The sequence below is a fragment of the Halostagnicola bangensis genome (assembly GCF_054653435.1).
Map to the genome: position 1 here is coordinate 403,701 of NZ_BAAIGG010000004.1, position 57,671 is coordinate 461,371.

Genomic DNA, 57,671 nt, shown 5'->3' on the forward strand with positions numbered 1-57,671 from the left:
TCATCCGGTCAGGTCGGATGTCATTTTCTCTGTTAATCGTCGCTCGTCACCGACCCGTTTTCGTTAAAGAGAGGGTAGCGTTGGGCTAGCGGCCGGTATCTCCAAAATTGTGGTCATTGCCCTGCGGGATTACATAGGTACTTGTGTAATACGAGTGTCGGCCACTCCGCTCATAGCGGATATTTAATCATCACGAACGAGAGACGGTAACGCTTCAAGAACAGATTCGACCGGCTTCGAGCGTCTCGTGCGACGTTCTCACAACTACTGTGATAGCACGCGAAGTGGTCCGTCCGCCGTCTCCGGACGGACTCTCCGACGTGGTTCCGTCGTCGATTAGCGTTCGAGTGGCCTCCTATACCGCGGGCCGAGTCAACAGTGCGCTATTTATAATACTGGTTTCACATCAGTGTAGAACACCGGATTCGACGTCTCCTTCCTCGCCGTCGGCCTCGAGGGTCGCGCGGGTCGGCTCGGTGGATTGGGTGTCGGGCGTTCACGGGACGATTTCGATCGCGATTTACCCGCTCAGGGACGTGTCGGCGTATAACGGTAGTTGTCTCGGCAGACACTCATTCGCGCCGGCACCCTCGTTGAGTATCCCGGTACGTATTACTGAGTCGCCGGAAAAGAACTACGTAGATGACGCTGACCCGGCCGACCGATCTCCGAACCGAATTCGTCTCGGATCCGCCCGGCATCGACGAGCGCGAGCCCGACCTCCGCTGGCGGGTCGACACGGACCAATGCGGTGCACACCAGACCGCTTACCGCGTACTCGTCGCCTCGAGTCGGGAACGACTGGCCGACGACGAGGGAGAAGTTTGGGACACTGGCAAGCAGAAGAGCCCGCAACCTTCGATACCCTACGACGGACCGACGCTCGAGTCCGGCACGGACTACCACTGGAAGGTGCGCATCTGGGACGACGACGACGAAAGTCCCTGGAGCGATCCGGCGATGTGGGGAATGGGGTTGCTCGAGTCGGATGATTGGGACGCAAACTGGATCCGCCGTCCCTCCGAGATCGATATCGACGGTGCAACCGACTTCGAACGCGGACAGTTCACCTACGCCCGCCGCGAGTTCGCCCTCCCCGACGACGCTTCCGTCGAACGAGCCCGCGCCTCCGTGGCCGCTTCCCACCAGTACGAACTCTCGGTCAACGGCGAGCGGGTCGATCGCGGTCAGTCGTTTTCCTATCCCGATCACCACTACTACAAGACGATCGATCTGGCCGATGCGCTCGAGACCGGCGAGAACGCGGTCGGCGCGCTCTTTACGTGGCACGGAGAGGGACAGGGACGTCCAACGGGCGAGCCCGGCTTTCTCTGCCAACTCGAGATCGAATTCGCCGATGGGAGCGAACGCACGATAGTCACCGACGAAGCGTGGCGACTTCGCGAAGCCGAATGGGACGAGGACGCCCCGGTACGGAACGAAGAAGTCGGTGAGGCGGTCGAACGTATCGACGGCCGCGATGTGCCGCCGGACTGGGCCGAACCGGGGTTCGACGACGAGACGTGGAAGCCTGCCGGTGTCATCGGCCGGCACCCGACCGAGCCCTGGGAGCGACTCATTGCCCAGGATCGCGAGGTCGTCGGCTCGCAGGTCGAACCGGTGACCGTAACCAGGGTCGACGACGAGACCTACGTCGCCGACTTCGGTCGGATCTACGCCGGGATCCCAGAGATCACGTTCGAGGGCGGAACTGCAGGCCACCGCGTCGACGTGCGGGCGGGATATCGCCTCCGAGCTGACAGAATGGTGGACGAACAGGAGGGGACCCAGTGGACCGACATGCACTATGTGTACGTCCAGCGCGACGGTGAGTGCACGTTCCGGCCGTTTAATTACCTCGGCGTTCGGTACCTGCAGATCGACGCGCCGGGCGAGGAACTCGATCCCGAACAGGTGGCGCTTCGGGCGCTTCACAATGAGGTACCCGACGAGCACGCGGCGACCTTCGAATCGTCCAACGAAACCGTCGACGATGTTTTCAATCTCGCGCGCCACTCGACGCTCTATGGGTGTCAAGAGCAGTTCATCGATACGCCGACGCGGGAGAAAGGACAATTCCTCGTGGACGCGCTGAATATCTCTACGGTGTCGACGCGCGCGTTCGGAGAGCGTGCGCTAACCCGCCAGGCGATTCGGGAATTCGTTCGCTCGCACTACCGCTACTGGGAGGCCGAGGGGCGGATAAACGCCGTTTATCCCAACGGCGACGGCAAGCGCGACATTCCCGACTTCACCGAAGCCTTTCCCGAGTGGGTCTGGCAGTACTATTGGATATCTGGCGACCGGGCGATCCTCGAGGCCGCTTACCCCGTCGTGCGAGCGATCACCGAGTACATCGCCGACCACGTCGACGCGGAAACCGGTCTCGTGATGAACCTCTCGGGCGGCGAGGGGGGTCCCTACGAGGAGGGGATCGTCGACTGGCCCCCCGAGATGCGCTACGGTTACGATCGGGACTGGCCCGCCCGGACGACGATCAACATTCTCGGTGCCAACGCTTTCGCCAAAGCCGCGGCCATCGCCGAGGAACTCGAGTGTCCCGGCGGAGAACTCGAGCGCTATCGTGAACGGCGGGCGGCCCTCGAGTCCGCCGTTCAGGAACACCTCTTCGACGGGGAATTGTACGTCGACGGCTGTGGAGCCTCCGGAAGGAGCGAGAGTCGGTCCCAGCACGCCAACGCCTTCGCACTCGCGTTTGGACTCGTCCCCGACGAGGCAATCGACGGAGTTGCCGACCACGTCGCGGAAATGGGTATGCAAATGGGACCGATGATGGTTCCGTGGCTCTGTGAAGCGCTCGAGGCCGCGGATCGAACCGACGCGCTGGTCGATCTGCTGACGAACCCCGACGACGACGGCTGGGCGAACATCCTCGAGCAGGGTGGGACGTTCACCTGGGAAACCTGGCATTGTCGCGATCCCGACCTCCCGACGAGCGAGCGGCGAAACCGGAGCGAATCCCACGCGATGGGCGGACCGGTTCTGGTGAGCATCCAGCGCGCCTTACTCGGAGTTCGACTCGCAGAGCGCGAAGGAAGCCACCTCGAGATTCGCCCACCAGCGTCGGGGCTCGAGGCCGCGTCCGGCCGTGTTCCAACCGAACGGGGAACGGTGGACGTCTCCTGGAGTCGGGAGGGCGAGACGTTCGACCTCAAGGTGACGGTGCCCTGGAACGCGACCGCCTCCGTGACCGTCCCCGTCGCCGCCGACGCCGTGCGAGTCAACGGCACGGTGTTGACGGCGGATGACGCTTCGTCATCGAAACCGGCTCCGTCGTCGAAATCGGCTCCGTTATCGAAACCGGCTCCCGAGGGCGTCACCGGAACTCGTTTCGGCGAGACGGTTTCCGTCGATGTCGAATCCGGTCGGTACCGGTTCGAACCCGAGTAATCCGTGATCGAGTCGAATCGCCCGACGAGCGGTCGATCAGCGATACGCGACAAAACGGTTGGCGCGGAAGGGTTAACTGATTCGCTTGAGAGTCTCCTGTATGAACTCCCTCGCCGACAATCCGTTAGCGTCACGAACCGACGTTCAACGAGCCGTTCGACAGTTGGTCGATCCACTCGAGACACACCGTAGCCCAGGCTCCGCTCGCGTGAAGCCCGGGTCGTCGAGCGCCTGGTTTCCCGATACGGCGGCGGATCTGGAGGGATTCGCTCGTCCGCTGTGGGGACTCGCGCCGCTCGCCGCCGGCGGCGGCGACTTCGAGGGCTGGCCGCGGATCCGCGAGGGGCTCAAACACGGTACCGACCCGGACCATCCGGAGTACTGGGGGCCTGCGGGTGACAACTCCCAGAAACACGTCGAAACCGCCGCCATCGGATTCGGACTTGCGCTCGTTCCCGAAATCCTCTGGGACCCCTTCGAGGCGGAGACGAAGGATCGCCTCGCAACGTACCTCCGACAGGTGGACGACGCCTCGCTCTATGACTGTAACTGGCTGTTCTTCCGAGAGCTGGTTCACCTCGGGCTCGAGCGCGTCGGGGTGGAGTACGACCGCGAACTGTCCCGGGAAACGCTCGACAAACTCGAGTCGTTCGCGATCGGAGACGGCTGGTACGCGGACGGACCGCCCGACGAGAGCGCGCGAGATTACTACATTCCCTGGGCGATGCACACGTATGGACTCATCTACGCGACGGTCGCCCAGGAGAACGACCCCGACCGAGCCGACCGCTTTCGCGAGCGAGCCGTCGAGTTCGCGCCGCAGTTTAGACACTGGTTCCGCCAGGACGGTGCCGCGCTTCCCTACGGTCGGAGTCTGACCTACCGATTCGCACAGGCGGCGTTCTGGGGTGCGCTCGCGTTCGCAGACGTTAAAGCGCTCCCGTGGGGTGAGATCAAGGGGTTGTGGCTCCGAAACCTTCGGTGGTGGGCTACCCAGCCAATCTTCACCGACGGCGGCGTGCTCTCGGTCGGCTATCGGTACCCGACGCTGAAGGTGAGCGAGCCGTACAACTCGCCCAGTTCGCCCTACTGGGCGCTCAAGGTATTTCTCCCGCTTGCGCTCGAGTCGGATCACCCCTTCTGGCAGGCGGATCCCAAGCCGCTTTCGGAGTTACCCGAGCAGGTGGTCCAATCCGAACCGAAACTGGTCGTCTGTCGGGATCGGACGGCCGATCATCACTACGCGCTCGCGGCGGGGCAGTCGACCCCCTACCTCGAGAAGTACACCAAATTCGCTTACTCGAACGCGTTCGGATTCAGCGTCCAAAGCCGTCGGTCGGGCCTCGAGGGAGCAGGTCACGACAGCGCGCTCGCGCTGAGTGAAGACGGCAAAAACTACCGAATCCGACTCGCAGTCGACGAAACTGCCGTCCGGGACGGAACGCTTTACTCCCGGTGGACTCCCTGGGACGACGTCCGCGTCGAAACGTGGCTCGCTCCCGCCACCCCGTGGCACGTCCGCGTCCACCGGCTCGAGACGGATCGACCGGTCCACAGCGCCGAGGGCGGCTTTGCGTTGCCCCGGAACGATGCCGATAGATCGGAGCACAACGGGAACCAAACAGGCGGCGGGAGCGCGCGGTGTCGGTCGCCGGGGGGAACGAGCGGCATTCGTGATCTCTTCGAACGACGCGAGGGCAAAACCACGGGGCAGGATCCGAACACGAACGTCTGTCACCCGCGAACGGTCGTGCCGATGCTCGTCGGAGAGCATGAGCCGGGAACTCACTGGCTAGTTGGGGCAGTCACGGCGGCTCGCGCCGACGGCGACGACCGATGGAATCGGGCACCGCAACTCGCGTCTGCCGCCCCGCTCGTCGTGACCGACGCCGACGGCGAGGAACTGATTCGACGTGAACGCGAATAGTGAACGCTTCCGTCCAGACGGCACAGACCGTCATTGCCGTCGAGTCTGTAACCGGTCTAGATCTGCGGTCGAACGAGTCGACACTGCGGGAGACGATGGTTTTCGCCCCTACCAGTATCGCTCCCACTGTTCGGTCGCCCGAACCAACCCCTCGACGTAGAAGTAATCGCCCCAGAGACAACACTCGTCGAAGTCGTCGTCGGTCCGATGGTACGCACCCTCCATTAGAAGCCCGTTCGAGTCGTCGGGATCCGTGGTGTAGTTCCCGGCGAGCGACTCGAGCGTCTCGAGGGCGGCGTTGCGATACTGGCGTGTTCGATCGTCAGCGCTCGGGAGGATCCTCGAGAGTTCGTCGAGGCCGCACGCGGCGATTGCGGCGGCCGAAGAGTCACGTACTCCGTCGTCGGCCGGGGCGTCGAAATCCCACTGCGGAACGTGATCCGCTTCGACGCGCTCGAGGTAGTAGTTGGCCAGCTTCGACGCGAGCTCGGCGTAGGCGGACTCGCCCGTGTACGTCGCCGCGATCGCGTATCCGTAGAGCTGCCACGCCTGGCCGCGCGCCCAGCAGGAGTCATCGGCGTATCCCTGGTGGGTTTCCACGCCGAGTGGCGCTCCCGACTCGATATCGGATTTGAACGTGTGAGCGGTCGAGGCGTCATCCCTGACGATGTGTCGCACGTTCGTTCGGGCGTGGGCGTCGGCTATCGTCGCGTACCGTTGCTCGTCGGTGACCCCGCTGGCCCAGAACAGCAACGGGAGATTCATCATGGTGTCGGCGATTATCCGGCCCTGCACCCACTCGTCGGGTGCCGACGCGTCGAGCGGTCCCCACGCCTGGATCAATCCCAGGTCATCCCAGTATCGATCTGCCAGCAACTCCGCGGCGGCGACCGCGAGTTCCCGGTACTCGAACTTGCCGGTCAGTCGATAGCCGGGGACCGCCGAGAGCGTGTAGAGAAATCCCAAATCGTGTGTCTCCACGTCGCCGTCCTCGAGCCGTCGATCGAACGTCTCGAGTTGCGTTTGTGCCGCATTTCGATACCGCTCGTCTCCAGTTACCTCATAGGCGAGCCAACACTGCCCGGTCCAGAATCCGCTGGTCCACCCCTTCGAGTTGTCCGTCGACGGATAGACGAGGTCGTCGCTCGAGGCCGTCGGGAACCGATCGTGAAACGTCGTCAGATTGGAATCGATCCCGTCGAGCGCGTCAATCAATGCCCCACGGAATGTTGATTCGGGGGCCGATCGACACCCGTCGTACCGACTCGGGACGCCCGGATCGGAAACGTCAGCTATGGGTGCCGAGGAATTTCGCGTCATACGATAGACCACACGACTATTTTTAATAAACGTATCGACGGTTACAACCGCTCTCGAGTGTGATCGTCGACGGCGGACACGAGAATTGTCAGTCTCGAGGGTCGGATTCGCGAACGGTCACCATCGTTTCCGGGGGATGTTCGTCGCTCGTCCGTAGGTCGACAGTTCAACGAGTCGGCTCGGTCCGGCGGCGAATCGCCGCCGGTGCCAAACGAGTGCTGATGGTCCGAGAGCGGCACCGATCGTTTCTCAGTCTCGAGAACTGCGCCGTGAGTACCGGATTGCCAGGTGAGAAATCACACCGATCAGGATGAGGCCGATTCCCCAGACGCCGATAATTGCCGGCCACACGCCTGTGTTGACGATGGCCGCGACGACGGTCACTACCAACCCGATCAGGGCGACCTGTATCGAACGCGACCCGCGAAGCGGTTCGGCGAGTCCCAGGCCGAACGAAGATGCGGCGCTGGTCGAGTTGGACTGGTTCGAACGCTGCTCGTCAGTGGCATCGACGGACATGTTTCGATATCATTCCGAACGATGTTATCTGTTTCGGGAGATTGATCGATTTCTACGGAGTAAACCCGTTGTGATACTGTCGACCCACTGTCTGATGGCTCACTTGCGGTCCCCTTCTAAATGGCTCGCAATTGACTTCTTCATCCGTCGGTAACTATCTCTTTAGATGGACACTCCCGTGGGCGTTTCATAATAAGTTACTGCCATCGCTGGCTCTAAGTAATATTGAATGTTCAGAACAATATAATATGGTGAATTCTCTTCGAATATCGATGATCCACATTGGTTCAGTTTAACTGATTACCGGTTATAGAATCCTCTAGCGGATACTCGTGGCATTTACCTCCACGTGTTCTCCGGTGGCTTCCGTAGCCAAAATTTGAAAATTGGTGAAGAGAGACCCTTTTGGTATATTTCACTCGAAAATCGAGAATGTATGGCTTTTTCTCCCCCAACTACTGGGTATTGTATGGTTGATCCGAGGAATTTTATAATAAATCAGAATTGTACTACTATTCCACTACTAAAGTGGCTTGTGAGTAATATACAATGATATATACATAACACCGAAAAACCCAACTACTTCAGTACTGCTCAAAACTCACTCGAGAACGGCTTCGAGTGCATCCATTACATGATCTACTTTCTCAACGTCGGCATTGTATCCCATGTGCCCGATCCGAAGGATGTCGTCGGCCAGTTCTCCGAGTCCGGTCGCCAAGACGACGCTCTCTTCTTCTGCGATTCGTCGCTGTACTCGTTTCGCTTCTCCCGGCAGACGAAACGCCGTCACGGTCGGCGACTGCAGTTCGGGGTCGGTGTAGCACTCGAGGCCCAGTTCGGAACCGCGTTCGCGACACCGCGTCGCTGCGTTCTCGTGACGAGCGAAGACGTTCTCGAGTCCTTCCTCGAGGAGCAAGTCGAGCGCTGTCTCGAGTGCGGCGATGTTCGCGCTGAGGTGGGTGTAGGGAAACCCATCGGAGACGTCCCGCCACGGAAGAAAATTGGTATACAGCGAGGCCGGCTCTCGCTCTTCCATCCGGTCCCAGGCTCGATCGCTGATCGCCGCAGTCGTCAGCCCCGGCGGCGCGCTGAAACACTTCTGGGAGGCCCCGAGACAGACATCGATTCGATCGGTTGGAACAGACGTCCCGCCGAGCGACGAGACGGCGTCGACGACGCTGAGGACGTCGTACTCCTCGAGGAGGTCCAGAACGGGCCCCAAATCGTTGAGCGCACCCGTCGGCGTTTCGCAGTGAACCAGTGTCGCGAGCGAAAACGGATCGTCAGCGGCCGCTGCCGACTCGAGTGTCGCTTTGATGGCATCGATATCATACCCCTCGTTGTACGACCCGGAAACGAGCGTCGCGTCACCGTCGGAAGCGTCGACGAAATCCGCAAACCCGTCGCCGTAGACCCCGTTAGAGAGACAGAGGACGCGGTCGCCGGGCGAAACCAGCGAGGAGATCGCCGTCTCGAGCCCGAGGATTCCCTCGCCACCGAGGACGACGATATCGTGGGCCGTTCCGTATATTTCCGCCAGTTTCGTACATGTCTCGTCGTAGCGGGTTGCGAACGCGGCTTCGATATCCGGGTTCGGTTGCTCGGATGCCATCGCCTCCCGTACTGCCGGCGGCACCGTCGTCGGTCCGGGTGTGAATTGCATGTCTATCCGTGCGACCTCCAGTCATTAGCCGCTTGCGGTCGGGTAACTCCCTCGGTCTTCCGCTCGACTTGGTCTTCCTCTCGGCTCGGTCTCCTCGAGTGTTGTATTTCCGTACGCTATGACTATCTGGGGGCACCTCTGGTAAGACTTATCAAGATCGATTTAGTTATACGAATCGTGATTTCCAATGAGCGGAATCGATGATACTTCGTCGACAGGCGATCCAACCGATTCATTCGTCCAGGGTGACGACGATACCAAACCACGAATATCATTTTACGGTGGCAGAGGGACGAGCGCCCTGCCGATCGTGTTTTTCATCGTTTGGGCAATTTTTCAGACTGCGCTGTTGCGCATCCAGTCTGAGAGCGGGTTGATCGTCGGCATTCTGATTGGGCTTATCGCGGGAATGTTCTTCGTCCGCGGCGATTGGGCGTCCTACGCGAACACGATTTTCGAAGGGATGACTCAACCCGTGGCGGTGACGGCTATCGTCGCCTGGATCTGGGCCGGGATGTTCGCCGAACTGCTTCAGGACGGAGGGTTCGTCGGTGGATTGATCTGGCTCGCTGATATCGCCGGGATCGGGGCAACGCTGTTCCCCGCGGTGACGTTCGTACTGGCGGCGCTGTTCACGACAGGTATCGGGACCGGATACGGGGCGGCAGTTGCGTTCGTCATCCTGTTTTTCCCCGCTGGCATCTTACTCGGAGCAAATCCCGTCCTCATGTTCGGTGCGATCCTGTCGGGGGCGATTTTCGGCGACAACCTCGCACCAGTAAGCGACACGACGATCGTTAGTGCCGTCACGCAGGACTCCGATATCGGCGGCGTCGTCGCCTCTCGATTCAAGTACGTGATCATCGCTGCAGTCGTCGCGTTCGGCGGGTACCTCGTGGCCGGCTCGGCGATGACCGGTCTCGATATCGGCGTCGATGCGCAGGCGATCCTCGACCAAGAAAGCCAGGTGATCGGTCTCGTTCACCTCGTCTCGATGGGTGTCGTCATCGGGACCGCCGTTGCAGGACGTCACATCGTCGAAGCCATTTCCTGGGGAATCGTGACCGCGATCGTCGCCAATCTCGTTCTCGAGTTGACGACGGTCGGCGAGATCATTTCGTTCAACGCCCCACCGGATGCCCCCTTTGCCGAGCCGCTAGACGCGCTTCCGTTTTTGACGGTCGTCGAGGACGCCGACGCGGTCGGCGTAAGTGGGAGCCTCATTGCTGGCGCATCGGGCTTCTTCGAACTCGCGATCCTCGTGTTGTTTATCATCGCGGCGGCACAGATCATGATACGAGGCGGCGCGTTCGATGCGATCCTCGAGTGGTCGATCGAGAACCTCGCGACGAACGTTCGCAACGCCGAACTGACGATGGTCGGCTCCGCGGCGCTGATCAACGGCGTCATCACTATCAATACGGCCGCGGAGGTCGCGATCGGCCCCTACATCTCGAAGATCGGTGAGCGGTTCAACTTGAACGGCTACCGCCGGGCGAATATTCTGGACGGACAGACCGCCGCACTCGGCTACATTTTCCCGTGGTCCGGGGGTGTGCTGGCTGGCTATACGGCGATGCGGGATCTCCCCGAGGCCTACGACTGGCTTGAGGCGGACATGCTCGTTACGCCCATCGACGTGGTTCCGTTCGTCTTTCAGGGTTGGCTGTTGGTCGCAGTCTTCGTTATCGCAGCGATCACCGGGTTCGGGAGAGAGTACGTTACCGACCGCGAAAGCGAGGAGGTGGCACGAATATGAGCTTGTTCACGAAGTACCTCAAAGGATGGACGTTCCGTAGCACCACGCCGTCGTTCGATGTCGGCGACGAGATAGCCGTCTTCATCGCCGAAGCGAACGGTGATGGAAACGGCCACGCGTACGTCGGCGACACCGAACTTATCGTCGAAGGCGCCGGCTTTGACACCGTCGAGAAACGCGTTCGGGTTCGGATCACCGAGTTCGACGAGGCGACCGCGACCGGTCGCGGTGAGTTTCTGGAAGTAGTTGGTGAGAGTTCCTACACCAGGTAACGAACCGCTCTCTCGCCCGGTCGGGTTCGAACGAACACACCGCTCGTTTTTTCGGCCGATGCGTCGATCCGATACCTCTGTATTAAACTATATTTATGTCATTCAGCGTATTCTTATAAATTCCTTTAAGCTACAAATCACTTGTTGAAATAGGCGACTTTCGGTTATATTGCAGGTTCGATACTGCACAGTAACTCGAAGACCTTCGATGTGGGGCGTTTATTCTCCAAAAACAGTACCCGACGACAAATTGTTGTCGTACCGATGACTACGTCTAAAAGCCCGGTGAAATACCACGGTGCCGGGATACCCCTCGGTTATTCGCTCATGAACGAAGCACCGGTCGTATTCGATACGACTATAGAACCGAACAACTGCGCCGGTGATGATCGAAAAACCCAACAAAATTGAATATTAAGATATATTATATATTTGTAAAGAGCGCGACTCTAAACCAGTTACCCACGGTCGCCCGTTGTCCAAACATGACGAACCAGCTTCGATCTATTCGAATCCAATCGACGAACTCACGCGATTACTCGCTTACCTCGAGGTTTCGAACGCCTCGACACCGGCTCCGGCGATCGCGATGTCCTCGGAAACGTCGCCGCCGCTTGCACCGACCGCACCGACGACCTCGCCGTCGACCTCGAGCGGGATTCCACCGCCGAACGTAACGACTCGGTTGTCGTCCGTCGATTGGAGTCCGTAGACGTCGCCACCCGGTTCGGATCCCTCTTTGAGATCTTCGGTCGGCTTTTTGACGGCTGCCGCGGTGTAGGCTTTGTCGCGGGCGATACTCGCGGCGACGAGTTTCGCACCGTCCATTCGGCGAAATCCGATCAAGTTGCCTTCGTTGTTCGTCACGGCGAGGTTCATCGGAACTCCGAGCTCTTGTGCTTTCGATTCTGCGGCGTCTAAGATCTCTTTCGATTCGTCTAGTGAAACCGTCTGCTGGCTTTGCATTACACACACAGCTATAACGTCTCCCTATAAACTGTCTTTGGAATAGCAAGGCGCTGCGTCAGCCGATTTCTAGGTCCAACCGATGCCAGAGAGATGATGCTGAACAGCTATTGCGATCCGGCTACATCGGATTACCGAAGAGAGCTGTTGATCTGAGTGTTCGGTCAGTCCGTGTCTTGACCCCTGTTTCGGGTCTTTCCGTGGTTACTTTTCGTCTTGTCTTCGGTTCTGATCCCATTTATTCTGTCCTGCGTGCGCCGCGTTTGCAACGAAGTCCCGCCCAAAAACGGGTACCGATGAAACACCTCGTTGTCCGACGATACCGTATGATCTGCTCACAGTCCATTACAAATATATGGATGTAATAAAACTCTCTCATTGCCGCGTTTGCACTGACTGTAATCAGTGCTATACGTCCTTCCTGTGGTCCCGTCTAACCGCTCTCGTCACAAATATTGGCTGACGGCAGATTCTATCCGGTATTGGCGGACACTTGTTTGTAGGTCTCTCTTCGAAGCTGCCCCCTATTGGCGTTCGACCTGGATACTGGATACGGGCGCGTCGAGGACCGCGAGATCGTATTCGGGAACCCTTCGATCGCCCTGGATTATCGACGCGTGTTCGGGAAGGTCGAGTGTAATCTTCTCGCCTGAGAAGTTCGTAACCCACGTGTACCCGTCTCGTTCGATCGCCCGAACGTTCGTCGGGAGCGCCTCGTCGGTACTCGGAACCTCCGCCCGGTCGAGGACGGTCGAAATCAGCGCGTCGGCGAGTTCGCTCTCGGGCCAGACGCCGCAGTAGGTAACACAGCCGTCGCCGATTTCGTTTTGAGTGATTGCTGGCGTTCCCGGCGCTCCCCCGCCCTGATAGGTCGCTTTGACGGTCGCCGACTCGAGTTCGAGACGTTCGTTCCAGACCGTGTACTCGAACGTTTCGCCATCGTACTCGAGTACTCGTTCCATGTTCGGATGCGGCGCTCCGTGCTCGGTAACCGTCGCACCAACGAGATCCGCGAGCGGACCCGGGGCTGGTTCGTTTAGTAGCTTATTCGCACGGTCTTTGACGCCCGAACGCATCGTCAGGAGGAGTTCGCCGCCGTCCTCTGTGTAGGCTCGAAGCGTGTCCGCGATATTCTCGTCGACGAGATGGAGCGTCGGTGCGACGACAGCGTCGTACGACGAAAGATCGCGGGTTGGCGGAACGATATCCACCGAGACGCCGCGTGCCCGCAGCGCCCGATAGTAGGTCTCGAGGTAACTCCAGTAGTCGAACTCGGGAGCGTGTGGCTGATTGTCCAGCGCCCAGAGGTTGTCGTACTCGTGGACGATCGCGACAGGGGCGTCGACGTTCGAAAGCGCTGGAAGCTCCTCGAGTTCGGAGGCTGCCGCCGAGGCGTCGTCGTAGCCCCGCGCTGGAGTGCCGTCGGCGTTGCGAAGCCCCGCGTGGTACTGTTCTTGACCCTGACGGCAGCGCCGCCATCGGAAGTAGACCACTTCATCCGCACCGTGGGCGACCGCGTGGTGGGCCCACAGTCGCATCGCCCCCTCGGCCGGCTGTGGCGAGTACGGCGGCCAGTTGATGTCCCCTGGCTGTTGTTCCATCACCCAGAACGGCGCGTCGGCCGCCGACCGATAGAGGTCGTGATCCAGTCCGACGACGTCCGGGTCGCCGGCGAGGAGTTCGTCGACGGAGGGTTCTCCCTGTTGCTGGACGTGACCCGTGGGGTACGAGTCCCACGAGGCGAATTCGAGGCGCTCGCTGACGTCGTAGCTGTCGAGTGCGCCGAAGTGGCTCATGAAGTTGTGGGTGACGAACCAGTCGTCGTTTTCGGCCTTCAGGGCGTCGAGCTGTCGTTCATTGTAGTTGACGACGCTGTCGCTCGAGAAGCGATAGAAATCGAGCAACAGAGACGGGTGGTGATCAGTTACCGTGTGACGTGGTGGCTCGATCTGTTCGAACGCGTCGTAGCGCTGGCTCCAGAAGGTGGTTCCCCACTCCTCGTTGAGCGTCTCGATGTCGTCGTAGCGCTCGCGGAGCCACTCGCTGAACGCCCTCGAGCAGTCGTCGCAGTAACACCGAACCGTGCCGTGACAGCCGAACTCGTTGTCGGTTTGCCAGCCGGCGACGACCGGGTGGTCCGAGAAGTGGTCGGCCATCCGCTCGACGATACGGTCCGTTTCCCGAGCGTATTCGGGAGAGTTGAAGCAATAATGGCGTCGACTGCCGAAGTGTCGAGTCGTTCCGTCTGGCTCCTCCTGTAGTATTTCTGGATGCTCGTCGACGAGCCACCGGGGCGGCGTCGCCGTCGGCGTACACAGTACCGCCTGCATATTGTGTTCGCCGATCAACTCGAGCGCCCGCTCGAGCCATTCGAAATCGAACTCGCCGCGTTCGGGCTCGAGTCTCGACCAGGCAAACTCCGCCATGCGGACGTACTCGATTCCCGCGTCGGCCATCTGCTCGATATCGGTTCGCCATCGTTCGTCCGGCCAGTGTTCCGGGAAGTAACAGACGCCTATGGTCATCTACAACCACCGACAAACAGCACGGTTTTAGACTCTCCGGTTTCGATCACTGCGGAATCCGTTGGACCCACACTTCCCGCGGCAAGCCGCAAGCGCTGTTTGGTGTTCGGCTCACGCGCAATTTCACCGCGATAATACGATCGTTATCCCTACCTTTTTTACTACGAACTCCGTTGGCACCGATAATGCTTCACGCAAAAGGTACACTGTGTACGATTGATGTCGGCGACCGAGCCGCTCGGACGGAAACGGTTGACGACGAACTGTCCGAATTCGTCGGCGGTCGAGGCGTTGCAACCAAACTCGCGCACGACCGGATCCCCTTCGATGCGGAGCCGTACGGCGAGGAAAACCGACTCTACTTCTCGACCGGTCCGCTCCAGCAGACCCAGATGAGCTTTACCGGTCGAATGAACTGCACCGCGCTCTCCCCGCTAACTGACGGCGTCGCCTCGGCGAACGCAGGCGGGTATCTCTCCCGAAACTTCGTCGGAACCGGTCACAGCGTGGTCGAACTCACCGGCTCGAGCGACGAACTGCTTGCGGTCCACGTCACTGACGAGGGCGTCGAGTTCGAGGAGGTCCCCGAACTCGAGGAGGCAACCGTCCCCGAAGTTTCCGCAGTGATGAACGAACGCCACGGCCTCGAAAGCGAGAACCTCGCGACGATCGGCCCGGCGGGCGAAAACGGCGTGCGATTTGCATGCGTGATGACCTACGACAGTCGAGCATTCGGCCGCGGTGGACTCGGCGCGGTCATGGGGTCGAAAAACGTCAAGTGCATCACCTTCCAGGGTGACTCGCCCCCCGAAGTCGAGATACCGGCCGAAGACGTCCAGTCGTCGGTTCACCGAGAAGCCGCGACCAGCGATCACATCATGCGCCGACAGGGAACGACGAACTCGATCGAGTTCGTCAACGACAATTTCTCGCTCCCGACGCGATACTTCTCCGAACAGTCGTTCGAACACGCAGAGGATATCGGCGGCGACGCCGTCGAGGAGAAAAAGTACGAGAAGGCCTCCTGTTCGGTCTGTGCCTTCGCCTGTAAACTGCCGACTCGAGACGAGGAAACCGGGATCGAAACCGAGGGACCCGAACTCGAGACGGTCTTTTCCTTTGGCTCGAACTGCGGCGTCGGCGAACTGGTCGATGTGATGCAGTCGAACGAACTGTGTGACCAGTACGGCATGGACACGATCTCCTGTGGAAACGTCGTCGCGGCGTATCTGGCGAGCGAAGAGGAGTTCGGAAACGCGGAACTCGTCCACGACATCGTCGAGAAGATCGCGTTCCGCGAGGACGAAGGCGACCTGCTGGCGGAGGGCGTCGCGCGAAGCCACGAGGAACTCGGCGTCGAGAACTTCTCCGTGAAAGGTATGGAGTTCGCCGCTCACGACGGGCGCGCGATCAATGGACAGGGCCTGTCCTACGCCGTCGCGAACCGCGGCGGCGATCACATGTACTCGACAACACTCGCCGACGAGTACGGTGGTGACGTCGACCCCCGTGGGACCGCTGGGAAGGCGGAACTCGTGGTCGAGAACGAGAACCGAAACGCGTTCCGCGACAGCGGCGTTATCTGCCAGTTCGGCGTGGGTCGCGCCGTCGAAAGCGACCGATTCGAGGCGCTGTTCGACGCGGAGTACGACGACATCCTCGAGGTCGGTGCCCGGATCGTCGAACTCGAGCGCCACTTCCGGAACCAGCGCGGACACGGCGGCGAGGAGGACCGACTGCCCTACGACCTCCCGGACCTCGAGTCATCGATCGAGGAGTACTACGAACTCCGCGGCTGGAACGACGACGGCACGGTCCCGTCCGGGACCGTCGCGGAGTACGCACAGGCTGATTAGGAACTTTCTCCCCGATCTTACCCGCCCTCCGCCGGCGGCGACGCACGAAGCACGTCCCCCTCGTCGACGGGCGTTTCGATCCCATCTTCGAACGCGACGTTTCGCCCGTTTCGAATCACGGAAACTGAGTCGCTGAAACCTTCCTCGTCATCGAACAGGAAGCCCTCGAGTTCGGGGTTCTCGGCGGCGAGTGCTTCGAAAACGTCACCGACGGTCGCGTCGGTCTCGACCTCGCGTTCGTGTGACTTTCCGCCGACCGCTTCCCGAAGGGGCCCGTAGAGTTCGCAGGTTACTTGCATGACCGGCCACTTTCTCGCGAGTTCACTTGAAACCGCCGCTATCCCATCGATCCGACCCGCTTTACTCGGGCGGCGCGTCCCACTCTTCCCCGTTGTCCCGTGGATCGTAGCCGATGGTTTCTCGAGCGTTTTCGATGCTGTACCAGCGCCGGTCGTTGTCGCTGACGCCGCTGAAGATTTCGAACCCGTTCTCGTCGGTCTGCAGACAGCGGTCGATCATGTGAGCGAAATCGCGACGCGATTGCCACATCCCCTTCATACGGGAAACTTGTTGCTCGTACTCGTCGCTCCCGCGTTCGTATTCGCCGCTATCGACGTCGTTTTCGGCGTCACCGTAGGGATGGTCGTACTCGGGCATGCGCACGCTACAGATCCGGATCGCGTGGGCCCGCTTCGGGTACTCGTGGTTCTCGACGTAGTACCGACAGAGGTCCTCGCCGAAACTCTTCGAGACACCGTAGTACGAATCCGGTCGAACGGGATCCTCCTGAGAGAGTCGGAACGGAGCGTCGCTTCCGAAGTACAGTTCGGGTGCGTTTTCGGATTCGTACATCCCCATGACGTGATTCGACGAGGCGAAGACGACCGTCTCGAGTTCGGCCTCGCGGGCCGCCTCGAGGGCGTTGAGCGTCCCGATGATGTTTGGCTGGTGAACGTCCTGCCACGTTCCGTCGGTAAACGGATAGCCCGCGAGGTGGATAATCGCGTCCTGTCCTGTCGCCGCATCTCGAAGCGCCTGTCCATCGGCGACGTCTGCGGCCACGGTCTCGTGACTGCCGTAATCCTCGCCGCCGTCGGGGTCCTCCCGGTCGAGATAGGTAAACTCGTAGGCGGGTTCGTCGTGGAGGTGGTCGATGATAGCGGTTCCACACCGGCCGTACGCGCCAGTCAATAAAACGTTCACAGAGGTACGCAGGGACGGGCGTCACTATAATCGTTCGATTTCTAGCGCAGCCGCTGCCGTAAATCACTTCGAACGGGCCCAAAGACGCGGATTCGCGTCGTCACGGAGATCGCGTCCGATCCGGATCGCCTCGGAGACTCGATATCGGCACCGAAACCGCGGCCGATCCGGTCTCGAGACGTGCTATGGAACGACTCGTTGCCAAGCCATTGAAGCGCGTCGCGCGAGAGCGTTACGCGGAGTGTCACTTCATTTAGCCCGACGATCGAACGATACTCGAGTGACCACTAAAAGCGTTATGTTACCATTGGTCATATTCTTCTCGCAGTAATCTCGTCGAGGCTGGCATGATAGGGTCGGTTGTCAGTCATTTCCGGCCATTCGTCACCCCGATCTGGCGAATAACCGGTAAACAGTTACAATCGACCCTATGAAACACTACGTGAGAACGCGTCGCCGGCTGAGTCATGGGTGTGGACCCGAAGACGAGCGAGTTGAAAGTCCGACGGAACGCCTAGAACTGATTCGCCGCGAGCAGGAAGAAGCCCTGCCCGTAGGAGGTGCTCGTCAGCGGCGCGCCCGGCCCGCCCGGCGGGCCGGCGACTCGACGCACCGCGCCATCGTCGTCGACGAGTCCCACCGCAACGTCCATCGCGTTCGCGGCCGCCTCCTCGTAGGCGTCGTCGTCGACGATTCCTAATTCGAGGGCGCGCTTGAACGCGTAGGTGTACATGAGCGTCCCCGAGCTCTCGAGGGGCGTGTGCGGGTCGTCGACTACGTTGTACCACATTCCGCAATCGTCCTGGCGTTCGATGATCGACGAGGAAACGTCCCGGAAAATCTCGATCAGTTCGTCCCGGTCCTCGTGGTCCTCCGGCAGGTACTCCAGGACGTCGACGATCGCGGCCTGCACCCAGCCGTTTCCGCGGGCCCAAAAGGTGCTCTGGGGGTAGCTGTTGGGCTGTTCGTGCCAGATATGTCGAAATAGACCGGTGTGGGGGTCTTGCAGGTGCTTCGCGTGGACGATAATCTGTTTGGCAGCTTCGTCGAACGCCTCGGGTTCGTCGGCGGCGGCCCCGTAGCGAGCGAAGAACGGGCACATCATGTAGACGGAGTCAATCCAGAGTCCTTTCACGCCCGAAAGCTCGGGGACGTGGTGGGGGATTCCGCCGTCTTCCGTGCGATCGATCGATTGCAGGTTGTCGTACTCGCCTCGCGCGGCCTCGAGGTATCGCTCCTCACCGGTTCGTCGGTAGAAGTCCAGAACCCCGTGACCGATGGAGGTCGTATTGTTGGTGTTCATCGCCTTTCGCTCGTCGATATGCCAGTGGGCGTCGTACTCTTTCCCGTGCTGGAAGACTTCGATGGGGTAGCTCGGGCCGTACGATAGCTGTCCGTTGCTGTCTTGCGTTTCGACGGCGCGGTCGACGAGATCTCTGGCACGTTTGACGCAGTCCTCGCGCTCCGTTGCGAGGAGTCCGTTGATCGCGACGCCTTTTTGCCAGACTTCGTTTTCCATGTCGTGATCGATGGTGTACGATGCGACGTTCGAGACTGCCTCTTCGAGGGACTCAGTCATAGTAACGATAGCTAATACTCCCACGGATACATGATAAATCTTGCTTGACGGCGCGACCGTGATCGATTCGGCCAATCGTGAAGTCCGGCGAACCGAGTAGTGGCGAATCGCTCGAGAGCCGGTGACGATATCTTTATTTGAAAGCCATCCAATTGCCTGGTATGGCCTCTACAAAGCTGCGGGACGGGTTACGAGACGTTGCAGTCGGTCTCTTGACACCGTTCGACGAAGCTGGCCGAATCGATCACGAAAAGCTGGCCGCAAACGCCGAAGCCCTCTCGAGCGAGGGACTCGGTACCTTTCTGGCGTGTGCGAATATCAGCGAGTATCATTCGTTGACCCACCAGGAACGCATCGACATCACCGAAACCAGCGTAAAAGCGTTGTCGGACGACGACTGCGTGCTCGCGGGAGTCGGGGGAAGCACGAAGACTGCACAGGACCTCGTCTCGACCTACGACCGTCTCGGCGTCGATGCGATGATGATCATGCCCCCGGATCATACGTACCTCCACGAGCGCGGACTCCTCGAGTACTACGAAGCGCTCGCTGAAACGGCCGAGAGCGCCATCGTGCCGTACGTTCGAGGATTCGAACCCTCGGTCGAGTTTCTCGCGGATCTCACCCGGATCGATAACGTCGCCGGGATCAAGTACGCGATTCCGGACGAGGTAAAACTTGGCCAGGCGATAGCGGCGGGTGACGACGACGTGATCTGGGTCGACGGGATGGCAGAACCGTACGCGCTATCGTTCTGGTCCCAGGGGGCCGAAGGCTTTACCGCCGGCGTAACGAACTTCGAACCTCGACTCGGAACCGCATTGCTGACGGCGTTGCGTGAAGAAAACTGGGAACGCGCTCGAGAACTCCAGAACGCGGCCGTTCCCTACCAGCAGTTCCGGACTCGAACGGGCGAGGACAACACCCTCGCGGACGCGATCAGCGTCCCGGCGGTCAAGTACGGCCTCGAACTGGCCGGCTACAACGGCGGTGACGTTCGAGAGCCGATCGTTCCCCTCACCGAGTCGGAGAAAACCGACGCAGAGGAGTTATACGAACGATTGCAGTCCGATCTCGACCGAATCCTCTGAGCAGTAGATTTCAGTTGGACGCTCTCCGAGACGCCTGTTTTGTCCTCGATCGTTCTCGAACCCGGTAGTCGATCGTTTGGGCTCGAGTCGTACTCTCTTCGGAAATACGGAGGATTGGGCAGGTACTCACCCAATGGACCTGTCCTGAGTGTTACAGTATTTATTGATTTTGTGAGCTGGGTTACGTTCCTCCACAGGCCGGCAAGCGTCCGGTTGTGCCGGACACTACCGATTATACTCGCGAGATTTGAGGGAGATATCTTACGTTAGTATGGGTGTAAATATTCGGCGTGTCACGACAATCTCTCTTCGAGGAACGATGGATTCCTGACGGAGAGGGGCACACACCCCTTTCAAGTTACGAATCCGGTAGTACCGAACGACCTGGAATGAAACGAACCGAGAGGCCGTCGAACGCGAGTATAGCCGTCCAACTAGCGGACTACTACGGACAGAGTGGTGTTTCTATCCGGAGAAGGCGAACGATTTGAGAACGCATTCGGTGCTCGCGGTCCGTTGATACTGCCGGCTGTACGTCGTTCACAATTTTCGTCGCCCCGGGAGTGCGAAAATCTTTACATAGTTACAGCCGGCAGTATGAGTTGACGTTTCGATTACTCTCTCAAATCATCCGATAGACTTCGTCCATCCACTGATCGGAGTCGTCGTCGACCGTAATGCCGTCCATCGATTCCGCCCAGCGAGCCTGAGCGTCACTCGTTTCCATTACGTCGTGAATCGCCTCCGGATTGTCGAGTTCCATGAATCCGAAGACGTGCCCGTCCGACTCGAAGACGCTGTAGGTCTCGAGTCCGGCATCTGAGTCGAGGTAGGCATCTTCCAACCACTCGGGAACGGTTTCGTGGGCTTCTCGGTAGGCGTCTCGCTGTCCGTCGGCGATCTTCAGGTGAAATGCAATTCGTGCCATGCGTTCCGATTATCGGAGGGGGCTCCCATATGTATTCTGTTCGTTATTTTTGGCGCGCTGAAACCCTCGATTGCGTTGTTGTGGCGTCGTATCTCGGTCGAATTGAAGGAACTTCGGGAAAATAGGGCCCCTAAAACGACCACACGCGAGCGGGAGCTACTGGAACTGCGGGATGACTTCGTCGGCGAACAGTTCCATCCCGTCGGTGTCCGGAACGTCGACGAACCAGCACTGGAACTTGGTCACGCCGGCGTCGATGCGTCGTTCGATCGCGTCGGCGCATTCCTCTGGCGTGCCGAGGAGGAAGTACTCGCGGGCGTCCGCCTCGGTTTCGATATCCGCCTGATCGACATATGCTTCTTCGAACTGGATCGGGAGCATCAACTCGAGTAAGCGCTCTTTTTTCTCCTCGTCTCGCGTACAGATGACGTGGCCGTCCCAGGAGTACTCGATCTCATCAGGGTCGCGTCCAACGGTGGCACAGTGATCTTCGATGACGCCGATCTTGTGTGTCAGGGTTTCCGGCGTCCCGTTGAACACGTCCGTGTTCCAGATATCGGCGTGTTTCGCGACGAGTTTGAGCGTGACCTCTTCGCCCTGTCCGCCAACGAGAATCGGCGGGTGGGGATCCTGAACCGGACCGGGCTCGCAGTACGCCCCATCGATTTCGTAGTGGTCGCCCGAAAACGAACCGCCCTCGGCGGGATCGCTATTCCACATCTCTTTCATCAGGCGGATGCTTTCGTCCAGACGCATCAGTCGTTCGAACCCGTCCCGGTACTCCCAGCCGTAGGCCTCGTACTCGGGTTCGTGCCAGCCGGCACCGAGTCCAAGCTCGAGGCGACCGCCGGAGATGACATCGAGTGTCGCCGCCATTTTCGCGACGAGTGCCGGATTCCGGTAGTCGTTACAGAGGACGAGCGAGCCCAGGTTTATCTCGTCGGTGCAGCCGGCGAGGGCCGAGAGTAGCGTCCAGCACTCGTACTCGGCGTGGTCGCGCCCGAGCATGAGGTGATCGGGAGCCCAGGCGGCGTCGAAGCCGAGTTCTTCGGCTTTCAGGACGCAGTCTCGGGTGGTCTCCCACTCGAGTCGTTCGTACGACGGTGTGTCGCGATGGACGGGATCGGTTCCCGATTCCGGCGCGCCAGCGAACACCGGTACGTTGTATTCGAACGTGATGTCCTTCGTGCTCATGTTACTCGACGCTGTAGTGTTCCAGTGCGTCGCGGTTGACTTCCGAACTTAGGCCGACGCTCTGAGGAATCGGGATCGACCCGTTCTCAGCGTTCGGCGGGTTCGCGTAGATCGCATCGGCGTAGGTCGATTCCTGCTCGCCCTGGCGCTCTTGATACCACTCGGGGATGGGGAAGTATTCCGCCATCGGCGCGTTCGTCGAGGCCGCGATAAAGTGCAGGTGCGGGTTCGTTCCCGAGTGAGGGATCACCGGCACGTCCCGAGCGCTCGCCATCGAGTCGATCTTCAGCAGTTCAGTCAGGCCGCCACAGCGGTGGACGTCCGGCTGGAGGATATCGACGGCTTCGCGCTCGAGCAGTTCCTTGTGTCCCCATCGGGTAAACTCGTGTTCGCCGCCCGAAATCGGGACGTTCGAAGCCTCTCGAAGCTCCGCATAGCCGTCGATATCGTCGGGAATGACGGGTTCTTCGACCCACTCCATGTCGTAGCGCTCTAAGCGTTTGAGCATCTTCTTGGCGTAGCGAACGTTCCACCCCATGTATGCGTCGCCTGCGATCCCGATGTCGTCGCCGACGGCGTCTCGAACCGTCTTGACGATCTCTTCGTTTTCTTTCATCCCCTCGCGACCCGCTTCGGGGCCGTGCAGGAAGCGAAGCTTCATCGTCTCGAATCCCTTCTCGGCGTACTCGAGTGCTTCTTCCTCGAGCTTTTCGTGGTCGACGGGGTGGAGATTACTCGCGTAACACGGAATATCATCGGTTACGGGACCGCCGAGCAGTTCGTAGACGGGTTTTTCCGCCTCCTTGCCGGCGATGTCCCACAGTGCGAGGTCGACCGCGCTGATCGCCTCGATGGCGGCACCCTTTCGACCGAAGGGGATCGTCGCGCGGTACATCATGTCCCACAGGCGTTCGCGTTCGTGTGGGTCCTCGCCGACGATCAGCTTCGAGAGCGTCTCGTTGACGATAGTTTCGATCGAACCGGTCGCCCAGTTGCCGACGCCGACGCCGGTGATGCCCGCGTCGGTTTCGACTTCGACGACGACGTCGCCGACCGGCCCCATCCACTTGCGGCGGGCCTGCGGGTTGTCGCCGTCCGCGTTGTTGTACTCGTCGAACTTGCTCATGACGGTGACGAGCGGGAACTCGACGAACTCGCCCCAGGAATCGGTACTAACCTTCGTGACGGTGATATCTGTTATTTCCATAAGTTCAAATCACGTTTCGAAGACTCATGCTGAGATGCGTTCAACAGCCCCATAAGTGTTTATAGTGAGCGAACCGCTCAGCAGTTCCTGCTGAATCCATCGCCGGTCCGTATGTGAGCCGGTCCAACCGATAGTTTCGAAGCCAGACTGAAAGAACCTTGTTCGTCGATTCTTGTCCATTTGGCACGGAGTTTTAAGCAACCATTGACTATAATCAAAAATTATATTAGTTGGTTCGTGGTGCCAATTGACTATGTCAGAACATGGCATCCACCGCACGACGGATTCGAATCGAACGAGTACTCCAGGCGCTGGCGTTTCACGGCGGCACGTGCTCGCGACGATCGGCGTCGGCACTGGAACGACACTCGGACTCATCGGCAGTGTGCGAGCTGACGATCACGAAGCGACCGTCTGGGAAGACGGCGGTACGTGGTACGCCGACAACGCGGGCGATCCAGTTTACGACGGACCCAGTATGCGCGCTGCGATCCAGGCTGGTGTCGACAGCCTCTCGGACGGTCGCACCAGTATGGAGACTGTCGTCGTCATGGATTCGGGGACGTTCGGCCCAACGGACTCGCTCGAGGCTGTCGACCTCCCGAGTTTCACCGAGTTGGACCTCCGCGGGACGATTTTCGTCGAGGACACGGGCGAGGATCTCGTCGTTCCGATCCGTGCACGGAGCGCCGAATCGATCGCCGTTCCGGGATTGCAGATAGAAGGGAACCCGAGGTACGGCGTGTGGATTCAGAGCTGTTCCGACGTGTTTCTCGGACAGATCGGAATGGATCTCTCCGAGACGACCGATTTGGGGCTGGGCATCCGCATCGACGACGCCGACGGCGGTCGCTCGACGAACGTCACCCTCGAGTCGGCCACTATCGCGGGCGCCGCACACCACGCCGTCGAAACGTACGGAGTCGACGGGATCGAGATCGGGTCCGTCGAGACGTTCGATACCGGCGGCTGTGGGCTCCTGTTGAACGATACGTCTGATGCTATCGTCGACAGCGTCGACGCCTTCAGAGCCGATGCGGGTGGCGGATACGCCGCCTTCCGATTCGCAAACGGTGCCGGGCCGAACATCCACGTCGGCGAGGTAACCAGCGTCGAAAGCGGCCGCGGCGTTTTCGGGGTTTCGGGGAGCTACGGCGTTACAATAGAGAATTTGGACGTTTACGAATCGGGCCAACACGGCGTATTGATTCAGGACTGTCAGGACGTCCTCGTCGACGGCGGACTGGTTCGCAACAACGGCGCGGAAGGCGTCCGAATCGATTCGCGCGACGACGGGCAACACCACCCCGCGGAGGACGTCACGGTCCAAAATTTGCGTGTCGTCGACGATCGGGATGACCCACAACAACCATACGGGATCCGCGAAACCGGCCCGGACACGTCCGATAATGAGATTCTCGATAACGACGTCCGCGACGGCGGCACGACCGCTGAGCTCGAGGTGTACTCGAGCAGTACCGTCGTCGAAGGCAATATCACCAGCTAACATGCTGGGCGGCGTTCTCGAGCCCGCGGGGACGAATCGACGGCTTCGAGCGCCGCCAACGGAACGTCGGCGACGGTTCTGACACCTAAAGATATTTGTAGGAGAGCCCCCCAACTACTGATAGCTTGACCAGAGCGAGAGGTAACCCTACATGAAGGCTATAGTCCATACCGGTCCTAGATCTATCGAAATCCGAGAGCGCGAGAAAGCTGTTCCCGACGACGGCGAAGTACTCGTCCGCGTCCATTCAGCCGGGTTATGTGGCAGTGATGCACATGCGTACAAGTACGAAGATGGCTACCAATGGATCCCAATGCCGCGGATTATGGGCCATGAGTACTCCGGCGAGGTCGTCGAAGTCGGCGACGACGTGACGGACTTTGCCGTCGGCGACTCCGTCGTCGAGGAACCGATCCACGACTGTGGGTCGTGTTTTCAGTGCAAGAACGGCCAGCCCAACGTCTGCCAAAACTTCGAAATCACGGGGATGCACAAAGACGGTGCCTATACCGAGTTTACGACGGTGAAACCTCGAGATCTCCACAAGATCCCCGAGAACGTTCCGCTCGGCCAGGCGAGCATCACCGAACCGCTCAGCATCGCCACGCGAGCGGTATTCGATCAATCGAACGTGACTCCCGGCGACACCGTCCTCGTTGAAGGTCCCGGCCCGATCGGCGTTCTCGTGGCGGCCGTTGCGGACGCGATGGGCGCTGACGTCCTCGTTTCCGGGCTGGGCAAAGACACCGAATATCGCCTTCCATTGGTCGAACGACTCGGCATCGAGACGGTGGATATTCAGATGAGTGCTCTGTCAGAAATCGTCGATGGACGGACCGACGGGATCGGATTCGACGTGGTATTCGATACGACGGGTCATCAAAGCGGCGTCGAGATGGCTATCGACCACGTGCGCAAAGGCGGACAGGTCGTCGTCGTCGGTCTCCCCGGAGCGCCCAGTGAAGTGTTCATGACGCCGGTGGTCCGCGGCGAAGTCGATCTGAATACGTCCTACGGCTCGACCTGGCAGAACTTCGAACAGGCCATTCGGCTCTTATCCGCCGGCTCGATCGACGCGGATGCGATCATCGATCGCTCGTTCAGTATCGATGAACCGACGTCGGCGTTCGAAGCGTTCCTCGAGTCCGAAACCTGCAAACCCGTCTTTTCGTTCGCCGATCTCTGAGTTTCGCTTCCGGCAGGTTCCGTGCGCTCGATTTCTGCGTTATCGCTTCGTTCTCATCGCGAGCACGCGGTCTCGTCGTTGCGCTTTCTGTCTCGATGTATGTGGTACAGTTTCGACCAACACCCGTATAACAAAACGTTTAGTATCACTCGAGACGACAGTTTCGTAACTGATGGTGCTGGACACTCACACACACGCGTGGACGCGACCGACGCGAGACCACCCCTGGGTCAACGGCCCGCTCGTCGAAACCGTCGACGAGTTCGGCGTGGGCACCGTCTACACGGCCGAGAAGCTACTCGAGGATATGGATGCGGCCGGCGTCGACGAGGCGGTCGTCGTCGGCTACCCGATCTGCGAGTGGACGGATAATCACTACACGCTCGAGTGCGTCGAAGCGAACGATCGGCTCTCGGGAATCGTCATGCTCGATCAGTTCGCGGACGGCGCTGCCGATCGATTGCGCGATCGGATGGCCGTCGAGGGCGTCCTCGGTTTTAGGTTGGGTGCAATTTGCCCGTACGATCGGATGTGGGAGACGTTCGATCCGACCGTCTCCTGGCTTCGGGAGTCAATCGAGGAGACGGCGTTCTGGGAGGCCGCCCGGGATACCGACGCGCTCGTACAGATCCTCGCCGATACCGACCAACTCGAAGACGTTATCGAACTGGTCGAGACGTACCCCGACCTGCGGTACGCGCTCGATCACTTCTGTCACGCCGATCCGACCGTCCCGCCGGAAGAAAGCAAGTTCGGCGCTCTCGAGGCACTTGCTGCGGACGAGTACGAGGTCGTTGTGAAGATATCCGAGGTCGTCCACCGCTCCGAAGCGGAGTTTCCGTACCGAGACGTACACGATCACGTCCGCTGGTTGCTCGAGACGTTCGGCCGCGAGCGGATCGCGTGGGGTTCGGACTTTCCGAACGTCAGCGACGAGGCGACGTACGAGGAGAGTCTACGCTGGCTCGAGCATGTCGATTGTCTCTCGAAAAAAGATCGAACGTGGCTCACCGGCCGTTCGTTCAGAACCGTCGCCGATATCTGAGCGGCTATCTGCCGTCCCGTCGGGTTACTGCTCGACGACGTGATTCTCGAGCGTTCCGATCCCTTCGATTTCGGCTTCGACGGTGTCGCCCGGTGCGAGCAGTTCCGGCGGATCGCGGAAGATACCGACGCCCCCCGGCGTTCCGGTCGAGATGACGGTCCCCGGCTGGAGGGTCGTGACGTGGCTTAAGTACTCGATCGTGTCGCCGACGTCGAAGATGAACTCCGCCGTTGTCGACTCCTGTTTGACCTCGCCGTTGAGGCGAAGTTCGACGTCCACATCGTTGGGATCGATCGCTTCGGGGGTGGTGAGCGCGGGCCCCATCGGCGCGAACGTGTCGTAGCTCTTTCCGCGGAAGAACTGTTCGTCCTCGAATTGTGCGTCCCGAGCGCTCACGTCGTTGATAACCGTGTAGCCGGCGACGTACTCCTCGGCTTCGTCGGCGCTGACCTCGCAGGCGGTCCGTCCGATGACGATGCCAAGTTCGACCTCGTAGTCGACCTGCTCGACGTCGTCGGGGTGGACGATGGGTGCGGTAGGGTCCGTGACGCTCGAGGGCGACTTCGCGAACAGCATCGGCTTTTCGGGGATCTCCTCGTCCTGCTCTTCGGCGTGATCGTAGTAGTTGAGTCCGACGCAAATGATCTGTTCCACCGACGGAATCGGCGCGAGATAATCCGTCGGGTCGTCGATAGCCGGAAGCGCTCCGATCTCGACGGCGCGCTCGACGCGCCGGCGGTACCCCGGAGTCGCGAGGTCTTCGATGGTCGGTTCTCCGAATCGGTCCAGCGCGTACGGCTGGTCGTCAACGATGACGCCCCAGCGGACGCCGCCGCTAGTCGCGAATCGAATGAATTGCATCGTGTTCAAATCCAAGGGCTGGACCTTGAATCTTTCTGTCGGTTGTCGAATTTTCGGCCCGGGTAATTCGAGAGCAATCAGGCGAATAACGGATGGATCGAACGGGGCCCTCGAGTGGCAACTCACGAAATGCTGGTGTCTGCTCGGTAGTGGTGTCTGCTCGGATTTCCCCGTCCTCGAGTCTCGCGTCGTTGCCGGCAGTTCCGTAAAGAAAGCTATGGATGGTCTGCTCGGGAGCCGAGTGTAGTCGTTCGTCGAGTCGAATCGCTAGAGTCGGTCGACGACGTACTCGAGTTCGAGATTCGATCCCGGGTCGGCCTCCCACTCGAAGACGAGGTCCCACTCCTCGCCGGTCCACTCGAACCGGTGATCGAGAGCGTACGGCCCTGGTGGTTCGTCCTGAAGGTGCGTTCGAGCCGAGAGCGATCCGGCCCAGTCGTCGCTGACGCCTTTGACGCGGGCTGCCGGCTCCGCGTCGGATTCGAGGGTCGCCGTCCCGGCTTCGAGTCCGCCGCCGATGTTGCCCCGAACCACGGTCTCGTCATTGACGTCGATGTGGAGGTCGGCCACCGTGCCGCCGTCCCTGACGTCGTTGTTGACGATCCGGCCGTTGGATCCGGTGAACTCGATCCCGTGAGTTTGATTGCGCTCGTCTTCGTCTCGTTCGTCGACGACTCGAAGGTTGGTGATTGTGACGGTGTCGCCCCAGGCACGGACGCCCTCGCCGTCGGTGTTCTTGATGAGGCCGCCGCCGATGGTGATGTTCTCGACGCCGTCGATAGCGATCCCGGCGTTGTTTCTTGCGCCGATGATGTTTACGTTCCCGACAGTGATATCATTCGAACCGGACGTGATGTGGATCCCTCGCGGCGCGTCGCGGCTGAGAACGTTTCCGATCGTCGCGTTTTCACAATCGTTCGCACATCGGAACGTCGCGTAAGCCGTACTCGAACTCGGATTTCGCCCGATGACGCTGTCGACCGTGGCGTCGGTAATACCGTTGAGGATCAGTCCGCATCCTTGCATTTCGTTGCCTAAAACCCGGCCGATCTGGACCCGGTCGATGTCGTAGAACTCGACCGCGTGGTGGTTCGCGTTCTCGATGTAAGCCGACTCGAGGAGAATATCGGTCGCATCGCCTTCGCGCGAACGCCCGGAGACGCGAATGCCTTCGTTGATCTCTCCCACGTGGACGGGATCGGCGAGCTGTTCGTCGCGAGGTCGGTCGGGTTCGTGTGAGGGTGGGAAGTCGTCGTTATCGGGATCGAAGTTCGGGTGATCCTGATACGGATCGAGGACGTCGAGGTTCTCGAACTGGACGTTGATGTGTCCAAGCCGAACGTTATCGCAGTTCTGGAGGACGAGCCCGAAACGTGGGTTGCCCGTGACGTTCAGGCGCGGAATCTCTATCTCCTCCTCGGCGAGGCCGCGGAAGGGGATGACCAGCGATTGCCCCTCGTCTTCGACGTGAATCGTCGCCGGAACGTCGACGACGGTGTAGCTCGGCAGAACGACTTGCTCGAGTTCGTCGGTCGCCTCGACGGTTCCGTCCGCGGTTACGAGGACGCGTTCTTTCGTGGTTCGATCCTCGGTGAGGCTGTCGACGGCGGCCTGAATAATCCCGAGATAGTCGTCGCCGCTGGCGACGTGGCCGTCCGTTCCGTCGGCGTGATAGGTTCCATCGTCGTCCCGCCAGACAATGACGTCCGGTTCTCGAGCGCCCGTATACGTGTGATCGACCTCGAGAGTGTTCAGATCGTAGAGTCCGTTATCACAGGCATCGACATCGGCGTCCCACTTGTACCACGGCTGGTTTCCTGTTTCCGGTTCCCCGCTCGTCGATCCGCTTGCACTCGCGGCCCCAGAAAACGCGGCTCCGAGCCCTGCGGCCCCGATCAGTCCAAGGGCGCCTCGTCTCGGAATCGCCGACCCCGTTCGATTCGTCCGCTCCGCTTGCTCCGTCTGCGGTGGCGTGTTGTTACTCATAATTTGTCGTGCCACTACTCGTGACACGTGATGACAATAACCATTAGATGTAATATAACTTTCCGTTAGTATTGTAACAGTATCAGAACGCAACGTTTCTGGATGTGTCGTCTAATCCGAGAAACTGCTCGAAGGTATCAATCAGCGCTTCGGATCCACGAGGGTAATCGGATGTCGGGGTTGACGGGTCAACATCGAGTCGAGTTGCTCGAGGCAGGACGTGCCGCTCGCGACGACCGTCCGATTCGTCGCATCGGGCATCTCGAACTGCGCCTGTAGCCGTTCGCCGACGTCCACACTCAGGTCGTAGTACTCGCTCTTGTAGCCGAAACTGCCGGCCATGCCACAACACTCGACGTCGGACGTGAGAACGTCGAATCCCTGTCGTTCGAGGACGGTCGTCGTGTACGTCTCGAGTTCGAGCGTTCGCTGTTGGCAGTGTGAGTGGTAGGCGACATCCGCTGAAGCGCCGATACTTTCAGCGTCGCGAAGTGCCTCCGCGGACGCGCCGTTCTCGAGCAGTCCGAAGATGTACTCGAAGAGTTCGTAACTCCGTTCTGCGAGCGATTCGTAGCGGTCGTCCTCGAGTAGCCGTTCGTACTCGCCGCGGAACATCGCCAAATCGCTCGGTTCGATGACGACCACGTCGTAGCCGGCGTCGATGTGGGCGTCGAGGTCGTCGCGCACCTCGCGTGCGTGTTCTTCGGCCGTGGCGATCATGCCCTGAGAGAGCGGTGCGCGACCGGAGGAGGCCACGTCGGGGATTTCGACGGCGACGCCGAGGGCCTCGAGCGTTCGAACCGCCGCCTTCCCTCGCTCCGTTCGGACGTGGTTCGTGTAGAGGTCGGGATAGACGACCGCGTGGTACTCCGCGTCGACGGGTCGAGGTTCGTCCCGGTTCCGGAACCACTCGACGAGCGTTTCGCGCTCGAAGGTCGGCAGTTCGCGGCGGCTGTCGATTCCGAGCACTCGCTCCATAAGGTACCTCGAGGGCGGCGTTCCGGCGAACCAGTTCGAAACGGGTACGGTCGCGGAGCCGAGTTTCGCGAGCGTCTCGAAGTTGCCGAAAAAGCGTTTTTGCAGGTCGAGTCCCACCGGCTCCTCATCCGGCGTAAGCCCCTCGACGAGGAAGTCCAGGTCCCCGTCGTCGGCTCCTCGATTCCGCCGATCCCGGACGACGGTGTTGATCCAGGGGATGTCGATTTTCACCGGACACTGGTTGACACAGCGCGAACAGCCCGTACAGAGGTCGTTGAACTCGTCGGCGGACTCCTGTCCGTGCACGCCCGCTTCCCAACCGGTCGCGATTCCGCCTGAGTAGGTCTCGCCGCCGAAGACGTGACCGCCGACGGACTGGAAGTTCGCACACGAGTTCGCACAGGCCGAACATCGAATGCAGTACAGCGTCTCTCGAAGTTGCTCGTCCTCGCGCATCTCCATGCGCCCGTTGTCGAGAAGCACGAGGTGGAAGTCCCGTTGGGTGGATTCGTCTTCGGACGGGTCCGCTGAAGTACCGGCGATCGGCTCGTCGCTGTCGAAATCAACTGTCGGCGTCGAGACCGGCGGCGAGAACAACGAGACGTAGGAGGTGATGTCCTGGCCGGTTCCCGAGCGCGCGATCAACTCGACAAACGGCTGGAGCTCCTCGAACGTCGGTACGATCTTCTCGACGCCTGCGACGGCGACGTGCGTGTCGGGAACGGCGATCGACTTTCTGGCGTTGCCCTCGCTGGTCACGAGCGCGATCGTTCCCGTATCCGCGGTGACGAAGTTCGCGCCGGTGACGCCCATATCCGCGTCCTGAATTCGCTCTCCGAGGTACTCTCGAGCGAACGCGGTCAGCTCTTCGGCCGTCTCGAGTTCCTCAGCTGGATCGAACTGTTCGTTGAACAAGTGGGCAATCTCTTCGCGAGACTGGTGGATCGCCGGTGCGACCAGGTGGCTGGGTGCCTCGTCTGCGACCTGCAGGACGAACTCGCCGAGGTCGGTCTCCCAGACCTCACAGCCTTCCGTCTCGAGATGTTCGTTGAGGTCTATCTCCTCCGTCGTCATGGATTTGGACTTGACGATGGTTTCGGTCTCGCGCCCGCGGGCGAGTTCGCGGACGTACCGGTTCGCGTCGGCCGCGTCGTCGGCGAGGTAGACGGTGCCGCCGTTGGCTTCGACGGTCTCGCGAACCTGCTCGATCAGCGAGGGGAGATTTTCGATCGCGTCTTCTTTGATCGCCCGCGCTCGATCCTTGTACGCGTCGTAGTCCTCGAGTCGGTCCACCGACTCGTATCGTCCTTCGTTGAACCCGCGCGCGTTTCGTTCGACGCTGTCGCCCTCGGTCTCCATGATGTGGCGGATTCGTTCGGCCTTCTGGGATCGTTCGCTCGACATTATGCCTCCACGATGATCGCGTGCGTTTCTTTCGGTCCGTGCACGCCGTAGACGAGTTCGCCCATGTCGGCGGTCGCGCTCGGTCCGGTGGCCAGTACGGCGTCGTCGTGTCCGTCGCGAAACCGCTCTCCCAGTCGCTCGAACGCGGTCGCCATGTCGTCGACGAGGTCTTGCTCGCGGACCACGACCACGTGCTGGTCGGGAAAGAGCCCCGAGAGTTCCGCGCCGTCGGGAGTCGACTCGAGGACAACGGTTCCGTAGTCAGCGACACCCAACGCGGCGCTTGTCACGCCACAAGCGGCCTCGCGAAGCTGATCGGGTGTCGGCTCGAGGACGACATCCGTTCCCTCGAGCGAAACGTCTTCGAACGGCAGTTCGGAACCGATCGCCGGCTTCGTGATAATTTCGGCGAGCGTTTCCCGGAACCGGTCCGATGTCGTCCGAGTGACCCCTGTCCGGACCTCCTCGAGGCTCGTTTCGAACGTTTCGAGTTGGGTTGTCATTAGTTGTGTGTGACTAACGGATGCCACGGTTTTGGGTCTTGTCATTGCTCGGCACGCGGCGCGGCGGATCTCTAACGTACCGATAATAATCGGTCGATCGAAACGGGTTTTCCGCGTCGACGAGCGCGTCCGAATCGATATCGTCGACCGAATTTGTTGCGCAGATTCCGATTCCGTTCAGTAGTTGTCGTAGACGGTTTTCTCGATCGTGTAGAACTCGAGGCCTTCGTCACCCTGCTCGCGCCAGGTTTCGCTCGAGGATCCTTTCATGCCGCCGAAGGGAACGTGGAGTTCGAGCCCGGTCGTTTTCGCGTTGACCTTCGCGACGCCGGCTTCGATCTCGTCGATGAAGCGATTGGCTTCCGTGTGGTCGTCCGTGACGATGCTCGCAGAGAGGCCGTAGTCGACGCCGTTTGCGACCTCGAGAGCATTTTCGAAGTCCTCAACCTCGAGCACGGCGAGAACCGGACCGAACACTTCTTCTTGAGCGAGACGCATCGACGGATCGACGTCGGCAAAGACCGTCGGCTCGACGTAGTGGCCGTCTCTGTCGAGTTCGCTCCCGCCGGCTTCGAGATTCGCCCCTTCTTCCCGGGCGATATCGACGTACTCGAGCGTCCCCTCGAGTTCGGATTCGGAGACGTGCGGACCCATATCGGAGTCTTCGATTCCCGGACCTGGTTCGATCGCGCTGGCGCGCTCGGCGACGGCGTTTACGAACTCGTCGTAGACGTCGGTGTGGACGATCGCACGAGAGCAGGCAGTACAGGCTTGCCCGGTAACGCCGAACGCACCGTTGGCGACGATATTGGCGGCTTCCTCGACGTCCGCGCTGCCGGTGACTATCGTCGGGTTCTTCCCGCCCATCTCGAGCTGGACGCGTTTGCCGTCCTCGGTCGCCTGATCGTAGACGGTGGTCCCGACCGCGGTGCTCCCGGTAAACGAAATCGCGTCGACCGCCTCGCTCGTGACGAGTTCGTTCCCGACTTCGCTTCCCGAGCCGGTCACGAAGTTAGCGACGCCGTCGGGAAGGCCCGCTTCGTCGAGCGCCTCGAAAATCGCGTGTGCGACGCCGGGCGCGAGCGACGCCGGTTTGAGTACGGCGGCGTTGCCGGTTACGAGCGCTGGTGCCAGCTTCCATGCCGGGATGGCGATCGGGTAGTTCCACGGTGTGATCAGTCCCACGACGCCGAGGGGTTCGTTGATCGTGTAGAGGTTCGTCCGCGGTCCGCTGGCGGATTTGACCGTTCCGCCGAGATCGCTCGCCTTCGCGCCGTAATAGCTGAAGATGTCGATCGCGCGCTGGACCTCACCCCCGGCTTCGGCGTTCGTTTTGCCTTCTTCACGGACCAGCAGTTCGGTGAGTTTTTCCTTGCGATCGGCGAGAATTCGACTGGTTTCCGTGAGTATCTGCCCGCGTTCGGGGGCGGGCGTTCCCGCCCACTCGTCGGCCGCGTCCGCCGCTGCTTCGATAGCTCGGTTGGCGTCCGCGGCGCTCGAGTACTGGTAGGTCGCAACGGTCTCGCTCGGCGATGCCGGATTCGCTACCGCTACAGTCTCGTCGGTCTCGGATTCGATCCATTCTCCGTCGATGTAGTTGCGTTGCTCGTCAGCCATCGTCGGATAGTGTCCCAACTGCGGCATAACGATTTCGGTCGTCGAAGCGCTCTCCTGCGGATTAGGTGTTCGCAATGAGCCGCTCGCGAGAGCCGCTTTCGCATCAATCGTGTTGAATATCGGCAAAGAATTAAGGTCGCCACACTCGATATGTGAGTCTGTCGCTATCGGGCGACAGAGCATATCATGACTGACGAGACCGAACAACAGCAGACAGAGGAATTGACTCGATCAGCCGCGCCGGTCCCGCTTTCGATGGGACGCCGTGGTGCGTTGGCAGCACTCGGGGCTGCGGGCCTCGGTGCGGCGATCAGCGGCTCGGCGAGCGCGGGAGGGAAAGAGGGGGCGAACACGGCAAACACCGGAACCCAGCCGTGGTACGAGTGGGACGGCGACGTCGATGCGGGAGAAAACGGATTATATGACCTCGAGTCGCTCGAGGTCGATCACACCTATACGCGTGCCGGGGACGCCGACGTAACGGTCTGGTGTGACGGCGACGGCACGTATCATGCCGACACGGAGGACGGAACGATCTCGAGCGACGACGAGCCGATGGCAGTTTTGCAGGATGCACTCGATTCGCTCGAGGACGCTCGAACGACGAAAGCGACCGTCCGCGTGACGAGCGACCTCGTGGTCAGCGAGGACCACGACGTACACGGTGTCGACGTGCCGAGCTACACTCGCCTCGATATCGCGGGAACGGTATCGGTCGAGGGCGAGACAGGTGACGTCCTGTCGATGAGCGGCGTCGAGAACGTCCACGTGCCACAACTTACCGTCGAGGGCGAGGCCGGCAGAGCGGTATTCGCCGATGATTCGTCGAATCTCACCTTCGGCAGGCTGTGGATCGACGGCGTCACCGGCCAGGGGGTTCGCCTCGAGGGAGGGTGTACCGATGTCCAGATAGATACCGCCTACGTCACGAACACGGGACACCACGGAATCGAAACCTACGACGTCGAACGGATCCAGATCGGGCAGGTGATCGGCGTCGATCCGGGGAGTTGCGTCGTCCTTCTGAACGAGACGTTCGATGCGTCAGTTGGGCAAGTAATCGGCGAGAATCCGCAGTTCGACTACGCCACGTTCCGGTTGGCAAACGGCTGTCGAGGCATCTCCGTCGGTCGCGTCGTCAGCCGCGGCGGCGTTCGCGGCCTCTCGATTATCACCGGAACGCGGGACGTGACCGTCGGAGAGGTCAACGTTCAGGGGGCCTCGAAGGCCGGAATCCTCCTCGTTGACGTGAGGAACATCAAAATCCTCGGCGGAATCATCAAGAATACGGACGCATCGGGGGTGAACTTCTGGTCGCTCGGACTCATGGGCGAATCCTCGGAGATCAATGAGGGGATCACGCTCGCGAACCTCCGGATAACGGACGATCGCGACGAGCCGAAACAGCCGTGGGCGATCAACGAACGCGGTGCCTGCTTGCACAACCAGTTCGTTAACAACGACGTTCGGTTGCCCGGCTCCGACGACGTGAGCGCCGACGGAGAAACGGACCGAATCCACGTCGCATCCGAAATGACAGTCGTCCATGGCAACGTCGGCGGCGGGGTTGATCGGGGAACGGCAACGCTCGAGCCGGATGCGTCACCCGCCGCGCGCGTCGAAGGGGTCTCAGAGCACTATCACTCGACGCTCGAGGCCCGAACTGCGCCGCACGGCGGTGCCAGCGCGTCGGCGGCCTGGGAAAGCTATCCGGAGTGGAACGCCGAGTCCGAAGCGTGGGACCTCGTCTTCGAGTGGCGAACCGATCCCGGGACGAGTCTCGAGGTCGATTACGTCGTCGATCAACCGGGGGCGGCCATCGGGCGCGACATCGATCGAAACGCAGTCTGGGAGGCGGGCGTACAGTCCATCGAACCCGGAACGTATCGAGTCGTCGCCGAACATAGCGGTCAGGTGCTCGAAGTCGCCGACGGCTCCCCGTCGTCCGGAGCACGGATTCAGCAGGGCGAGTGGAACGACGAGCCACACCAGCGCTGGGAAGTCGAGGGCGAGATGGACGGTCGGCAGGGCCAATTCACCCTCACCGCCGAACACAGCGGGATGGGTGTCACGTTCTCGGGTTCCGATGCGGTCCAGGGCAGTGCGGAGGAATACCGGATGGAACGCTACGAAAACGGCTTCCAGATCGACGTTCCCGACGGGCGTCTCGAGGTCGCCGAGGCCTCGGATGAATCCGGGGCGACGGTACGTGCTGGCGAGTGGGAAGGTGGGGCCCACCAGATCTGGACGTTCGAACGACTGTAACCCGCAAGCGAGACAGTCGATGCCTCCACGAATTCGACCGACGAACAGCCCTTTCGACCGTTTTGGCCATCGTCTCGTGTTCCGCTCGTCGATACGGTGTCGAACGCGTTGATAGATTTAAGTCTCGACTGTCGAGGACACTCACACGCGCGATAGCTCGTCCCCTCTCACTTGTCACTTCTCACCTCGAAGAGTGGGTATCGACGGCGACGAGAATTACGACGGCAGAAAACGAAGCTTTGGGACGAGGAGTTCTTAGAGGTACTCTTCAGGATCCGGACGGTTGTTCGTCTCGTCGTTATCCCCGTCGCGGAAGTACCGGCGTACTGCAGGAACGAACTGGTACCGCAGATCGAAGTAAAACGAGACGATGCCGTAGAACCAGAAGAAAAACAGCACTAACGCCGCGCCGACGAACATCGTTTCTGGGGTTAGGACCATCGATCAGTCCCCCCTGGCCTCGTTTTCGGCGGAGACTGCTGTCGGCTCGGCGACCGTTTCATCAATGACTCCGTGGGCGATTGCATCGCCAGTCTCCCCGTCGAATACGTGGGTTTTCTCCCGGTCGAAAACGATTTCGATCGTCGCTTCTTCTTCGATTGTGGTATCCGGATCGATACTCACGAGTAACTCTGGCCCACCTTCGCCCATGACCGAATCGGAGTCGCTCTGTGCGCCCTGTGGCGTCAAGTAGGCGTACGTCTGATCGCCCACTGGCTCGAGGACGTCCACGACCGCTTCGAACGCGGTACTCGGCGTCGCGGGTTCGTCCTCGCTCGAGACGAGGTAGACGTCTTCGGGACGGACGCCGACCGTCACGTCGTTGTGATCGGCGTCGAGATCGAGTGCGTGATCGACCTGGAAGTGAGTCAGATCGAGGACGTCGCCGGTTGCACTGCCGTCGTAGAGGTTCATCGACGGGCTTCCAATAAAGCTCGCGACGAACCTGTTGGCGGGCCGATCGTAACACTCGAGCGGCGGTGCACACTGCTGGAGGTTCCCCTGATTAATGATGGCGATACGGTCGGCCATTGTCATCGCCTCCTCCTGATCGTGCGTGACGTAGATCGTCGTGATGTCTAACTCCTTCTGGAGGCGCTGGATCTCGGTTCGCATGTGGACACGCAGTTTCGCGTCGAGATTGGCCAGCGGCTCGTCCATCAGGAACACTGCTGGTTCGCGAACGATGGCTCGGGCGATTCCGACGCGCTGTTGTTGACCGCCGGAGAGTTCGCTCGGTGTCCGATCGAGCATCCCCTCGAGTTGGACGGTTTTAGCCGCTTGTTGGACCCGTCGTTCGATCTCTTCGTCCTCGAAATCTCGAAGGCGGAGTCCGAAGCTGATGTTGTCCCGAACGTCCATGTGGGGAAACAACGCGATGTTCTGGAAGACCATCGAAATGTTTCGATCCTTCGGCGGCTCGTTCGTAACGTCCTTGCCGGCGATTTCGACCGTTCCGCTCGTTGGGAGCGTCAAGCCCGAAATCATCTCGAGGGTGGTCGACTTGCCACACCCCGAGGGACCGACGAGACAGAGGAACTCGCCGTCCTCGATCTGGAGATTCATTTCGTCGACTGCGACGACCTCTTCGTAGCGCTTCGTCGTGTCCGTAAGTGTAACGTGTCCCATGATATCACTCCTTTAGACCGCCCTGCGTTAAGCCTCTAACGATGTGTTTCTGTGCGAATATTACTAGTACCGCGACCGGAATGACCCCGACGATACTTGCGGCTGCCATGAAGTGGTGTTGGCTGCCGGATTGCTGTTCGAACGCGAGGATGCCGTAGACGAGCACGGCCCAGTCGTCGGGGTTACCGCGACTCATCATGAACGAGAAGAAGAACTCTCGATAGACGCTGATAAACACGATGATCGCGGCCGTCACGACTCCCGGTGCGGAAAGGGGGAGGATAACCCGGAACAACGCACCCAGTCGCGTCGTCCCCTCAACCCTGGCGGCGTCCTCGAGTCCGTCGGGGATCTGACTGAAGAACGTCGTCAGGATAAAGATCGTAATCGGAAGGGTCAGCATCGTGAACGGGAAGGCCATCGCCCACGGTGTGTTATAGAGGTCCGGCGTCATGAACGGACCAACCGTGAGCGACCCCGTTAACATCTCGTACAGCGGAATCAGGTAGGCGATTCCGGGGAAGTACGAGACGATCAGTAGCAAGAGCATTAGCGGTCCTTTGCCGCGGAAGTCGACGCGACCGAACGCGTATCCTGCGAGACTCCCGATGACGAGACAGATGACCACGGTGATCATCGCGATGACGATACTGTTGAAGATGTAGAGATGAATCGGTTGTTGGCTAAATATCTCGACGAAGACTCCGATGTTGACACTGTCCGGGAGAAAGCCCATTCCGTACGTACCCCCGCCAGAGACCGCCAGAACGAGCAGCCAGTAGAACGGAAACAGGGTGATCATGAGGAACGACGTGAGCCCGACGTAGAACAGAATCCGGTAGGTGTCGTACGGATTGTTGACCATCAGATTCACGAACTGTCCGACGCGGCCTTTCGATTCGTCTTCCACTGCATTACTCATAGGTATCGACCTCGTCACGGAATTTGACCAGATACACCATCACGATCCCCGCGATGATGAGTGCGGTCAGGAAGGCAATCGCTGAGGCGGTTGCCCATCGCTGCATGCGGAACGTATCTACTACGAGACACGTAAGGGTTGGAACCGTATTACAGCCCGCAGACGCTTCGACGACGCCGTAAACCTTCATCGAACTGATTGTGTAGAAGATCATCCCGATCAGCACGACGGGTTTGATCAACGGAAGCGTGATGAGCCTGAATTGTTGCCATTTCGATGCTCCCGCGACCTTCGCTACGTTGTACAGACTCTGATCGACGCTCGCTAAGCCAGCGAGGATGATGAGCGCAATGAACGGGATCTTTCGCCAGACATCGATAAGAATCACGATAATAATGGAATCTCGAGTGCTGCCAAGCGGTCTCGAAGAGAGTATCCCGAGCTGGTTGAGCGGCTCGACGAAGGGACTGATGCTAGGTTGAAACATCAAGTAAAACATCATTCCCTGAATGACGATTGGGATCGACCACGGAAGAATTACGATCATCCGGGCGACCGAACGGCCGCGAAACTCCTTGTTGAGGATGAGTGCCATCCCGAGACCGAGAACAGTCCCGATCGCGACACTGAAACCCGTAATCAGTAGCGTAACAACTAACGCGCTCGAGAGCGGATCGCTCAAGCTGAAAAAGGGATAGTTGAGGATGATGTTCAGTTCTCCGGTGAGTATCTCTACGTAGCCGTCGATCCCCCTGAACTCGCCGATCGGATGTTCTCCGTACAGGTCGTCACTCTGGAGCGACAACCAGAACGTCCGAACGAGCGGATAAAACGCCAGGACCGAAAGCACGAGAATCATCGGGCCAATGAGAAGATAGCCGTACTTATCCTCGTCTAATCGTTCGATCCTGTATAGGATGGGCGATACGGTTCGATATAGCTTCTCTATCATTGCACAGTAATCATGGCGATTGTGAACAATCTTGTACCTTTCGTTGTGTCGTGAGTGGATCGGGTGGGGTTACTGCGCCTCTTCGGATTCGATCGTTTCGACATCCACTTGAGCGGCTTCGACTGCCGCTTGCGGTGACTTCTGCTGATTGAGACAGGCGTGGAACTCCTCGGCAATCGAACTGGATTGTGAGTCCCAAACCGCGTTGATCGGGTGAACCCACTGGTTTTCCGACTGCAACTGAAGCGTCTCGAGATACCGGCTCATCACCGGAACCTCCTCCGCTTGCTCGGATCCAAACAGTTCCGGCTTTGGAGGTGTCGAGCCGGTAATTTCGAAAATATCGAGGTAGAACTCGTCGGAGGTCATAACTTTCAGCAGTTCGACGGCGGCCGGGAGCTTTTCGGAGTTCGGGTTGAGCGACAGGTGCCAGCCGCCGAGCGTCGCGTTCGTCCCGCCGGTACCCTCGTACTCGGCTTCGTCCTCGGAGACGCCGTACGGGAACGGCATGAGGCCGATATCCTCGCCGAAGGCGTCCTCGCTCGCGAAGTCTGCGATCGCGTACGACCAGTTTCGGTGGAAGACGGCCTCGCCCGCGGCGAACGATTCTTGGGAGGGTTGGGTGTCCCAGCCGAGCGCTTCGGAAGGCAAAATATCGCCCGTCATGCCGTCGATCGCATGCTCGTCGTCGGAGCCGTACATGAACGTCCGAAGCAAACGAAGCGCGTCGATCACCGGCTCCTCGTCGATCGTTACCGGCCGGTCGCCAACGGGCCCGTGTTGATTTTCCATGTCACCGAAGTAGTTCCCACCCATTGTGACGACTTTTTCGTATCCAGTCTGGTGACCGACGGTCCGCTGGTCCAGCGTCGTCGTGTAGCCGTGGTCGACGTCGTTCGCTTCGACCGAGTCGCTGACGATATCAGCGAACTCCTCCCACGACATCGGCTCCGTCGCCCAATTCTCTCCTTCGGGATCGTATCCCGCATTTTCGACGTAATCCTTGCGGTAGAGGATCGCCGGAATGTCCACGAACTGCGGGACTCCGTACAATCCACCGTCGTAGCGCATCGAATCCACCATTTCCTGGTGGTAGTCGTCCTCGAGTTCCTCGAGTTTCTCCTCGGAGAGTGCCTCGTTCAGGTCGACCAACCACCCTCGAGGTGCGAACGAGGAGGTGTACGCGAAATTGGTCAACATGATGTCCGGGGTGGACTGACCGGCTTGAAGGATCTGGTTGTACTGATCCTCCTGATCGTCTGCCCCCCAGACGCCCGTCGAGACGTCGACTTCGATATTTTCGTGTAAGCCCGCATCGCGTAGTGCTTCCTGAATCTGATCCTCGACATCGCCGAAGAGCGGAGCGGTACTGTATTCGACCGTCACCTCTTCGCCGTCGTATTCCGAGATGTCCAGTTCCTCGTCTCCATTGTCACTGAGACAACCCGCCGCCCCGATAATCCCGGCGGCACCGGTCGCCGCAAGAACGTTTCGGCGAGAAATACTGTTCTCATCGTGCATACTACCCCTAAACCCACGATTGGCTCTGTCTGCCATACGCACAAATTAGCGTTCTACTATATAAATTTACTCTCTCGGTCGTGGTTGGGGGGAGTGACTCGAGATCCAGTCTTGGTCTCTTGGACGAACTGTACTCTCTGCTTCTCTGGTGCACACAACGGTGATTGTGCGCGTTACATCTCTATACACTGAAATCGATGGAAACACCGCGGCAAAATCCCGTATCCGGCATTACCGGACATATGCGATTTTTCACTGTGAACTAATTGCCGGTTCTCACCTACCGCCACGGTTCCATAGTGGTGGGATCTCGACCAAATTTTTCCGGCCACGCCGGACAACTATTATATAGGATGTGCTTTAACATACCGTACATGGCGAGCAAATCACGCTACCCAGTCCAGGCGGCCGCGACAACGTTCCGGGTTATCGAGACGCTCCATCAACTCAATGGCGCGGGCGTTTCCGAACTCTCAGAAGCCCTCGAGATGCCAAAGAGCACGGTTCACGATCACCTACAGACGTTGACCGAAACGGAATACCTGGTCAACGAAAATGGAACCTATCACGTCGGTGCGCGATTCCTCGAACTGGGTGGGTTCGCCCGTAGCCAAATGAAACTGTATCAGGTTGCATCTCCCGAAATCAAGAAATTAGCCGAGGAGACGGGCGAGCATGCGAATTTGATGATCGAGGAACACGGAAAGGGAATTTTCCTCAACAAGTCGAAGGGGCCCGACGCCGTCAATCTGGATACGCACATCGGCAAGCGCGTGCATCTTCACACGACGGCACTGGGGAAAGCAATCCTCTCGAGAGAATCCGAGGAAGTCATCGACGAAATCGTCGAGAGACACGGCCTCCCCAGCGTAACCGGAAAGACGATCACCGACATCGAGGAACTGAAACAACAACTCGCGAAAATCCGCGACCGAGGGTACGCGATTGACGACGAAGAACGAGTGATCGGAATGCGCTGTGTCGCGGCACCGATCTGCGACGAGAACGAACGGCCAATCGGTGCGATTAGCGTTTCAGGACCGACGAACCGATTCGACGAGTCGACGTTCAACGCAGAGATACCGAAGAGCGTCTTGAGTACCGCAAACGTCATCGAAGTGAACATGACTTACTCGTAATATTTCCGGTCACACCGGATTCGGGGTGGGTAGAACAACTCTCTCACCACTATCTACCGGATCAGCCTGTCTGTTATTTGACCGTTCGCTCCGAGGCCGCATACGAATTAGACGAACGTAATATCTTTCAGATAAATGAATATGTGTGAAACAGTGATTATCTGGTTGTTAAGCGATTCTCCGTCTTTTGGACGGTAAGTTAGATTATATCCACAAATCTGATACCTCCGTCTCGAGGCCCTTTTGGGGCTGTCCTCTGGGCGTTTCGTTGACGACTGTCACCTATACTGAGTGACTCGAAGGAAGGGGCGATTCGATCCGACAAAAATCAACGACTTCCGCGTCTACTAGTGTTAGATTTCGGTGACCAGTTCGTGCTCGGTCTCGATTGCCTGGGCGTCCTCGTCCAGCAGTGCGACGACGAGGTACGGCACGTACGATTCGAAGTACTCGATAACCGAGGCGATCCGATCCGAGTCGATCGCCTCGAGAGAGTCCAGAAGCATGAACGGAACCGTCTCGTAGACGTCGTGGACGAGATAGCCCGCGAGTGCGAAGACGAGCCCCGTCACCTCCCGTTCGCTCTCGCTCAGGTGTTCGATCGAGTCTTCGTACGCCGCGCCGTCGTCGGTGCTCCGGACGATTTTCAGGTCGAACGACGATTTCGTTACCTTTCTGCGTCCTTCGCGAGCCTCCCGAGTCGTTCGCGCGATCCAGACGCGGTCGAGGTTCCCGTATTCGAGGGTCTCGAGCAAGTTTTCCATGTGTTCGTTAAACGCCTCGACCGCGGTTTCCTCAATCTGGTCGATCCGCGTTCTGAGGTCGGTCAGTTCGTCGGTTACGTCCTCGCGGCGTGCTTCGTGATCCTCGCGGTTGCCGAGTTGCTTTTCGATCGAACTGATCTCGTCCTCGATATCGTCTCGTTCTCGCTCTTTCCGTTCGAGTTTGAACTCGAGCTGGTTGACTTCCTTGTGCTGGTCGAGGATGCCGTCGTACTCTTCGGTTTCAAGGTCGTCGATTTCGGCCTCGAGATCGTCGATTTCGTCGGTGAGCTCCTCGCGCTCGTCGGTCAGCTCGTCGATCCGATTCGTTCGGTTCTCGATTTCGTCGTCGATCGAGTCGAGTCGACGCTGTGTCTGCTGGTACTCACTTCGACTTTCGTTGATGTTCGAGACGGTCTCTCGACGGTCTTCGAGGTCGCTGTTGATCTCGGTTCGTTCCTGAATTCGATCTTGGCGCGCGTCGCGGAGCTGTTCGATCGTCGTCTCGATCTGTTCTTTGGCGACCGAGGAGCCACAGGTCCAACAGGTGACCGTCTCGGAATCGTCGAGCAACTGGTCGGTGATCGCCCCGTCGTCGTTGCCGTCGTCGACCGGCTGGTTCGCGTCCGCGAGAACCGAATCCGGCTCGTCGAGGAGCTGTTCGTTGAACTGGATGGTGCTCTGGAGTTGGGAAATCTCTTTCGAGAGGTCCGCCTTTTCTTCCTGCAGGGTCTCGATTTCGGCCTCGATCCGGCCGATATCGGTCTCTTCGCCGGTCGAGAGGGACTCGAGTTGCTCTTGGACCTCCTCTCGCTCGTCCTCGAGTGCGTCGATGCTCTCGCGTTCGGTTTCGATTCGATCCCTGGTCCGTTCGAGATCCGACCGGGTCTCTCGGAGGTCGCTGAGCTTGTTCTCGAGTTCGGATTGCTCTTCGCGGCGTTCTTCGACGTCGACGTTCGCTTCATCGAGTTCTTCCTGGGCTTGCTCGAGTTCCGCCTCGAGGTCTTCGATTTCGTCGGAAACGCGTTTGCGCTTGGCTTCGAGGTCGGGGAGTCGCTGTTCGAGGTTGTCGAGTTCCTCGAGTTGCTCGTCGATCGATCGCTTTCGCTGTTCGTACTGTTCGATTTCGGCCTGAATCGCGGCCGTATCGACCGGGCGCATGATCAGTTCCCGAAGGTCGTCGCCTCGAGCGACTGCTCGGCGCGCTTCGTTCGACTCGAGCAAAAAGGCGAACAGATCTGCGATGTCCGGGTCGTCGAGGTACGGATTGCCGTCGGTGATGATCGTCCCGTTCTGGCGCTCGAGCTTTCGTCGGTATCGGTCGTCGCCGAACTCGAGTTCGGCGCTGCCCTCGTCCGCATCGGCTTTGAGACTCACTTGATCACTTCCCAGCGCCGCCATGATGGCCTGGAGAAGCGACGTTCGGTTTGTTGCGTTACGGCCGGACAGGACGGTAACACCCTGCTGGAAGTTCACTTCGGCACTGTCGATACCGCCGATGTTGTCGACGGTGAGCGTCGCCGCTGTCGGGACTTCTTCTTTCTTCGTGGCTAATTCACTTTCCATGCCCCTACATTCTATCTCCTTACACATAGGCATTACCACTTCACCTGCACGTGTTGTTCAGATTAACAGTATGGCTACTGAGACGATTTTCTGTCAACCCGTTCAATCACTCAACCCGCCACAGCGACAGGACTGCTGGTCGAGCAGTTCCCGTACGGTGTATTCTTCGAAACAATCCTCGCACGTTACTGTGATCGAAACTGCCACGTTGTACTCCCCGATGTCGAGGATATCGTTTCGCTCGAGGTGCGCAATGGTGTCCCCGGTAACCGCTTCGGTTCGGTTTTGCAACGAGCCTACTTTCTCTCTGCTCCGTTCCAGTCGTTCTTCGTCCGTCGGTTCCTCAAGCGATGCCTCGAGACACTTCGTCAGGTGGTTGTAGACCGTCTGGTGGGAGATAAAGTCCGATTCAACTTCTTCGACCGGAACGCCGTCGCGCTCGAGTTCGTTTCGGGTCTGGACCTGCGTCCCGCTACTGACGTCGTCGTCGGTGAGCAAGCGATACGTGTTTTCGATCTCCCCTTCTTTCGCCGCGACGTTCGCCTCCTCGAGGGCCTGTTCGAGAACGAGTTCGTTGACGTATTTCGCTAATTTACGCGTACTGTACTGTTGCTCGGCTTTCCCGGTCCAGCGCGCGACGAGGTCATCGTCGAGCTCTGCCAGCCCGTACTGGTTGCTAACTCGACCGAGTTTACAGCCACAGGAGGTGGTCGATTCCGATTCGGTGTTTTGTTCAGTCACTGGTATACCAGTAGAGGCTTACTGCAAAAAATGTTCTGACTCGCAATTGGTTCTGGAGACGACTTCAGGGGGTGTTCTGTTCGCGTCCATTCCCTTTCGTGTCCCCCAATAAAGTATATAATCAAACATATTTGGTTTACTTAGGCTTGGATTGTGCCTTGTCTCTCCTAATAGTTGTGAATACCCCCTCTTCCGGACATTTGTGTACGTATCGAAATCAACTATTCCATTAATCATCTTGAATTTTCTTGCTACATAAAAGTCTATTATCTACTCGAATACCATTATCGGATACGCTAGTATGGTCGTAATCCATCGATTGTCTTAGTGTCCCAAGGGTATTTGTAATTCGATTACACAGGTATGTGTGTAAATAACTGGTCGAAAATCATCCCAACGGTTCGCCGAAGTTGGAACAGGAATTCTTGGAGCTACCCGGGGAACCTCGTTTGCGTTTCTCAAACAAGAGTCAGGCCATCGTAGTATGCGGTGACTCGCGAATGGGAGGGAAATGCCCTTCCGATGAAACAGCTATGAACCGTCGATTCGCGCTCCGTCGATCGATTTCGTCGAGGCGATGAACGCACCACGGGCGGCTCAAGAAAACTTCGCGTTGATTTCGATGACGTTCGCGGATCGGATGACTTTGTTCGGAAGCTCCTCGTAATAGCGATCACCCGTCATTCGACTCGACGGACCGGAGATACTGACTGCACCGATCACTTCGTCGTTCGCACCGTTTACCGGTGCGGCAACGCACCGTAGTCCGTCGATTTTCTCCTCGTCGTCGAAGGCGTAGCCGCGCTCCCGAATCGTGTCGAGTGTGCTGAAGAGTTCTTCGCGCGAAGTGATAGTTTCTTCCGTGTACGCTGGCAATCCGTGCCGGTCGATGATCTCTTCGACGCGCTCTCGTGGATAATGTGCGAGCATCGCCTTGCCGAGTGAAATACAGTGAAGGTGCTCTCGTTTTCCGACCGTCGAAGCCGTTTGAACGGCTCGTTCTCCGCCCTTTTTGTACAGGTAGACCGCTCGTCCGTGTTCTTCCGTCGCAAACTGGACCAGCTCCTCGCACTCGCCCGCAAGGTCGTCCAGTTCGTCAGCAACTACATCGTAGATTCCGAGGTGTTGTTTTACGCCCTCTCCGAGTTCGAGATAGCGAAGGCCGAGCGTGTATCGCTCCCCGGATTTGATAACGTGTTCATGATCGAGAAGCGTCGCCAGATGGCAGTGGACCGTCCCTTTCGATCGGCCGATTCCCTCCGCTATCTCGGTGATTCGAGCGCCGTCAGTCTCGTGGAGGTAATCGATAATCTCCAGTGTGATCCCCACCGCCTGGATCGTCCGTGGTTCCGTCGTTTCGCCCATACGCCTATCTGTACCGTCTCCCACTAAACTGTTTGTGTGTTACGAACAGTTTCCTTTCGTTTGCGACCGACGAACGAGCGCGCCCCTTCGGCATCGTCCCTTGGCCAACGACTGCAGGCGATTGCGGAGTCGGGCCGTCGATGTAGTGAGCGTAACGTATTTGTGCTCGTATCACAACAGTTGGCACGTATGTCCGAGCAACGAGAGCAAGCCGTCTCACCAGCAGTCCGTACGCGCGTCGACAACTACATCGGTGGTCAGTGGAAGAGCCCATCCGGTGAAAAATCTCATCCGGTCATCGATCCCGCGACAAACGAATCGCTGACGACGATCGAATTTTCGCCCGAGGAATCGGTCGACGACGTGGTTCGGACGGCGAACGACGCCTTCGAGGAGTGGCGACGGACGCCCGTCGTCGAGCGAGTCCAGTACCTCTTCGACCTGAAGACGGAACTCGAGGATCGCATCGACGAAATCGCGGTCGCGCTGTCCCGCGAGCACGGAAAGACCGTCGGGGAGGCTCGAGGAGAGATCCGTCGCGGAATCGAAAACGTCGACGTCGCCTGCGGGATGCCGGATATGATCCGGCAGGGGAGCGGCAACGTCGAGGACGTCGCCCCCGAAATGGACGAGTACGCGGTTCGCCAGCCGCTGGGCGTTTTCACGGCGATCACGCCGTTTAATTTCCCGGCGATGATCCCGCTCTGGTTTCTCCCGTACGCGGTCGCGACAGGAAACACGTTCGTTCTTAAGCCGAGCGAGAAAGTGCCGCTGAGTTCGCAACTGATCTTCGAGGCCGTCGACGCGGCCGGCTTTCCCGACGGGGTCGTTAACCTTGTCAACGGCGGCGCGGACACCGTCAACGCGCTCCTCGAGCATCCGGATATCGCCGGCGTTTCGTTCGTCGGCAGTTCTCCGATCGCAAAACACGTCTACGAAACGGCGGCCCAGCACGGCAAACGCGTGCAGGCACAGGGTGGCGCGAAGAACTACGCAGTCGTCACCGAACACGCCGCCCTCGAGGAATGCGTGCCGAATATCACCGGCTCCGTCTACGGCAACGCCGGTCAGCGCTGTCTCGCCAACGACGTCGTCGTCGGCGTCGGCGACGCATACGATGATCTTCGCGAGCAACTGATCGCCGCCGCCGAGGAACTCACCGTCGGGGCTGGCGTCGCCGAGGATACCGACGTGGGACCGCTAATTACCGGGGACTCCCGTCAGCGCGTTCTCGATCTGATAAACACCGCGCTCGAGGAGGGCGCAGAACTGGTCCTCGACGGCCGTGACTTCGAACATTCGGACGAGGAACTCTCGGGAGGGAACTTCCTCGGCCCGACACTGCTTGAGGGAGTGACGACCGATATGGAAATCGCTCAGGAGGAGATATTCGGTCCCGTCCTCTGTCTCGCCGCCGCCGACGACCTCGACGACGCGATCGAGATGGTCAACTCGACGAAGTACGGCAACGCGTCGTCGATCTACACCGAATCGGGAAGCGAGGCTCGCCAGTACAAGTACGAGGTCGACGCCGGAAACATCGGCGTCAACGTCGGCGTCTGCGCGCCGATGGGCTTTTTCCACTTCGGCGGTCGCAAGGCGTCGTTCTTCGGCGACCTCCACGCACAGGGCGAAGACGCCGTCAACTTCTACACGGAGAAAACGATCCAGATCGAGCGCTGGTACAACTAACCCGTCGTAGACGAGCGCTGGTACAACTAACCCGCCGTAGACGAGCGCTGGTACAACTAACCCGTCGTAGACGAGCGCTGGTACAGCTCCCCTGTCGGAGAGGTTCTATTCGAAATAGGAGATATCGAACCACCAGCGATTCCGGAGTGATCGCGTTCGCGCTACCGAGGCGCTATTCGTTCTGCGTTACTGACTCTTCGTGGCGCTGTAGTGCAGATTCGTACCGCTCTTTTGCGTCGCGGCTCGAGTTCGCGAGATACGCCGTGTCTTTGCCCACGATCAGGAAGTCAAAGCCGGCCTCGACCCGGTCGTCGATCTGTTCGGGCGAGACGGTGAGGGTTCCGACGGGCGTTTCGTGGGTAGCCCCGGCTCGGAGGACACGATCCATCGCCTCCTGGAGTTCTCTCGCATCCCACTGTGCGAAGACACCGAGCGCTCCCGAGAGATCCGCCGGCCCGACGAACAAGGCGTCGATCCCGTCGACGGCGGCGATCTCCTCCGCGTTTTCGAGTCCCGCTTCGGACTCGATCTGTGCGACCGTCACGATGGAGCCGTTCGCGTCGGTGACGTACTCGACGAAATCCATCCCGTACTCCGCAGCGCGGCCGCTCGCGATGCCGCGGACCCCCTCCGGTGGGTAGTGGACCGACTCGACGAGTTGACGCGCTTCGTCGGCGGACTCGATCATCGGCACCATCACCCCGGCCACGCCGATATCGAGGACGCGTTTAATTCGGGATGGCTCGTTTCGTGGCACCCGCACGATCGACTCCGTGGGTGCGTCTTTCGCGTCGATCGCTCTGGAGACGTTTTCGACGGTCTCGAGGCTCATCGTCGTGTGCTCGGTGTCGATAAGAACGAAATCGAACTCGAGGGCGGAACTCACTTCCCCGATGGCGGGATGACCGATCGAGAGCCAGTTCCCGACGGGATTGTCACCCTCCTCGAGCGCCCGCTTGAGGTGACGCGTCATGGACCCCCTGTAGTTGGCGTCGGTTGGAAGGGATTCGATTCGCGACGCAGTCCGCGATGGGGCGTCGGTGATCGAGCGAAAGACATCGGTCTCACGGCGGCCGTCGATACATTCGTCTTCATAGATCGGAACGTACCGTACTATCTTTGGCCGAGATATATAAAAATGGAGGGTCGATGCGGTCAACCCCCGTCGGATCGACGACTCCCGACGGGTTCTTCCCTCATACTGCCGGCTGTACGTCGTTCACAATTCTCGTCGCCCCGGGGGTGTGAGAATCTTCACATAGTTACAGCCGGCAGTATCAGTTCACCGGAAACTATAACACTCACCTCCTACAATCCGTGTGATAATGCGACTCGAGATTCACGATCGTGATCGCTCCGTGGCTGTCTCGACGGGGTGTTTCGATCTTATTTGGCTCGAGTCGTACGGTTTCGTCGGAACCCGATGTCGTGAAAGCGGTGCGTCGAAGCGCTGCGGATCGGCTCGGCAAACGGATCGTCCCGTACTTGCTGGCCCCGAACGTCATCGTGGAACCGACCCGGTTACGACCGACGACGTACCGTCGAGACACGCGGCTCACGCACACGTTACCAGCTAACAGATATTAACAGATATGTACGAAGACTTCGCATCCACGCTCGCAGCGACGATGTGGGCGGATTTCGACGACACGCCCGCTCGAGACGGCCCCACGGCCGAAATAACCGATATCGACTCGTTCGTGATCGACGGGAACTTCCCGTGGACCATCGTCACGCTCGAGACCGACCGAGGAGTGATGGGAATCGGCGAAGCGTATCCCTCGCCGGGCGTTCACGAGATCATCACCGACTACCTTCGGCCGGTTCTCGTCGGTGAAAACCCGCTCGACGTCGAGCGCCTCTACAACCTCATGCGCGAGAGCCTCTCCGGCCGCGGTTCCCAGTGGGGAGTCGGAACGATCGCGATAAGCGGCGTCGAAATCGCGCTCTGGGACGCCGCCGGAAAGCTCCTCGATCAGCCCATCTATCAGTTACTGGGCGGCAAACTTCGCGAAGACGTTCGAGTCTACGCGGACTGTCACGCCGGCGAAGGAATGGTTTCTTCGGCGGAAGACGGACAGGAAGATGATGTCTACCAGCCGGAGGCATACGCCCAGGGAGCACGAAGCGCCGTTGACGACGGATTCGACATCATCAAGTTCGATCTCGACGTTCCGTCCGGTCGCGACATCGATACGCTCTCGAGACACTTCGATCCACAGGAGATCGAACACAAGCGCTCGGTCGTCGAGGCAGTAACCGACGAGGTCGGCGATGAAGCGGAAGTCGCCGTCGACCTCCACTGGAACTTTAGCCCCGAAACGGCGGAGAAACTCTGTCGCGCGATCGAACCCTACGACCTGGCGTGGGTCGAGGATCCCCTTCCGCCAGAAAACACCGACGCGATGCGGGAACTCAAACGAAGCGTCGATGTGACCCTTCTGACTGGCGAGAACCGATACGGCCGGCACGGATTCCGCGACATGATCGAAACGCAGGCGGTCGACTTTCTGGCCCCGGACGTTCCGAAAACCGGCGGTATCGCCGAAACGAAGAAAATCGCCGAGATGGCCGAAACGTACTATCAAGCGCTTATGCCACACAACATCGGCAGCCCCGTCGCGACCGTCGCGACCGCCCACGTGGGGGCGACTGTCCCGAACTTCGTGGCACTCGAGTACCACGCTCGAGAGGTGCCGTGGTGGGATGACCTCGTGATCAACGACGAACCGCTGATCCAGGACGGCCGACTCGAGGTGCCGGACGAACCGGGCCTCGGTATCGAACTCGACTGGGACGCCGTCGAAACGCACCGCAAACGGCCGTCCTGACGAGACGACTCGCTTATTCTGATTCCGATTGCTTTCGTACATTGTTTTGTAAGCCATCGGCACGCACGTGCTTGCATGCCACGGTGTGGCCACCGAAAGCGTGTATATGGTTGTTGAGGAGCACAAAACCTAATGCACCGTTGTTCGTACTTGGCGGTACGATGGTCGAAATCGATTATATGGCGCATCAGGAGCAGTACGACCCAGCACAACTGTTAACATACAGCGATCTGGCGACAGACGCCGGATACGAAACCGTCTGGACCTCGGATCACTTCCACCCGTGGTTCCACACGGACGCCGAGTCCGGCGACGCGTGGTCGTGGCTCGGAGCCGCCACCCAGCGACTCGACGGGCCGATCGGAACTTGTGTGACGCCGGCGACGGGACACTACCATCCCGGTGAAATCGCTCAAGCGTTCGCAACGCTTCAACTCCTCCACGACGACCGAGTGATACTCGGACTCTCGACTGGCGAGGCGATGAACGAAACGCCGTTGGGGTTCGACTGGCCCAAGTATCCCGAGCGACGGAATCGACTCGAAGAGTCTTTGCAGATCATCCGCGCGCTGTGGGAAGACCGAGAGTGGCTCGAGGACGATATCCGTGAGCAGATAGACGAGGACGGGTTCGTGTCCTACGACGGCGAGCGCTTCGATCTCGATACCGCGAAACTCTACACCAAGCCCGCGGAATCGCCGGAGATTCACATCGCAGCAAACGGCCCGAGCACCGCGCGGCTCGCGGCGCGGTATGCCGACGGGTTTATTACCGTCAAAAAAGGCGAGGAATACACAGACCGGCTCTATCCCGCGATTCGCCGCTACGCGGAGGAGGAAGGCAACGACCCCGACGAGATCGAGACGACCCTGCTCGTCACCGCGTCGTACGATCCAGATTACGAGGCGGCCCTCGAGGCAACCCGACCGTGGTGGGCAACGACCCAGAACGTCTTCGACCGAGCGATCGCCGATCCGCGAGCGATCGAAGCGGAAGGCGAGAACGCGACCCGCGAACAGATCGAAGCCAAATTTCTGATCGCCGACGATCCGTCGTCGATCGCGGGCCAACTCGAGGAGTACGCCGAGATGGGATTCGACCGTATCGCCGTCGCGAACACGAGTCCGGATCCAGAGCGACTATTCGAGGTAATGCGTGACGACGTGATACCGTCGCTGTGAGACAGTCGGCATGTCGTTTCTGCTCGGCGAAGTTTCACGCCGTGGCTCTGTCGGCCTGTATCAGATAATTGACCGTCTCGCTGAACGACCGTACCAAGTATTATAGGCTCTGGTTGCTACAGTGACAGTGTAATGGCTCTCGATACAATCCTCGTTGCATTGGGACAAGACGACGACCACGAATCGTTACTTGATACTGCCCTCGAGACCGCCGGTCCGTCGGACGCGACGGTTGTCCTTGGAGTCGGACACCCCGAAGACGATTACGAGGCCGTATTGGATGACTTCGAGGGTGACGCGACGCCGGACGAACTCGCGGCACGTTCGGCAACGATTCGGTCGATAACGGACCGCCTTGCTGACGCTGGGATCGAATACGAGATTCGCGGTGGCGTCGGCGATACCGGCGAGACGTTCGTCTCCATCGCCGATGCCGTCGGCGCTGATCTCCTGTACATTCATGGCCAAGCCCGCAGCCCAACCGGCAAGGCTCTGTTCGGCGATACGGCACAGTCGGTGTTGTTGAACGCGCCGTGTCCCGTTACGTTCGTCCGTCAGTGATAACCGCCTCAAACGATGTGAACGCCTTCGTCGGTCGGTAGCGGATCAGACAACTCGTTGCTGGTGTCACCTCTCACTCGGAACGCCGAGGGCGAATATTTATGATTCACCGTGATAATTGCTCGATAGAGACGATGCCTAGACTTACTGGTGGCGAGATTATCGCCGAGTACCTCGAGAAAGAGGGTGTAGAGTATCTGGTCGGCATCCCCGGCCACGGAAGCACGAACCTCCTCGACGCGTTTAACGATTCTGCCGTCGACGTTATTCAACCGCGACACGAAGAGGGTGCGACGCACCTCGCGGACGGCTACGCGCGAGCGAGTGGTGACCCACTCGCTGTGTTCACCTCGATCGGGCCCGGGGCGACAAATACGGTGACCGGTGTCGCGACGGCCTACGTCGACTCGATTCCGATGGTGGTCTTTACAGGCGCGCCCCAGACCCACGAGTACGGACAGGGAATTCTCCAGGAGATCGAGCGCCAGAAACCCGGCGACTTCCCGAGCGTGATGGAGCCGGTGACCAAACGGAGCTTCGTCGTCGACGACGTCGAGCATCTGCCTCGAGTCCTCCGACGCGCGTTCCAGATCGCGACGACGGGCCGGCCTGGCCCGGTCCACGTCGACGTACCGATGGACGTCCAGGGCGGGGCCGCTGATGTCGAGATCCCGGAGCCGGCGGAGACGCGGACTCACAGCCGGCCCGGCGGCGATCCCGAGTCCGTCGACGAAGCCGCCGACCTGCTGGCGGAGGCCGACCGGCCAGTCATCGTCCCCGGCGGCGGCTGTATGCTCGGCGAGGCCTGGGACGAGGTACAGGACCTCGCAGAGCACCTTCAAGCGCCCGTTATCCCGACGTTTCAGGCCAAGGGGATTATCCCCGAAGATCACGACCTGTTCGTCGGCTACGCGGGTTGGATCGGGTCGACGGCGGGCAACGAACTCGCGAGCACCGCCGACGTGGTGCTCGCGATCGGTTGTCGGTTTACCGACATGCACACCTCCTCGTTCGAGGACGGCGTGAGCTTCGACATCCCGCCAAGCAAGCTCATCCACGTCGACATCGACAACGAGGAGATCGGAAAAAACTACCCAGTCGAAGTCGGCATCCTCGGCGATTCGAAGGTCGTCACCCGACAGCTCCACGAAGCGGTCGCCGACCGCGTCGACCCCGTCGGCACGGAAGACAACGAATATTACGACGAGATGCAGGAACTGTGGGCCGAATGGCAGGACATCGTCGAGGACCAACAAACCGACGAGGTCCCGATGAGCATCTCGCGGGCGCTCGTCAGCCTCCGCGAGGCGCTCGAGCGAGACGGCATCGTCGTCTCGAGTGCTGGCCAACCCCAGGAGGTAACGAACCCGCAGTTCCCGGTCTACGAACCGCGAACGAACATCTCCTGTGGCGGGTTCTCCACGATGGGCTTTGGTGTCTCGGCCGCTATCGGAGCGAAGCTTGCACGCCCGGACAGACAGGTGGTCGACGTGGAAGGCGACGGGAGTTTCCTGATGTGTAACCAGGAGGTCGATTGTGCGGTCGAACACGACGTCGACGTCACCTGGCTCGTCGTGAATAACGACGGCTGGAAATCGATTCGCAATTTGCAGGTGGACAAGTACGGCTGGGACCGCGTCCTGAACACGCCGTTCGAAGAGGGAACCGACTTCGTGAAGATGGCCGAATCGTTCGGCGTCGAGTTCGCCGAACGCGTCGTCAAACCGGAAAAACTCACCGAGACCCTCGAGGATGCACTCGCCCACGACGGCCCTGCACTCGTCGAAGCCGTCGTCGAGCCGGATAACGAAGATTCCGGTGCGATCGTGACCGGGAAGTGGGATCTGGCGAATCTCGAGAAAGAGCACTAACGCCCCCTACGATCGATCCGTCTCGACATCCGGGCCGATTCGTTCGCGATACCGTTTCCGTACCGATTCTCGCTTTCTGATGGCGTTTTTCGCTCCGAGTTCGTTCTGTCGTTCCGGTATTGTTATGCTCCACGCGCGTAAAGGTCGCGTCATGAAATCACTTGTAGTGGATGCCGAGTGGGATCCGCGACCCGACTACGATGTTACCGAGGCCGAGCGAGAATCGAGGAAAGCGATGAACGCCTCGCAGGTGTGGCGCGATCCCGAACTGCGTGTGACCGAACGGGAACGACCCGTCCCGGAAGCCGACGAGGTGCTCGTCCGCGTCCGATACGCCGGAATTTGTGGCAGCGATACGTCGATGATCGAGACGGACGACGACGGGTACGTCCACTACTCTGCTTACCTTCGTCTGCCGAACGTCGCCGGCCACGAGTTCGCCGGGGAAGTCGTCGAGACCGGTTCCGACACCCGGCTGTTCGAGGAAGGCGACCTCGTTACGGCGGAGGTAACGGATTACTGCGGTCGCTGTCACATGTGTCGACAGGGGTTTCACGGCCACTGCGAGTACTTCGAACAACTCGGCTTTACGATTCCGGGGGCGTTCTCGGAGTACGTCGCCGTCCCCGAAAAGATCCTCTGGGATGTCTCGTCGCTCCGAGAAGCCTACGGCGACGACGATGAGGTACTCAAGGCCGCCACGACTATCGAACCCTCGACGATCAGCTATTACGGACTCTTCGGGCGCGCCGACGGCATTATGCCCGGGGATTACCACGTCTACCACGGTGTCGGCCCCATCGGCCTCACCGGGATGAACGTCTCGAGGGCCGCGGGTGCGGGGAAAGTTATCGCGTTCGAACCGTCGGACGAACGTCGGGAAATCGCTCGCGGACTCGGGTTCGAACACGTCTATAATCCGATCGCTCGAGATCCAATTGAGGTGGTCGAGGCGGTGACCGACGGTGAGGGTGCCGATGTGCACGTCGAAACCTCGGGTGCCGTTTTACAGACGTACCCGGTGATTCAGGAAACGCTCGCAGAGCGTGCGAACGTCGTCCACATTAGTAACGCTGGCTCGGATCCGGAGATGGCGCTTCGCGAACTGCAGGGCAACAGCGCGCAAGTATACGGGTCGGAGGGCCACACCGGCCAGCAGGTCTTCCCGCGAGTAATTCGGCTCATGGCAGCCGGGAGACTCGACAACCTTCCGATCGTCACCTCGACGTTCGACCTCCCAAACGCCGACGAGGCGATCAATCGGGCGGCAGAGCGTGTCGACGGGAAAGTCCTTATCGAAGTCTAAACAGCGTGGGTCGGCGGCTATGTCTATCTATCTATCTAAACAACGAAAACGCCGTCTCGTTTTACGGCCCGACGAGGACCTGGACGTGTTCGGTCTCAGGATCGAGCACCGGTTCGATTCCTCCTCGACAAGATTTTCGAGCGAAATACGACCGGTTACGAACGGTTCTATGTCGATCGTTCCCCCGCGACGCGTGGCTATTCGTCGTGGTGGCTATCTAGTAGAAACTTTTTAGTCGCTATCCCACCCTATCGATTTCATGAAGGTTGGAATTATCGGCTGCGGAACGATCGCGCAGATCATGCACATCCCGAACCTCCTCGAGGTGCCGGACGCGGAACTTACGGCGATGTGTGATCCCGCTGAGAACGTCACCGAGGAGCTCGGAGAACGGTACAACGTCGGGTCCGAACACCGCTATTCTGATCCCGAAACCATGATCACTGATCTCGAGTCCGAACTCGACGCGGTCGTTGTCACCACGCCGATGCAGACCCACGCCGACGTGGTCGAGCGCTCGCTCGCCGCCGGATTGGACACGCTGGTCGAGAAGCCACTGGCGGTCACGCCGTCGGACGCCGATCGACTGGTCGAAGCTGCCGAGCAAAGCGACGCGACGGCAATGGTCGCGTACAACCGCCGGTTCGAGCTGGGGTACGAGCGGTTAGCGGACGAACTCGAGGACGTCGAACAGATCGATAGCATCACGGCCTATGCCGTGGACGCGGACTTCTCGAAGTCACTGCCGGACATCTACGATACAATCGCGCCCGAACTCGACGAGGAATTTATCGAACGAAGCTCCGATCGCCGGATAGAGCAGTGCAAACAGGCGATCGGAACCGATGACGAGGACCT

43 protein-coding genes (1 of these 43 only partly in view) are annotated in these 57,671 nt (G+C 59.6%); 18 read left to right on the plus strand and 25 right to left on the minus strand.

Translation table 11 applies throughout. From position 1 onward, the window contains the following. The first annotated feature begins 642 nt into the window (after positions 1-642). Complete coding sequence (locus ACYQ14_RS21570; RefSeq protein WP_459891354.1) at positions 643-3,411, plus strand: family 78 glycoside hydrolase catalytic domain; 2,769 nt, start codon at positions 643-645, stop codon at positions 3,409-3,411. 100 nt (positions 3,412-3,511) lie between these two features. Further along, positions 3,512-5,338, plus strand: a complete 1,827-nt coding sequence (locus ACYQ14_RS21575) for a DUF2264 domain-containing protein (RefSeq protein WP_459891356.1) — start codon at positions 3,512-3,514, stop codon at positions 5,336-5,338. 108 nt (positions 5,339-5,446) lie between these two features. Here ACYQ14_RS21575 and ACYQ14_RS21580 read toward each other — a convergent pair whose 3' ends face one another. The 3 genes from ACYQ14_RS21580 to ACYQ14_RS21590 form a co-directional block, all read right to left on the minus strand. Beyond that, on the minus strand, positions 5,447-6,658 hold the full coding sequence (locus ACYQ14_RS21580; protein ID WP_459891358.1) for a glycoside hydrolase family 88 protein: 1,212 nt from the start codon (positions 6,656-6,658) through the stop codon (positions 5,447-5,449). A 249-nt stretch (positions 6,659-6,907) separates the two neighbouring features. Beyond that, positions 6,908-7,177 (minus strand): hypothetical protein, encoded by a 270-nt coding sequence (locus tag ACYQ14_RS21585; RefSeq protein WP_459891360.1) that lies wholly within the window; start codon positions 7,175-7,177, stop codon positions 6,908-6,910. Between the two features lie 601 nt (positions 7,178-7,778). Further along, a complete protein-coding gene (locus ACYQ14_RS21590; protein WP_459891362.1) occupies positions 7,779-8,843 on the minus strand; it encodes a pyridoxal-phosphate-dependent aminotransferase family protein in 1,065 nt (354 codons plus the stop codon). Positions 8,844-9,030: 187 nt separating this feature from the next. Here ACYQ14_RS21590 and ACYQ14_RS21595 point away from each other — a divergent pair, with 187 nt between their 5' ends. Next, positions 9,031-10,602, plus strand: coding sequence for a Na+/H+ antiporter NhaC family protein (locus ACYQ14_RS21595; RefSeq protein ID WP_459891364.1), 1,572 nt, complete (start codon positions 9,031-9,033; stop codon positions 10,600-10,602). Then, positions 10,599-10,874 (plus strand): DUF7513 family protein, encoded by a 276-nt coding sequence (locus ACYQ14_RS21600; protein ID WP_459891366.1) that lies wholly within the window; start codon positions 10,599-10,601, stop codon positions 10,872-10,874. The genes ACYQ14_RS21595 and ACYQ14_RS21600 overlap by 4 nt, the downstream gene beginning before the upstream one ends. 543 nt (positions 10,875-11,417) lie before the next feature. Here the strand turns inward: ACYQ14_RS21600 and ACYQ14_RS21605 are convergent. Together ACYQ14_RS21605 and ACYQ14_RS21610 are read right to left on the minus strand one after the other, a co-directional pair. Next, positions 11,418-11,840: a GlcG/HbpS family heme-binding protein gene (locus tag ACYQ14_RS21605; RefSeq protein ID WP_459891368.1), complete on the minus strand. Its 423-nt coding sequence runs from the start codon at positions 11,838-11,840 to the stop codon at positions 11,418-11,420. 524 nt (positions 11,841-12,364) lie between these two features. Then, the gene (locus ACYQ14_RS21610; protein WP_459891369.1) at positions 12,365-14,365 is read right to left on the minus strand and encodes a beta-galactosidase; all 2,001 of its coding nucleotides are present in this window, start codon (positions 14,363-14,365) and stop codon (positions 12,365-12,367) included. Positions 14,366-14,550: 185 nt separating this feature from the next. Here ACYQ14_RS21610 and ACYQ14_RS21615 point away from each other — a divergent pair, with 185 nt between their 5' ends. Continuing rightward, entirely contained in the window at positions 14,551-16,221 is a 1,671-nt protein-coding gene (locus ACYQ14_RS21615) for an aldehyde ferredoxin oxidoreductase C-terminal domain-containing protein (RefSeq protein WP_459891371.1), read from the plus strand. A 17-nt stretch (positions 16,222-16,238) separates the two neighbouring features. Here ACYQ14_RS21615 and ACYQ14_RS21620 read toward each other — a convergent pair whose 3' ends face one another. The 3 genes from ACYQ14_RS21620 to ACYQ14_RS21630 form a co-directional block, all read right to left on the minus strand. Beyond that, on the minus strand, positions 16,239-16,520 hold the full coding sequence (locus tag ACYQ14_RS21620) for a ubiquitin-like small modifier protein 1 (protein WP_459891373.1): 282 nt from the start codon (positions 16,518-16,520) through the stop codon (positions 16,239-16,241). A 61-nt stretch (positions 16,521-16,581) separates the two neighbouring features. After that, positions 16,582-17,424 carry an NAD-dependent epimerase/dehydratase family protein gene (locus ACYQ14_RS21625; protein ID WP_459891376.1) on the minus strand — a complete coding sequence of 281 codons (843 nt, stop codon included), beginning with the start codon at positions 17,422-17,424 and terminating at the stop codon, positions 16,582-16,584. A 514-nt stretch (positions 17,425-17,938) separates the two neighbouring features. Continuing rightward, complete coding sequence (locus ACYQ14_RS21630) at positions 17,939-19,003, minus strand: glycoside hydrolase family 88/105 protein (RefSeq protein ID WP_459891378.1); 1,065 nt, start codon at positions 19,001-19,003, stop codon at positions 17,939-17,941. A 161-nt stretch (positions 19,004-19,164) separates the two neighbouring features. Here ACYQ14_RS21630 and ACYQ14_RS21635 point away from each other — a divergent pair, with 161 nt between their 5' ends. Continuing rightward, the gene (locus tag ACYQ14_RS21635) at positions 19,165-20,094 is read left to right on the plus strand and encodes a dihydrodipicolinate synthase family protein (protein WP_459891380.1); all 930 of its coding nucleotides are present in this window, start codon (positions 19,165-19,167) and stop codon (positions 20,092-20,094) included. Positions 20,095-20,716: 622 nt separating this feature from the next. Here the strand turns inward: ACYQ14_RS21635 and ACYQ14_RS21640 are convergent. From ACYQ14_RS21640 to ACYQ14_RS21650, 3 genes are all read right to left on the minus strand, one after another. Further along, positions 20,717-21,022, minus strand: a complete 306-nt coding sequence (locus ACYQ14_RS21640; RefSeq protein WP_459891383.1) for an L-rhamnose mutarotase — start codon at positions 21,020-21,022, stop codon at positions 20,717-20,719. Between the two features lie 156 nt (positions 21,023-21,178). Then, on the minus strand, positions 21,179-22,216 hold the full coding sequence (locus ACYQ14_RS21645) for an LLM class flavin-dependent oxidoreductase (protein ID WP_459891385.1): 1,038 nt from the start codon (positions 22,214-22,216) through the stop codon (positions 21,179-21,181). Position 22,217: 1 nt separating this feature from the next. Next, a complete protein-coding gene (locus ACYQ14_RS21650) occupies positions 22,218-23,423 on the minus strand; it encodes an enolase C-terminal domain-like protein (RefSeq protein ID WP_459891387.1) in 1,206 nt (401 codons plus the stop codon). 253 nt (positions 23,424-23,676) lie between these two features. Between ACYQ14_RS21650 and ACYQ14_RS21655 the strand changes: the two genes are divergently transcribed. From ACYQ14_RS21655 to ACYQ14_RS21665, 3 genes are all read left to right on the plus strand, one after another. Further along, positions 23,677-24,930 carry a right-handed parallel beta-helix repeat-containing protein gene (locus ACYQ14_RS21655; protein ID WP_459891389.1) on the plus strand — a complete coding sequence of 418 codons (1,254 nt, stop codon included), beginning with the start codon at positions 23,677-23,679 and terminating at the stop codon, positions 24,928-24,930. Positions 24,931-25,081: 151 nt separating this feature from the next. Continuing rightward, complete coding sequence (locus ACYQ14_RS21660) at positions 25,082-26,116, plus strand: zinc-dependent alcohol dehydrogenase (RefSeq protein WP_459891391.1); 1,035 nt, start codon at positions 25,082-25,084, stop codon at positions 26,114-26,116. A gap of 175 nt (positions 26,117-26,291) precedes the next feature. After that, positions 26,292-27,161, plus strand: a complete 870-nt coding sequence (locus ACYQ14_RS21665) for an amidohydrolase family protein (RefSeq protein WP_459891471.1) — start codon at positions 26,292-26,294, stop codon at positions 27,159-27,161. A gap of 24 nt (positions 27,162-27,185) precedes the next feature. On the opposite strand, the gene ACYQ14_RS21670 is transcribed toward ACYQ14_RS21665, so the two are convergent. The 5 genes from ACYQ14_RS21670 to xacF form a co-directional block, all read right to left on the minus strand. After that, positions 27,186-28,022, minus strand: coding sequence for a fumarylacetoacetate hydrolase family protein (locus ACYQ14_RS21670; protein ID WP_459891393.1), 837 nt, complete (start codon positions 28,020-28,022; stop codon positions 27,186-27,188). Positions 28,023-28,289: 267 nt separating this feature from the next. Beyond that, positions 28,290-30,008, minus strand: coding sequence for a right-handed parallel beta-helix repeat-containing protein (locus tag ACYQ14_RS21675; RefSeq protein ID WP_459891395.1), 1,719 nt, complete (start codon positions 30,006-30,008; stop codon positions 28,290-28,292). 141 nt (positions 30,009-30,149) lie between these two features. Then, positions 30,150-32,390 carry an LUD domain-containing protein gene (locus tag ACYQ14_RS21680; RefSeq protein ID WP_459891397.1) on the minus strand — a complete coding sequence of 747 codons (2,241 nt, stop codon included), beginning with the start codon at positions 32,388-32,390 and terminating at the stop codon, positions 30,150-30,152. Then, positions 32,390-32,893, minus strand: coding sequence for a LutC/YkgG family protein (locus tag ACYQ14_RS21685; RefSeq protein ID WP_459891398.1), 504 nt, complete (start codon positions 32,891-32,893; stop codon positions 32,390-32,392). The genes ACYQ14_RS21680 and ACYQ14_RS21685 overlap by 1 nt, the downstream gene beginning before the upstream one ends. Before the next feature lie 177 nt (positions 32,894-33,070). Further along, complete coding sequence (gene xacF, locus ACYQ14_RS21690; protein WP_459891400.1) at positions 33,071-34,510, minus strand: 2,5-dioxovalerate dehydrogenase; 1,440 nt, start codon at positions 34,508-34,510, stop codon at positions 33,071-33,073. Positions 34,511-34,696: 186 nt separating this feature from the next. On the opposite strand from xacF, the gene ACYQ14_RS21695 reads away from it, so the two are divergent. Then, positions 34,697-36,775: an RICIN domain-containing protein gene (locus ACYQ14_RS21695; protein ID WP_459891402.1), complete on the plus strand. Its 2,079-nt coding sequence runs from the start codon at positions 34,697-34,699 to the stop codon at positions 36,773-36,775. A gap of 255 nt (positions 36,776-37,030) precedes the next feature. Here the strand turns inward: ACYQ14_RS21695 and ACYQ14_RS21700 are convergent, their stop codons facing one another. The 5 genes from ACYQ14_RS21700 to ACYQ14_RS21720 all read right to left on the minus strand — a co-directional run bounded on the left by ACYQ14_RS21700 (position 37,031) and on the right by ACYQ14_RS21720 (position 41,799). After that, positions 37,031-37,216, minus strand: coding sequence for a DUF8005 family protein (locus ACYQ14_RS21700; protein WP_459891404.1), 186 nt, complete (start codon positions 37,214-37,216; stop codon positions 37,031-37,033). A 3-nt stretch (positions 37,217-37,219) separates the two neighbouring features. After that, positions 37,220-38,404 (minus strand): ABC transporter ATP-binding protein, encoded by a 1,185-nt coding sequence (locus ACYQ14_RS21705; protein WP_459891406.1) that lies wholly within the window; start codon positions 38,402-38,404, stop codon positions 37,220-37,222. Between the two features lie 4 nt (positions 38,405-38,408). After that, a complete protein-coding gene (locus tag ACYQ14_RS21710) occupies positions 38,409-39,326 on the minus strand; it encodes a carbohydrate ABC transporter permease (protein ID WP_459891408.1) in 918 nt (305 codons plus the stop codon). Further along, complete coding sequence (locus tag ACYQ14_RS21715; protein WP_283837160.1) at positions 39,319-40,278, minus strand: carbohydrate ABC transporter permease; 960 nt, start codon at positions 40,276-40,278, stop codon at positions 39,319-39,321. The genes ACYQ14_RS21710 and ACYQ14_RS21715 overlap by 8 nt, the downstream gene beginning before the upstream one ends. Before the next feature lie 69 nt (positions 40,279-40,347). Further along, positions 40,348-41,799, minus strand: coding sequence for an extracellular solute-binding protein (locus ACYQ14_RS21720; RefSeq protein WP_459891410.1), 1,452 nt, complete (start codon positions 41,797-41,799; stop codon positions 40,348-40,350). Between the two features lie 374 nt (positions 41,800-42,173). Here ACYQ14_RS21720 and ACYQ14_RS21725 point away from each other — a divergent pair, with 374 nt between their 5' ends. Next, positions 42,174-42,938: an IclR family transcriptional regulator gene (locus ACYQ14_RS21725; RefSeq protein ID WP_459891412.1), complete on the plus strand. Its 765-nt coding sequence runs from the start codon at positions 42,174-42,176 to the stop codon at positions 42,936-42,938. A 353-nt stretch (positions 42,939-43,291) separates the two neighbouring features. Here the strand turns inward: ACYQ14_RS21725 and ACYQ14_RS21730 are convergent, their stop codons facing one another. The 3 genes from ACYQ14_RS21730 to ACYQ14_RS21740 all read right to left on the minus strand — a co-directional run bounded on the left by ACYQ14_RS21730 (position 43,292) and on the right by ACYQ14_RS21740 (position 47,371). Further along, the gene (locus ACYQ14_RS21730; protein WP_459891414.1) at positions 43,292-45,265 is read right to left on the minus strand and encodes an archaea-specific SMC-related protein; all 1,974 of its coding nucleotides are present in this window, start codon (positions 45,263-45,265) and stop codon (positions 43,292-43,294) included. Positions 45,266-45,367: 102 nt separating this feature from the next. Beyond that, a complete protein-coding gene (gene rdfA / locus ACYQ14_RS21735; RefSeq protein ID WP_283837156.1) occupies positions 45,368-46,006 on the minus strand; it encodes a rod-determining factor RdfA in 639 nt (212 codons plus the stop codon). Between the two features lie 597 nt (positions 46,007-46,603). Then, entirely contained in the window at positions 46,604-47,371 is a 768-nt protein-coding gene (locus ACYQ14_RS21740) for an IclR family transcriptional regulator (protein ID WP_459891416.1), read from the minus strand. Between the two features lie 189 nt (positions 47,372-47,560). On the opposite strand from ACYQ14_RS21740, the gene ACYQ14_RS21745 reads away from it, so the two are divergent. Continuing rightward, positions 47,561-49,063 carry a CoA-acylating methylmalonate-semialdehyde dehydrogenase gene (locus tag ACYQ14_RS21745; protein ID WP_459891418.1) on the plus strand — a complete coding sequence of 501 codons (1,503 nt, stop codon included), beginning with the start codon at positions 47,561-47,563 and terminating at the stop codon, positions 49,061-49,063. Positions 49,064-49,235: 172 nt separating this feature from the next. On the opposite strand, the gene ACYQ14_RS21750 is transcribed toward ACYQ14_RS21745, so the two are convergent. After that, positions 49,236-50,036 carry an HpcH/HpaI aldolase family protein gene (locus tag ACYQ14_RS21750; RefSeq protein ID WP_459891420.1) on the minus strand — a complete coding sequence of 267 codons (801 nt, stop codon included), beginning with the start codon at positions 50,034-50,036 and terminating at the stop codon, positions 49,236-49,238. Positions 50,037-50,655: 619 nt separating this feature from the next. Here ACYQ14_RS21750 and ACYQ14_RS21755 point away from each other — a divergent pair. From ACYQ14_RS21755 to ACYQ14_RS21780, 6 genes are all read left to right on the plus strand, one after another. Continuing rightward, positions 50,656-51,894, plus strand: a complete 1,239-nt coding sequence (locus ACYQ14_RS21755; protein ID WP_459891422.1) for a mandelate racemase/muconate lactonizing enzyme family protein — start codon at positions 50,656-50,658, stop codon at positions 51,892-51,894. Positions 51,895-52,055: 161 nt separating this feature from the next. Further along, positions 52,056-53,075, plus strand: a complete 1,020-nt coding sequence (locus ACYQ14_RS21760; protein ID WP_459891424.1) for an LLM class flavin-dependent oxidoreductase — start codon at positions 52,056-52,058, stop codon at positions 53,073-53,075. Between the two features lie 132 nt (positions 53,076-53,207). Further along, on the plus strand, positions 53,208-53,636 hold the full coding sequence (locus ACYQ14_RS21765; protein WP_459891426.1) for a universal stress protein: 429 nt from the start codon (positions 53,208-53,210) through the stop codon (positions 53,634-53,636). Positions 53,637-53,770: 134 nt separating this feature from the next. Next, positions 53,771-55,507: a thiamine pyrophosphate-binding protein gene (locus tag ACYQ14_RS21770; RefSeq protein ID WP_459891427.1), complete on the plus strand. Its 1,737-nt coding sequence runs from the start codon at positions 53,771-53,773 to the stop codon at positions 55,505-55,507. Between the two features lie 151 nt (positions 55,508-55,658). Then, entirely contained in the window at positions 55,659-56,813 is a 1,155-nt protein-coding gene (iolM, locus tag ACYQ14_RS21775) for a scyllo-inosose 3-dehydrogenase (protein ID WP_459891428.1), read from the plus strand. 259 nt (positions 56,814-57,072) lie between these two features. Next, positions 57,073-57,671, plus strand: partial view of a Gfo/Idh/MocA family protein gene (locus tag ACYQ14_RS21780; protein ID WP_459891430.1) — the 5' portion only. It continues 457 nt past the right edge of the window; only the first 599 of its 1,056 coding nucleotides appear in the window; the start codon lies at positions 57,073-57,075; its stop codon lies beyond the right edge, outside the window.

What these genes read in the sequence shown, in the direction of transcription:
- ACYQ14_RS21570 (WP_459891354.1), top strand. Translation starts at nt 643, where the DNA reads ATGACGCTGACCCGGCCGACCGATCTCCGAACCGAATTCGTCTCGGAT.
- ACYQ14_RS21575 (WP_459891356.1), top strand. Translation starts at nt 3,512, where the DNA reads ATGAACTCCCTCGCCGACAATCCGTTAGCGTCACGAACCGACGTTCAA.
- ACYQ14_RS21580 (WP_459891358.1), bottom strand. Translation starts at nt 6,658, where the DNA reads ATGACGCGAAATTCCTCGGCACCCATAGCTGACGTTTCCGATCCGGGC.
- ACYQ14_RS21585 (WP_459891360.1), bottom strand. Translation starts at nt 7,177, where the DNA reads ATGTCCGTCGATGCCACTGACGAGCAGCGTTCGAACCAGTCCAACTCG.
- ACYQ14_RS21590 (WP_459891362.1), bottom strand. Translation starts at nt 8,843, where the DNA reads ATGCAATTCACACCCGGACCGACGACGGTGCCGCCGGCAGTACGGGAG.
- ACYQ14_RS21595 (WP_459891364.1), top strand. Translation starts at nt 9,031, where the DNA reads ATGAGCGGAATCGATGATACTTCGTCGACAGGCGATCCAACCGATTCA.
- ACYQ14_RS21600 (WP_459891366.1), top strand. Translation starts at nt 10,599, where the DNA reads ATGAGCTTGTTCACGAAGTACCTCAAAGGATGGACGTTCCGTAGCACC.
- ACYQ14_RS21605 (WP_459891368.1), bottom strand. Translation starts at nt 11,840, where the DNA reads ATGCAAAGCCAGCAGACGGTTTCACTAGACGAATCGAAAGAGATCTTA.
- ACYQ14_RS21610 (WP_459891369.1), bottom strand. Translation starts at nt 14,365, where the DNA reads ATGACCATAGGCGTCTGTTACTTCCCGGAACACTGGCCGGACGAACGA.
- ACYQ14_RS21615 (WP_459891371.1), top strand. Translation starts at nt 14,551, where the DNA reads ATGCTTCACGCAAAAGGTACACTGTGTACGATTGATGTCGGCGACCGA.
- ACYQ14_RS21620 (WP_459891373.1), bottom strand. Translation starts at nt 16,520, where the DNA reads ATGCAAGTAACCTGCGAACTCTACGGGCCCCTTCGGGAAGCGGTCGGC.
- ACYQ14_RS21630 (WP_459891378.1), bottom strand. Translation starts at nt 19,003, where the DNA reads ATGACTGAGTCCCTCGAAGAGGCAGTCTCGAACGTCGCATCGTACACC.
- ACYQ14_RS21635 (WP_459891380.1), top strand. Translation starts at nt 19,165, where the DNA reads ATGGCCTCTACAAAGCTGCGGGACGGGTTACGAGACGTTGCAGTCGGT.
- ACYQ14_RS21640 (WP_459891383.1), bottom strand. Translation starts at nt 21,022, where the DNA reads ATGGCACGAATTGCATTTCACCTGAAGATCGCCGACGGACAGCGAGAC.
- ACYQ14_RS21645 (WP_459891385.1), bottom strand. Translation starts at nt 22,216, where the DNA reads ATGAGCACGAAGGACATCACGTTCGAATACAACGTACCGGTGTTCGCT.
- ACYQ14_RS21650 (WP_459891387.1), bottom strand. Translation starts at nt 23,423, where the DNA reads ATGGAAATAACAGATATCACCGTCACGAAGGTTAGTACCGATTCCTGG.
- ACYQ14_RS21655 (WP_459891389.1), top strand. Translation starts at nt 23,677, where the DNA reads ATGTCAGAACATGGCATCCACCGCACGACGGATTCGAATCGAACGAGT.
- ACYQ14_RS21660 (WP_459891391.1), top strand. Translation starts at nt 25,082, where the DNA reads ATGAAGGCTATAGTCCATACCGGTCCTAGATCTATCGAAATCCGAGAG.
- ACYQ14_RS21670 (WP_459891393.1), bottom strand. Translation starts at nt 28,022, where the DNA reads ATGCAATTCATTCGATTCGCGACTAGCGGCGGCGTCCGCTGGGGCGTC.
- ACYQ14_RS21675 (WP_459891395.1), bottom strand. Translation starts at nt 30,008, where the DNA reads ATGAGTAACAACACGCCACCGCAGACGGAGCAAGCGGAGCGGACGAAT.
- ACYQ14_RS21680 (WP_459891397.1), bottom strand. Translation starts at nt 32,390, where the DNA reads ATGTCGAGCGAACGATCCCAGAAGGCCGAACGAATCCGCCACATCATG.
- ACYQ14_RS21685 (WP_459891398.1), bottom strand. Translation starts at nt 32,893, where the DNA reads ATGACAACCCAACTCGAAACGTTCGAAACGAGCCTCGAGGAGGTCCGG.
- xacF (WP_459891400.1), bottom strand. Translation starts at nt 34,510, where the DNA reads ATGGCTGACGAGCAACGCAACTACATCGACGGAGAATGGATCGAATCC.
- ACYQ14_RS21695 (WP_459891402.1), top strand. Translation starts at nt 34,697, where the DNA reads ATGACTGACGAGACCGAACAACAGCAGACAGAGGAATTGACTCGATCA.
- ACYQ14_RS21700 (WP_459891404.1), bottom strand. Translation starts at nt 37,216, where the DNA reads ATGGTCCTAACCCCAGAAACGATGTTCGTCGGCGCGGCGTTAGTGCTG.
- ACYQ14_RS21705 (WP_459891406.1), bottom strand. Translation starts at nt 38,404, where the DNA reads ATGGGACACGTTACACTTACGGACACGACGAAGCGCTACGAAGAGGTC.
- ACYQ14_RS21710 (WP_459891408.1), bottom strand. Translation starts at nt 39,326, where the DNA reads ATGAGTAATGCAGTGGAAGACGAATCGAAAGGCCGCGTCGGACAGTTC.
- ACYQ14_RS21715 (WP_283837160.1), bottom strand. Translation starts at nt 40,278, where the DNA reads ATGATAGAGAAGCTATATCGAACCGTATCGCCCATCCTATACAGGATC.
- ACYQ14_RS21720 (WP_459891410.1), bottom strand. Translation starts at nt 41,799, where the DNA reads ATGCACGATGAGAACAGTATTTCTCGCCGAAACGTTCTTGCGGCGACC.
- ACYQ14_RS21725 (WP_459891412.1), top strand. Translation starts at nt 42,174, where the DNA reads ATGGCGAGCAAATCACGCTACCCAGTCCAGGCGGCCGCGACAACGTTC.
- ACYQ14_RS21730 (WP_459891414.1), bottom strand. Translation starts at nt 45,265, where the DNA reads ATGGAAAGTGAATTAGCCACGAAGAAAGAAGAAGTCCCGACAGCGGCG.
- ACYQ14_RS21740 (WP_459891416.1), bottom strand. Translation starts at nt 47,371, where the DNA reads ATGGGCGAAACGACGGAACCACGGACGATCCAGGCGGTGGGGATCACA.
- ACYQ14_RS21745 (WP_459891418.1), top strand. Translation starts at nt 47,561, where the DNA reads ATGTCCGAGCAACGAGAGCAAGCCGTCTCACCAGCAGTCCGTACGCGC.
- ACYQ14_RS21750 (WP_459891420.1), bottom strand. Translation starts at nt 50,036, where the DNA reads ATGACGCGTCACCTCAAGCGGGCGCTCGAGGAGGGTGACAATCCCGTC.
- ACYQ14_RS21755 (WP_459891422.1), top strand. Translation starts at nt 50,656, where the DNA reads ATGTACGAAGACTTCGCATCCACGCTCGCAGCGACGATGTGGGCGGAT.
- ACYQ14_RS21760 (WP_459891424.1), top strand. Translation starts at nt 52,056, where the DNA reads ATGGTCGAAATCGATTATATGGCGCATCAGGAGCAGTACGACCCAGCA.
- ACYQ14_RS21765 (WP_459891426.1), top strand. Translation starts at nt 53,208, where the DNA reads ATGGCTCTCGATACAATCCTCGTTGCATTGGGACAAGACGACGACCAC.
- ACYQ14_RS21770 (WP_459891427.1), top strand. Translation starts at nt 53,771, where the DNA reads ATGCCTAGACTTACTGGTGGCGAGATTATCGCCGAGTACCTCGAGAAA.
- iolM (WP_459891428.1), top strand. Translation starts at nt 55,659, where the DNA reads ATGAAATCACTTGTAGTGGATGCCGAGTGGGATCCGCGACCCGACTAC.